The following is a 55,858-nucleotide window of genomic DNA, read 5'->3' on the forward strand; positions in this document are numbered from 1 at the left end:
CTGTGTAAAAAGTTTCAGGATGATGGCAGAGCGGCGAATCCGGGGAGTCAGTACATCGCCCCGAACTATCCACAGCGCCGCGGCGGAAGGGGTTGTGGATAGATGGGCGATCGGAAACGACTGCGCCCGCACTTGGGCGGGCGCAGCGTCCACTGGCCTGGGCCAGTCGGATCATGTCCGACTACTTGAGCGTCACCCGGGCGTAGCGCTTCTTGCCCGCCTGGATCACATAGCTCTGGCCGGTCGCCAACATATGATCTCGCTCGACCACCTCGCCATCCACCTTGACCCGGCCGTTGCCGAGCATGTCCTTGGCCTGGGCGCTGTTGTTGGCCAGGCCGGAGCGGTTGAGCACCGCCGCGATGGGCGCCTGCTCGCTGCCCTCGAAGCCCACCTCCACCTCGGGCAGATCCTCCGGCAGCTCGCCCTCGGCCAGCTGGTTACCCGCGGAGCGGTGCGCATTGGCCGCCGCCTCCTCGCCGTGGTAACGCGCGATCAGCTCGCGGGCCAGGATCATCTTGATGTCCCGGGGATTGGCACCGCCCTCGACGTCACGCTTGAGCGACTCGATCTCCTCGTTGGACTTGAGCGAGAGCAGCTCGAAGTAGCGCCAGATCAGGCTGTCCGGCATGGAGACCAGCTTGTTGAACATGGCGCCCGGCGCCTCGTCCACGCCGACGTAGTTCCCCAGCGACTTGGACATCTTCTGCACGCCGTCCAGCCCTTCCAGCAGCGGCATGGTGATCACCACCTGGGGCGTCATGCCGAAGTGCTTCTGCACCTCGCGCCCCATCAGCAGGTTGAACTTCTGGTCGGTGCCGCCCATCTCGATGTCGGCCTCCAGCGCCACGGAGTCGTAGCCCTGCACCAGCGGATAGAGGAACTCGTGGATGGAGATCGGCTGCCCCGCCTTGTAGCGCTTATCGAAGTCGTCGCGCTCGAGCATGCGTGCCACAGTGCTCTGGGCCGCCAGCTCGATCATCTTGGCGGCGGTGAGCTCGCCGAACCACTCGGAGTTGAAGCGCACCTCGGTCTTTTCCGGGTCGAGGATCTTGAACACCTGCTCCTTGTAGGTCTGGGCGTTGGCGCGGACCTCCTCCTCGGTGAGCGGCTTGCGGGTGACGTTCTTGCCGGTGGGGTCGCCGATACGACCGGTGAAGTCGCCGATCAGGAAGATGATCTGGTGGCCGAGATCCTGGAACTGACGCATCTTGGTCAGCAGCACGCTGTGCCCCAGGTGCAGATCGGGGGCGGTGGGATCGAAGCCCGCCTTGATCCGCAGCTTGCGCCCGGACTCCAGCTTCTTGATCAGCTCCTCTTCCAGCAGGATCTCCTGGGTGCCTCGCTTGAGCAGCGCCAGTGCGCTAGCCACGTCGCTCATTGTCTCCTACTCCACGTGTACGGTTGCCGGGCCCCGGCGGGGGCCATCGATTGGGCCAGGATGGTAGCATGAGTCGACGCCTTGCGGTGACGCCCCAACGACCCGAGAGAGTGCCATGTCCCTCTATATAGGCCTGATGTCCGGCACCAGCCTGGACGGCATCGACGCCGCCCTGGTGGAGATAGACGACACCTCAGCCAGCGGCTGCCCCCGCCTGCTGGCCTCCCACGCCGAGCCGATGCCCGCGGCGCTGCGCGAATCTTTGTGGGCGCTGTGCCACGCCGCGGGGGCAGGCTTTGCCGAGCTGGCGGCGGCGGAGGACGCCTTCTGCCGGCTCCAGGCCCAGGCCGTGGCCACGCTGCTGGCGGCGAGCGGCACGCCCCGCGAGGCGGTGGAGGCCATCGGCAGCCACGGCCAGACCATCGAGCACGCCCCACAGGGGCACGCCGGCGGGCCCGCCTATACCCTGCAGCTCGACAACCCCAGCCTGCTGGCCGAGCTGACCGGGCGCTGCGTGGTGGCCGACTTCCGGCGCCGCGACCTGGCGGCCGGCGGCCAGGCGGCTCCCCTGGCGCCCGCCTTCCACGAGGCGCTGTTTCGTGCCCCCGGCGAGTGGCGGCTGGTGCTCAACCTCGGCGGCTTCGCCAACCTGACCCTGCTGCCACCCGCCGAGGACCCGAGGGCCCCGCTCGGCTTCGACTCGGGGCCGGCCAACGCCCTGCTCGACGCCTGGCACGCCCGCCATCGCGGCGGCGATTTCGATGCCGACGGCGCCTGGGCGGCCTCGGGGCGGGTAGACGAGGCACTCCTGGGTCGGCTGCTGGCGGAGCCCTTCTTCCACCTGCCGCCGCCCCGCAGCACCGGGCGCGAGCTGTTTCATCTCGACTGGCTGGAGGGGCACCTGACGGGGAAGGAACGCACAGAGGACGTGCAGGCCACCCTGGCGGAGCTGACGGCACAGAGCGTGGCGCTGGCGGTGGCCATGGCGCGCGAGCGACTCGAGGCTCCCACCGCTGCGCGGCTGATTCCCTGCGGCGGCGGCGCCCACAACCGCGACCTGCTGGCCAGGCTCGACCGGCACCTGCCCGATTCGCGCCTTGCCGATAGCGAGGCGTGGGGCTGGCCGGCCGACTGGCTGGAGGCCGGCGCCTTCGCCTGGCTGACCTGGCGAAGGCTGCACGGCATGCCCGGCAACCTGCCCTCGGTCACCGGCGCCGCCGGCCCCCGGGTGCTGGGCGGGGTCTACGCCCCCTGAGCCACGGCGCCAGGGGCGGGCCGGCCGCCGCCCTGCCGGGTCAGAAGTCCTCGTCGCGCTTGAGCGAGAGCTGGCTTGCCGCCTCGCGTGCCTGGGCCAGCCCTTCGCTGCCGGCGTCACCGTACTTGATCATCATGCGCAGGTCGTTGGCCGAGTCGGCGTGCACCAGCGCCACCTCCTCGGTGATCTTGCCCGCCCGGAAGAGGTCGTAGAGCGCCTGGTCGAAGGTCTGCATCCCCAGGTCTCGGGAGCGCGACATCACGTTCTTGATCTCGTTGACCTCGCCCTTGCGTACCAGATCGCCGATCAGCGGTGACTTGAGCATGATCTCGATGGCCGGGCAGCGGCCACCATCCACCGTGGGCAGCAGCTGCTGGGCCACGATGGCGCGCAGGTTGAGCGAGAGGTCGAGCCAGATCTGCTCGTGCCGCTCGTGGGGGAAGAAGTGGATGATGCGATCCAGCGCCTGGTTGGCGTTGTTGGCGTGCAGGGTCGCCAGGCAGAGGTGGCCGGTCTCGGCGAAGGTCAGCGCATGCTCCATGGTCTCCCGGGTGCGGATCTCGCCGATCAGGATCACGTCGGGCGCCTGGCGCAGGGTGTTCTTCAGCGCGACCTCGAAGGAGTCGGTGTCGATGCCCACCTCGCGCTGGTTGATGATCGCCTTCTTGTGCGGATGCACGTACTCGATGGGATCCTCGACGCTGATGATATGGCCCCCCAGGGTCTCGTTGCGCTGCTGGATCATCGAGGCCAGGGTGGTCGACTTGCCGGTACCGGTGCCGCCCACCACGAACACCAGGCCACGCTTGTTGTTGGCCAGCTCGCCCAGCACCGGCGGCAGCGACAGCTCCTCCAGGTGGGGGATCTCGAAGGCGATGCGCCGGATCACCATCGCCTTCTGGTTGCGCTGCTGGAAGGCGCTGACGCGAAAGCGCCCCTTGTCCCTGAGGCTGAGCGCGAAGTTGGCCTCGCGCTCGACCTGGAAGCGCGCCATCACCGCCTCCGGGATCGACGCGCTGACCAGCTCGTCGACCTGGGCCACGGAGAGCCCCTGGTCGCCCAGGGGAGTCAGCTTGCCGGCCATCTTGAGGGTCGGCGGTGCATTCACCGAGATCAGCAGATCCGACGCCTCCTTCTGCACCATGATATCCAGCAGCTGGTAGAGCCACTCTTTCGCCGTCATGTCCCTGCTCCTCTTCCCCGTTGTTCCCTGCCGCGCGGCCGACCCCCGGTCAGTTGGCCAGCACGCCCTTGGCCTTGGCCTGCGCCTCGTCGCGCGCCACCACGTTGTCCGCCACCAGCTTGGCCAGCGAGGCATCGAGGGTCTGCATGCCCAGGTTGCCGCCGGTCTGGATGGCCGAGTAGATCTGCGCCACCTTGTCCTCGCGGATCAGGTTGCGCACCGCCGCGGTGGCGATCAGGATCTCGTGGGCCGCGACGCGCCCGCCGCCCATGCGCTTGAGCAGGGTCTGGGAGACCACCGCCTGCAGCGACTCCGAGAGCATCGAGCGCACCATGGATTTCTCATCACCGGGGAAGACGTCGATGATCCGGTCGATGGTCTTGGCCGCCGAGGTGGTGTGCAGGGTGCCGAACACCAGGTGACCGGTCTCCGCCGCGGTCAGCGCCAGGCGAATGGTCTCCAGGTCACGCAGCTCACCCACCAGGATCACGTCGGGGTCCTCGCGCAGGGCGCTGCGCAGCGCCGGGGCGAAGCCGTGGGTGTCGCGGTGCACCTCGCGCTGGTTGATCAGGCAGCGCTTGCTGCGGTGAACGAATTCCACCGGGTCCTCGATGGTGAGGATGTGCTCGTAGCGGTTATCGTTGATGTAGTCGATCATCGCCGCAAGCGTGGTGCTCTTGCCCGAGCCGGTGGGGCCGGTCACCAGCACCAGGCCGCGGGGCAGCATGGAGAGCTGACGGAAGACGGTGCCGAGGCCGAGGTCCTCCAGGGTCAGCACCTCGGAGGGAATGGTACGGAACACCGCGCCCGCGCCACGCGCCTGGTTGAAGACGTTGACACGGAAGCGCGACACGCCGGGCACCTCGAAGGAGAAGTCGGTCTCGAAGAACTCCTCGTAGTCACGGCGCTGGCGGTCGGCCATGATGTCGTAGATCAGCTTGCGGACCTCGCGGTCCTCCATGGCTGGCACGTTCAGGCGGCGAATGTCGCCATCGACCCGGATCATCGGCGGCAGGCCCGCCGAAAGATGCAGGTCGGAGGCCTTCTGTTTTGCCGAGAACGCCAGCAGTTCGGTAATATCCATGCGTTTTCCCTTGCTCCCGAAGCCCTGGTGACATCTTGTAATGTTCAGTATGACAGAGCTTGCCACATGACGGCCCCTTCTGCCTCCACCCCCCTCGCCGAATCGCTGGCCGCGGTGCGCCGGCGCCTATCCGCGGCCCTGGCGGATGCCGGCCGGCCGACCGAGGGCGCGCAGCTGCTGGCGGTCAGCAAGACCAAGCCGGCGGCGCTGATCCGCGAGGCCTGGCATCTCGGCCAGCGCGAGTTCGGCGAGAACTATGTCCAGGAGGCGCTGGCCAAGCAGGCCGAGCTGGCCGACCTCGACGGCATCGTCTGGCATTTCATCGGCCCGCTGCAGTCGAACAAGACCCGCGAGGTGGCCGAACACTTCACCTGGGTACACAGCGTAGACCGTGAGAAGATCGCCCGGCGTCTGAACGATCAACGCCCGGAGGCAATGCCGCCGCTCGAGGTCTGCCTGCAGGTCAATATCAGCGACGAGGCCACCAAGTCCGGTGTGAGCCTCGCCGAGCTGCCGGCGCTGGCCGAGGCCGTGCTGGCGATGCCGCGCCTGCGTCTGCGCGGCCTGATGGCGATCCCGGCCCCGGCCGAGACCCCCGAGGCCCAGCGAGAGCCCTTCGCCCACCTGCGCGAGGCCCTGGAGGCGCTGCGCCGCCGCTTCCCCGGGGCGCCGCTGGACACCCTCTCCATGGGCATGACCAGCGACCTGGAGGCCGCCGTGCGGGAGGGCGCCACCCTGGTGCGGGTGGGCACCGCCATCTTCGGGGAGCGCGAACCACCCCGCTGAGCACCGACCGAACAACGTAGCCGCCGGATGCTCCACCGGCTCCATTCGACGAGCGATACAGGACACCCCCATGGCCACCAGAGTCACCTTCATCGGCGCCGGCAACATGGCCAGCGCCATCATCGGCGGCATGATCGACAGCGGCTTCTCGCCCTCCGCGATCACCGCCACCTCCCCGAGCGACGCCTTCCTGGCCCCGGTGCATGAGCGCTACGGCATTCACACCAACACCGACAACGTTGCCGCGGTCGCCCAGGCCGATGTGGTCGTGCTGGCGGTGAAGCCGCAGATCATGAAGGAGGTCTGCGAGGGGCTGGCCGGCGTGGTGCAGCGCCAGCGCCCGCTGATCATCTCGGTGGCCGCCGGCCTCGATGCCGCCACCCTGGAGGCCTGGCTGGGCGGCGACCTGCCGCTGGTCCGCTGCATGCCCAACACCCCGGCCCTGGTGGGCGCCGGCGCTTCCGGCCTCTGTGCCAACGCCCGCGTCAGCGACGAGCAGCGGGCCCTGGCCACCGAACTGATGGAGGCCGTGGGCCTGGTGGAGTGGGTCGAGGAGGAGCACCTGCTCGACGCCGTCACCGCCGTCTCCGGCAGCGGACCGGCCTACTTCTTCCTGGTGTTCGAGGCCATGGAAGAGGCCGGCGTCAAGCTGGGCCTGCCTGCCGACACGGCCCGCCGCCTGGCCATGCAGACCGCGCTGGGCGCCGCGAAGATGGCCATGGCCAGCGACAAGTCCCCCGCGGAGCTCAAGCGCAACGTGATGTCGCCGGGCGGCACCACCGAACGCGCGATCGAGCACCTCGAGGCGGCCGAGCTGCGCCGCATCCTCGCCGAGGCCATGGACGCCTGCGCCGCACGCGCCCGTGAGATGGCCGCCGAGCTCGGCGGCCGCTAGTTCCAGGATCAGTTCTAGTTCCAGGATCAGTTTCAAGGGGCCGCCGGGCGGCGGCCTGCCCACGACATGGAGGAACCCTCATGGGAAATGCCGGCCTGCTGCTGATCAACACGCTGGTCAACCTGTACATCTTCCTGCTGATGCTGCGCTTCCTGCTGCAGGCGTCTCAGGCCGATTACTACAACCCCATCAGCCAGACGGTGGTCAAGATCACCCAGCCGGCGGTGCGCCCCTTTCAGGGCTTCCTGGGCCCGGTGCTGGGTCGCTTCGACATGGCCACCCTGGCGGCCGGCTTCGTGATCAAGGCGGTGAGCATTATCGTCATCCTGCAGATGGCCGGCTTCGGCATGGCGCCGGTCGCCGCCGTGGCCATCGGCGCGGTGGCGGCGTTGGCCAACGCCATCCTGAAGATCTACTTCTTCGCGCTGATCGCCATGATCATCCTCAGCTGGGTCGCCCCCAACGCCAGCCATCCCGGGGCGCTGCTGGTGATGCAGCTGGTGGAGCCGATCATGGCGCCGCTGCGCAAGGTGATCCCGCCGCTCGGCATGATCGATCTGTCGCCCATCGTGGCGTTCATCGCCATCAGCCTGATCGATGGTATCGTGGTGGGTTCACTGACCCGCGCTGCCGGCGTGGCCGGCGCCCTGGTCGGGCTCTGAGGCCCGCCCTCAGCGCCCACCGCAACGACTGGACACGGAACGACTGATGCCCGAGTTTCCTGGTGACTCGGTCGGCCTGGTGACGCCCCAGACGGCGCACTTCGACGACCCCCTGGCCCTGGCCTGCGGCAGGACGCTGCCGGCCTATGACCTCGTCTACGAGACCTATGGCACCCTCAACGCCGAACGCTCCAACGCGGTGCTGATCTGCCACGCGCTCTCCGGCCACCACCATGCGGCCGGCTACCACCGCGACGACGAACGCAAGCCGGGCTGGTGGGACGCCCATATCGGCCCCGGCAAGTCCATCGACACCAACCGCTTCTTCGTGGTCTCGCTCAACAACCTGGGGGGCTGCCACGGCAGCACCGGCCCCAGCTGCGAGAACCCCGAGAGCGGCCGGCTGTGGGGGCCGGAGTTTCCCATGATGACGGTGGGCGACTGGGTGAACAGCCAGGCGCGGCTGGCCGATCGCCTGGAGATAGAGCGCTTCGCCGCGGTGATCGGCGGCAGCCTGGGCGGCATGCAGGCGCTGCAGTGGACGCTGGCCTACCCGGAGCGGGTCGCCAGTGCCGCAGTGATCGCCGCCACCCCCAAGCTATCGGCGCAGAACATCGCCTTCAATGAGGTCGCCCGCCAGGCGATCCGCTCGGATCCGGACTTCCACGACGGCTGGTACACCGAGCACGGCACCGTGCCGCGCCGCGGCCTCAAGCTGGCCCGCATGGTGGGGCACATCACCTACCTCTCCGAGGACGCCATGGGCAGCAAGTTCGGGCGCGACCTGCGCACCGACGACCTCAACTTCGGCTTCGACGTGGAGTTCCAGGTGGAGTCCTACCTGCGCTACCAGGGCGACACCTTCTCCACCTCCTTCGATGCCAACACCTACCTGCTGATGACCAAGGCGCTGGACTACTTCGACCCGGCCGCGGCCCACGGCGGCGACCTGGCGCGGGCGCTGGCCCCCGCCACCTGCCCCTTCCTGGTGGTCAGCTTCACCACCGACTGGCGCTTCCCGCCCTCGCGCTCCCGGGAGCTGGTCAACGCCCTGGTGCGCGCCGGCAAGCCGGTCAGCTACGCCAACATCGACTCGACCCACGGCCACGACGCCTTCCTGATGCCGGAGCCCCGCTATCAGGCGGTGTTCGCCGCCTTCATGGACCGCGTGGCCGGCGACCTCGGCCTGGAGACGCGCGCATGATGAACCGCCCCGACTTCAAGCTGATCCACGACTGGGTGCCCCCGAACGCCCGCATCCTCGACCTGGCCTGCGGCGATGGCAGCCTGCTGGCGGCCCTGGCGCGCGACAAGAACGTCACCGGCTACGGCCTGGAGATCGACCCGGACGGCATCACCGCCTGCATCGCCCGCGGCGTCAACGTCATCGAGCAGAACCTCGACGAGGGGCTCGCCAACTTCGATGACGACGCCTGCGACCTGGTGATCATGACCCAGGCCCTGCAGGCGCTGCGCCGCCCCGACCGCATGCTCGACGAGATGCTGCGGGTGGCCAGCGAGGCGATCATCACCTTCCCCAACTTCGCCTACTGGCGCCATCGCGTGCACCTGGGGATCCGCGGCTACATGCCGGTCTCCAAGTCGCTGCCCCACGCCTGGTACGACACCCCCAACATCCACCTCTCGACCTTCAACGACTTTGAACAACTTTGCCGCGACAAGGGTCTGATCATCGTCGACCGGGCGGTGGGCATCGGCGACCACGAGGGACACTGGACCTCGCGGCTGTGGCCCAACCTGTTCGGCGAAATCGCGATCTTCCGGGTCACCCGACGCGCCTGACCCGGCAACGGCAAAGAGGGTTCACGATGAGGCAAGGCGTCCTGAAGGGCCTGCTCGCCGCCGGCCTGATGCTGCTGGCCGGCACCGCCGCCGCCCAGCAGTACGAGCAGGTCGGCAACTATCAGGTCCACTACAGCGCGGTGAACACCAGCTTCCTGCCCGAGGAAGTCGCCCGCGAGCACAATATCCAGCGCAGCCAGGTGATGGCGCTGCTCAACGTCAGCGTGCTCGAGGAGCGCGAGGACGGCACCACCCGCGCCCTGCCGGTCTCGGTGAACGGGACGGTCGGGGGACTCGCCAGCGGCGACGCCCGCACCCCGCTGAGCTTTCGCACCCTGCGCAGCGGCGACGCCCCCTCCCAGATAGCGGTATTCCGCATCCACGACGACGAGGCGATGCGCTTCGACCTGGAGGTCCTCCACGACCGCAACGCGGAGCCGGCCCGGGTCAGCTTCATCCAGCGCTTCTACATCGACCGCTGAACCCCCACCGGCCGGGCAAGGCCTGCCCGGCCGGCGCTCAACCGGTGAAGCGTCGCTCGAGAGCCACCGGCAGCGGCGCCCCGAGGCGAATCGCCACCGGCGAATCACCTAGCCGCACCACCTCGCAGCGCTGCGCCAGCACCTCCACGCCGCGCACCGCCGCCGTGCGCAGGGTCGCCGCATAGGCGGGATCCAGGTGCGCCGCCGGCGCCACGTCCTCGATGCCCTCGTGGGCCACGCAGAACAGCAGCACCGCGCGCTGGCCGCGCTCGGCCAGCGCCGCCAGCACCTCCAGATGCTTGCGGCCCCGCTCGCTCACCGCGTCGGGGAAGTAGCCGTGGCCGTCGGCTTCCTTCAGGGTGACCTGCTTGACCTCCACGAAGGCCGTGCCTCGCTCGGGGTCGTCCAGGCGGAAGTCGAGCCGCGCCGAGAGCCCACCGTCCAGCACCACCCTTGCCTCGCGCTTCAGGTCGGCGTAACCGGCGAGCCCGGGCACCCGGCCCTCGCGCAGGGCCTCCTCGACGATGCGGTTGGCCCGCCCGGTCTGCACCGAGGCCGCGGCCAGGGTGCCATCGGGCTGGGGCAGCTCGATCAGCTCCCAGGTCCAGGCCAGCTTGCGCGCCGGATTGTCGCTGGGCGAGAGCCACACCCGGCAGCCGGGCACGTTCACGGCCCGCATGGAGCCGGTGTTGGGGCAGTGGGCGGTGACCTCGCGGCCGTCGTCGAGGCGCACGTCGGCGAGGAAGCGCTTGTAGCGCCGCAGCAGCGTGCCCGGCACCAGCTCGGGGTAGTCCATGCGCGCCCCCTACTGCCGGGCCAGGAAGCGTGCGAGACGCGCCACCGCCTCCTCCAGCCGCACGATGCCGGTGGTGAAGGCGATGCGCACGTGATGCTCGCCGCCCGCGAGGGCGAAGTCGATTCCCGGCGTGATCGCCACGTTCTCCTCCTCCAGCAGGCGCCGGCAGAAGGCCTGGCTGTCGTTGCTGTAGCGGGAGATATCGAGCCACAGGTAAAAGGCCCCCTGGGGCGGCAGCGAAGGCGCAAGCCCCAGGGGTGCCAGGGCCGCCAGCAGGGCGTCGCGGCGACGCGAAAGCTCATGGCGACGGGCCTCCAGAATCTCCCGGCACTCGGGCGTGAAGGCCGCCAGGGCGGCGTGCTGGGCCGGGGTGGGGGCGGCCAGGAAGACGTTCTGGGCCAGCCGGGTGAGCGGCTCCACCGCAGCCTCGGGCGCCAGCAGCCAGCCCAGGCGCCAACCTGTCATGCCGAAGTACTTGGAGAAGCTGTTGACCACGAAGGCGTCCGGGGTGATCGCGGCCACCGAGAGCGGCTCGAGGTCATAGCAGAGCCCCTGGTAGATCTCGTCCACCAGCAGGTGGCCGCCCCTGGCCGCCACCGTCGCGGCCACGGCCGCCAGCTGCGCCTCGTCGAGCATATGGCCGGTGGGGTTCGAGGGGGTGGCCAGCATCGCCAGCCGGGTGGTGTCGCGCCAGTGGGCCTCGACCAGGCCGGCATCCAGCTGCCAGCCGCTGGCCGGCCCCACCGGCACGGCGTCCACCTCGGCGCCGGCCAGGGCCATGAAGTGGCGGTTGCAGGGGTAGTTGGGGTCGGCCATCAGCACGCGGTCGCCGGGGCCGGCGAGCAGCTGGCTGGCCAGCAGCAGCGCCCCGGAGGCGCCGGGGGTCACCAGGATGCGCCGCGGGTCGACCTCGGCGCCGAAGTGCTCGGCATAGTGGCCGGCGATCGCCTCGCGCAGCGCCGGCAGTCCCGCCGCCGGCGTATAGCGGGTATGGCCCGCGGCCAGGGCCGCCTGGCCAGCGGCCACCACCGGGGCCGGGGTGGGAAAGTCGGGCTCGCCCACCTCCAGGTGGATGACGTCGTGGCCGGCCGCCTCGCGGGCCTGGGCAGTTTCCAGCAGGCTCATCACCCGGAAGGGGGCAACCTTATCGATGCGTGCATTCCACGCCATGGCGGGCTCCTGTGGCAGACGACCGACGCCAGGGAGCCTTGCTCCCGCGGCGTGGTCACAGTGTCATATGATCGAGGGCCCATAGTGTAGCGACTTTGGTGGCAAGGCCGCAGCCGGCGGGGAGGGCGAGGTTGCAAACCCCCGGTTTTTTCCGCTAAACAAGCATCCCTTTGGCGTGAGATACCTTGCACCCAGGCAGGTATTGATCAGCAGTCACTCAAGTAACGAGGCAGTCCCATGCCAGTAGCCGACAAGAAAGCGGAAGCTCCCAAGAAGTTCACCCCCTACGAGCCGGCGGCGGGTGAAGAGTACATGAACGAGCAGCAGCTGGAGCACTTCCGCCAGATCCTGCTGGGCTGGAAGCAGGAGCTCATGGAAGAGGTGGACCGCACCGTGCGTCACCTGCAGGAAGAGGCGAACAACTACGCCGACCCGGCCGACCGCGCCACCCAGGAGGAGGGCTTCAGCCTGGAGCTGCGCACCCGGGATCGCGAGCGCAAGCTGCTCAAGAAGATCAACGAGACCCTCGACAAGATCGACGAGGATGACTACGGCTTCTGCGAGGCCTGCGGCGTCGAGATAGGCATCCGCCGCCTCGAGGCGCGCCCCACGGCCACCCTGTGCGTCGACTGCAAGACGCTGGCCGAGCTCAAGGAAAAGCAGCTGGGCGGCTGATCCAGGCATGCCGATGGCCTGCATGAACCCTCGCAACGGGCACCCCTGGGTGCCCGTTCGCGCGTCTGATGGCGGGAGCCGCCCATGAGCCACTACCGCGGCCGCTTCGCCCCGACCCCGTCGGGCCCGCTGCACTTCGGTTCGCTGGTGGCCGCCCTGGCCAGCTTCCTGGATGCCCGCCGCGCCGGCGGCGAGTGGTGGCTGCGCATCGAGGACATCGACCCGCCGCGCTGCCCGCCGGGTGCCGCCGACGAGATCCAGCGCCAGCTCGCGGCCTTCGGCCTGCACTGGGACGGCCCGGTGCTCTGGCAGCACGACCGCGGCGACGCCTATCAGGCGGCCCTCGACCGCCTGGTTGCACTCGGCCTGGCCTATCCCTGCAGCTGCTCGCGCAAGCAGTGGCGCGAGCATGCGGTCTACCCCGGCTGGTGCCGCGAGGGCGTGCGCGAGCCCGGCAGGCCAGTGGCCTGGCGGCTGCGCAGCGACCTGGGCCTGCATCCGGTGGTCTGGCAGGACCGCCTCTTCGACGAGCAGCGCTTCGATCCCGCCGAGCTCGGCGACGTGGTGCTCAAGCGCAAGGATGGCCTCTGGGCCTACCAGCTCGCCGTGGTGGTGGACGACGCCGGGCAGGGGATCAGCGACGTGGTGCGTGGCTTCGACCTGCTCGACAACACTCCCTGGCAGCGCCAGCTGCAGCACGCCCTGGGCTACCCCGCGCCGCGCTACCTGCACCTGCCGCTGATCATCGGCGAAGGGGGCCAGAAGCTCTCCAAGCAGAACCTGGCCCCGGCCCTGCCCACCGATGACGGCGCGGTGCGCCCCCTGCTGCATGCCGCCCTCGTGGCCCTGGACCAGGCCCCGCCCGCCGGGCTCCGCGAGGCGCCAGTGGCGGAGCAGCTCGCCTGGGCCATCGCCCACTGGGAGGTCTCCCGCATCCGCCCCGAGCCACACCGAACGCGCGACGCGCTGCCGTCCGACTGAGAGGCGCCCATGTACGTCTATCGCATCCTGCTGTTCCTGGTGCTCGGTGGCTACCTGCTCTCGCCGCTGATGATGAGCGGCTGGGCCAGCCCCGGCGTGGCCTGGTATCGCCCCTTTATTATTTGGGGGGTGCTGATCGCGCTGACCCTGTGGCTGGAGCAGAAGAGGAAGCTCGATGAACGCTAGCCTGACGCGGCGTTGCTCGCCTGGTACCGGCTCCCCGAGCATCATCTGGGGGGGGGCTGATCGCGCTGACCCTGTGGCCGGAGCAGAAGAGGAAGCTCGATGAACGCTAGCCTGGCCGGGATGTTCGCCCTGGGCACCGGCTTCCTGCTGGTGCTCTTCCTCTGTGCCCTGGCGGTGGAGCGCGGGCTGATCGGCACGCGGATCACCCGCCACCCGCTGGTCTACACCCTGGCGCTCGGGGTCTACGCCAGCGCCTGGGCCATCTACGGCAGCCTGGAGCTCGCCTCCACCTCCGGCTACGGCTACCTGGCCTACTACCTGGGGGTGGCCGGGGCCTTCCTGCTCGCTCCGGTGCTGCTGGTGCCGATCCAGCGCATGACTCGCACCTACCAGCTCGCCTCGCTCTCCGACCTGTTCGCCTTCCGCTTCCGCTCGCGCTGGGTCGGCACCCTGATCACCCTGATCAGCCTGCTGGCGGTGCTGCCGCTGCTTGCCCTGCAGGTGCAGACCATGGGCGATGCCATCTTCCTGATGACCGGCGCCGCCTCGCCGTCGCTGCTGGCGCTGGCCTTCTGCGCCATGATCGCCCTGTTCGCCATGCTGTTCGGCGCCCGCCAGGGCCGCGTGGATGGCCACCATGACAGCCTGCTGGCGGTGATCGCCCTCTCCTCGCTGGTCAAGGTGGTTGCCATGCTGGGCCTCGGCGCCTTCTCGCTGTTCGTGGTCTTCGACGGCCCCGCCGACCTGCAGACCTGGCTCGACGGCCCCGGCCAGGCCTTCCAGGCCGACGTGATACAGCCCGACCCCGCCCACTGGCGCACCCTGCTGCTGCTCTTCTTCGCCGCGGCCCTGCTGATGCCGCACATCTTCCACATCACCTTCACCGAGACCCACTCCCGCCACACCCTGCTCCAGGCCAGCTGGGCGCTGCCGCTCTTCCTGCTGCTGATGGCGCTGCCGGTGCCGCTGATCCTGTGGGCGGGCCAGCGCCTCGGCGCCGGCGATCTCCTGCCCTCCGCCTATCTGGCCTTCGGGCTGTCGGAGTCGCTGTGGATACAGTCGCTGGCCTTCATCGCGGGGCTTGCCGCCACCAGCGCCACCATGGTGCTGATCGCCCTGGCCCTGGCCGGCATGATCCTCAACCACGTGCTGCTGGTGGCCCACCCCCCCCGAGGCCCAGCTGAACCTCTACCGCTGGCTGCTGTGGCTGCGCCGCGCCCTGGTGGGCGCCGTGGTGCTGGGCGGCTGGCTCTTCTACCGCACCGTGGGCGTGCATCACGACCTCACCACCCTGGCGCTGGCCGCCTTCGTCGGCATGGCCCAGTGCCTGCCGGGGCTGCTGGCCCTGCTCTACTGGCCCGGCGCCAACCGCAAGGGCATGGTCTCGGGGCTGGTGGTGGGCCTGCTGGTATGGCTGCTCGGCCTGTGGGGGCCGCTGCTCACCGGCCTGCCCGCGCTGGTGGTCATTCCTCCCGGCCTCGAGGCCCTGGCCGGCGAGCCGGAGTGGTACGTGATCACCCTGGTCTCCCTGGCCAGCAACGCCCTGGTCTTCATCCTCGTCTCCCTGGCCACCCCCACCTCCGAGGGTGAGCGGGCGGCGGCCGAGGCCTGCTCGGTGGACGCGGTGATCCGCCCCAAGCGCCTGCCGCTGGACGCCGCCAACGGCGAGGAGTTCAAGGCCTGCCTGGCCCGAGCCCTGGGCGACGAGGTCGCCCGCCGCGAGGTCGACCGAGCACTCGACGACCTGGGGCTCTCCCCCCTGGACGGCCGCCCCTACGCCTTGCGCCGGCTGCGCGACCGCCTGCAGGCCAACCTCTCCGGCCTGATGGGCCCCTCGGTGGCCCAGGACATCGTCGACCGCTACCTGCCCTATCGCCAGGGCAGCACCGGCGCCACCGAGGACATCCACTATGTGGAGAGCCGCCTGGAGGCCTACCGTTCGCGCCTCACCGGCCTTGCCAGGGAGCTCGACGGCCTGCGCCGCTACCACCGCCGCACCCTGACCCGCCTGCCGGTGGGGCTCTGCGCCTTCGGCGAGGACGGCGAGCTGCTGATGTGGAACGACGCCCTGGCCACCCTCAGCGGCATCGACGGCGCCAGCGTGATCGGCGCCCGCCGCGACAGCCTGCCGGCGCCCTGGGGCGAGCTGCTCGGCCGCATCCTGGCCGAGTCGCACAGCCACCTCTACAAGCAGCCGGTCACCCTCGAGGGCGGCGTCCGCTACCTCAGCCTGCACAAGGCCGAGCTCGCCGGCGACGACAGCGAGCCCGGCGGCATGGTGGTGCTGGTGGAGGACCACAGCGAGATGAAGTGGCTGGAGGACGAACTGGTCCACGCCGCTCGCCTCGCCTCCATCGGGCAGCTGGCCGCCGGGGTGGCCCACGAGATCGGCAACCCCATCACCGGCATCTCCTCGCTGGCCCAGAACCTGCGCTACGACACCGAGGACCCCGAGGTCCTCGAGACCGCCGGGCAGATCCAGCAGCTCACCGACCGCGTCTCGCGGATCGTCTCCTCGCTGGTGGGCTTCGCCCACGGGGGGCGCCACCTGGGCGGACAGACCTTTGCCCCGGTCTCCCTGGCCGAGGTCGTCGACGAGGCCATCCACTTGATCCACCTCGCCCGCTCGGGCGACGATGTCCGCTTCGAGAACCACTGCCCCGCCGAGCCCCACGTTCAGGGCGACGCCCAGCGGCTGCTGCAGGTGATGGTCAACCTGCTCGGCAACGCCCGCGATGCCAGCGGCCCCGGCGACCGGGTCGTCATCGAGGCGGCCCCCGAGGGGGCCGGGCTGAGGGTGACCGTGACCGACGAGGGCCACGGCATCGACGAACGGATGCGCGACCACCTCTTCGAGCCCTTCACCACCACCAAGCCGCCCGGCCAGGGCACGGGGCTGGGCCTGCCGCTGGTCTACAGCATCGTCGCCGAGCATCACGGCCAGATCGAGATCGAGTCCCCGCCGCCGGGGGGCGAGCGCGGCACCCGCATCAGCCTCTGGCTGCCGCTGAACCCACAGGAGGGTGAGACACCGCGATGAGCCGGATCCTGATCGTAGAAGACGAAGCCATCATCCGCAGCGCCCTGCGCCGCCTGCTGGAGCGCCACGACTACCGGGTCGAGGAGGCCGGCTCGGTGGACGAGGCCACGGCCCTGGACCCGCAGCGCTTCGACCTGGTGATCAGCGACCTGCGCCTGCCCGGCGAACCGGGCACCGAGCTGATCCATCGCGCCGCCCCGGTGCCGGTGCTGATCATGACCAGCTACGCCAGCATGCGCTCGGCGGTGGATGCCCTGAAGCAGGGGGCGGTGGACTACGTGGCCAAGCCCTTCGACCACGACGAGCTGCTCGAGACCGTGGCCCGGGTGCTGCACCTGCAGGCCTCGCGGCGCGCCGAGCCGCCGGACATCACCGAGCCCAGCGGCCAGGCCCAGCCGATGATCGGCAACTGCCCCGCCATGCAGCTGGTCTACTCGCGCATCCGCAAGACCGCACCCGCCGACGTCACCGTGCTGATCCAGGGCGAGTCCGGCACCGGCAAGGAGCTGGTGGCCCGCGCCCTGCATCAGCAGAGCAAGCGCGCCCATGCCGCCCTGATCTGCGTGAACTGCGCCGCGATCCCCGAGACGCTGATCGAGTCGGAGCTGTTCGGCCACGAGAAGGGCGCCTTCACCGGCGCCAGCGCCTCGCGCACCGGCCTGGTCGAGGCCGCCGATGGCGGCACCCTCTTCCTCGACGAGATCGGCGAGCTGCCGCTGGACGCCCAGGCCCGGCTGCTGCGGGTGCTGCAGGAGGGCGAGATCCGCAAGATCGGCTCGGTGGAGACCCGCCACGTGGATGTGCGCCTGATCGCCGCCACCCACCGCGACCTGCGCGCCCTGTCGAAGACCGGCGAGTTCCGACTCGACCTCTACTACCGCCTCAACGTGATGCAGATCGACCTGCCGCCGCTGCGCGACCGCGAGGAGGATGTGCTGCTGATCGCCGATGCCCTGCTGGAGAAGGCGTGTCGCCGCCATGATCGCGAGGGGCTGCGCCTCTCCCGCGCCGCACGCCGCGAGATCCACGACTACCCCTGGCCCGGCAACGTCCGCGAGCTGGAGAACGCCCTGGAGCGCGGGGTGATCCTCGCCGAGGGCCACCTGATCCACCCGGACGACCTGGGGCTCTCCCCGCCCAGCGCCGCGTCCCCCGCACCGCGCAAGCCCCCTGCTCCCGAGCCCGAGCCCGCCAAGGCCTCCGCCGGCCTCGACGACGAGGGCAGCGGCGAGGACGACCTCTCCCTCGAGGACTACTTCCAGCACTTCGTGCTGGAGCACCAGGACCAGATGAGCGAGACGGAGCTGGCCCAGAAGCTCGGCATCAGCCGCAAATCCCTGTGGGAGCGGCGCCAGCGCCTGGGCATCCCGCGCAAGAAGAGCCCGCGACGCAAGACCGACTGAGCGCCCAGGCGCCCTAGGCGCCACCCTGCGACCATCGTCTATGCGACCAACGACACAGCGCCCGCGGCCAAGGCCGCGGGCGCTGTCGCAGGAGGCCTGACACCCCATCCTGCGCCATTTGTTACCGTCCCACACAGCCGATGCCCCACGATGGGGCCCAAGGGGTAACACTTTCCCGCCCCGGCCGCAGAGGCCAACAGGCGCAATCTCCTAGGCCACTGATAGATATGGCATAAAATTCAGGTGGCACGCGGCCTGCTATATACCTTGGCAAGAAAAACAAGTTCCGGAGTCACCGGCTGCCCCAACAAGAACAACGCTGCAGCCCAGGGTGACGAGGCCCGCACCGCCAACAACAACAATGTTCGCGGGCCAGTGCTGCAAGGCACGATTAGCCAACAAGAACAACAGGTAACGTGCCCGGCCCCTCGCTTGCCAACAACAACAAGCCCCGCGAGGCACCGGAAGCTCAGGACGCGACGCATCAGTACGGCCAACAACAAGAACAATCGCCGTCGAAGATGCACCCCCGGCAACAACACCAACAAGCCGGGGGGAGGCAGATCAGCTGCCGTCGTGGTTGGATTATTGTTTTGAATACGAGGCGGTTACCACCAGGAGCGCCAACAAGGACAACAACACAGCTAGCCTGTTCTTCTCCTTGGTGACTGCGGTGCGTATTCAAGGCGATGTGCCATCACGAAGAAGAACCAGCAGCAGGACGCTGCAAGACCACTTGAGGGGGAGGCCAGCCGGCCTCCCCCTTCTATTTGGCCGGACGCGGTGGGGCGCCAGGCACCGGGCCACACCGCCACCATGCTATGCAAGGTCCCGGGGGTCGGCTACACTCGGACGCTTTAGCACCCTTTTTTTCGCACTGCGAGTCGATATCGACGCATGTTCAAAGGATTTACCCGCTTCCTGCAGAGCCCGGGCGAACGCCTGAAGTCCCTCTTCGGCCCCGACAGCAGCGCCGGCCCAACCGAGCCGCGCGTCATTCCCCGCCAGGAGCACCCGGTGTCGCGCCAGCACTTCAGCGATGCCGCCCTCAAGGTGCTCTACCGGCTGCACAACGCCGGCTACCAGGCCTACCTGGTGGGCGGCTGCATTCGCGACTCGCTGCTTGGGCGCATGCCCAAGGACTTCGACGTGGCCACCGACGCCACGCCGGAAGAGGTCAAGGAGCTGTTTCGCAACTCGCGTATCATCGGGCGGCGCTTCCGCATCGTGCACGTGCGCTTCGGCCGCGAAGTGATCGAGGTGACCACCTTCCGCGGCAAGCCCGGCGATGACCATGGCGACCATATCGCCCAGCAGTCCGACGAGGGACTGCTGCTGCGCGACAACGTCTGGGGCAATATCCAGGAAGATGCCCTGCGCCGCGACTTCACCATCAATGCGCTCTACTACAGCATCGCCGACTTCTCGATCCACGATTTCGCCAATGGCGTGCGTGACATCGAGGCGCGCACCCTGCGCCTGATCGGCGACCCGGCCACGCGCTACCGCGAGGATCCGGTACGCATGCTGCGGGCGGTGCGCTTCGCCGCCAAGCTCGACTTCCACCTGGATGCCGCCACCGAGGCACCGATCCGCGAGCTCGCCCCGCTGCTGCTGCAGATTCCGCCGGCCCGGCTGTTCGACGAGATCCTCAAGCTGTTCATGTCCGGGCATGGCGTGGAGACCTTCCGGCTGCTGCGCGACTATGGCCTGTTCGAGATGCTCTTCCCGGCGGCCGCCGAGGCCATGGACGCCCTGCCCTGGGCCGAGCCCCTGGTGGAGGCCGCCCTGGCCAGCACCGACCGGCGCATCGCCGAGGAGCGCCCGGTCACCCCGGCGTTCCTGTTCGCCGCGCTGCTCTGGGGGCCGGTGGTGCTGCGCCAGGCCGAGCAGGAGGCCAATGGGCTGCCCCCCATCCCGGCGCTGCAGGCAGCCTCCCAGCAGGTGGTCTCCCACCAGTTGCAGCACATCTCGATCCCCAAGCGCTTCAGCCTGCCGATGCGTGACATCTGGGACCTGCAGCAGCGCCTGCCGCTGCGTCGCGGACGTCGCGTCTACCAGACCCGTGAGCACCCCCGCTTCCGAGCCGCCTACGACCTGCTGCTGCTGCGCGAGGCCGCCGGAGAGCTCGAGCCCGGCCTCGGCGACTGGTGGACCGCCTTCCAGCAGGCCGACGAGCATGAGCAGCGCCGCCTGCTCGACAAGGTGGGCGCCAACCCCGCCGGCAGCGGCGCCCCGCGCAAGCGCAAGCGTCGCCGTCGCGGCCCGCGCGGCGGAAACGGCGGCGACAGCGGCAACGCATGAACCCACACCGCGCCTGGATCGGCCTGGGCAGCAACCTGGACGATCCGCGCCGGCACGTCGAGCAGGCCCTCGTGGAGCTCGACCGCCTGCCGCTGACCCGCCGCCTGGCCGCCTCCCGCCTCTATGCCAGCCGGCCGCTCGGCCCCCAGGATCAGCCCGACTTCATCAACGCCGTGGCACTGCTGGAGACCCATCTCTCGCCGCTGGCGCTGCTCGACCAGCTGCAGGCGCTTGAGCAGCGCCACCGCCGGGTCCGTGCGCGCCGCTGGGGCCCCCGCACCCTGGACCTGGATCTGCTACTGTTCGATGACAGCATGCTGGCCCTGCCACGTCTCGTCGTGCCCCATCCCGAACTGAGGCAGCGCGCCTTCGTGGTGATGCCGCTGCTGGAACTCGCGCCTCAGCTCGTGCTGCCGAATGGCGAGCGCCTGGCGGCAGCGGCCGAAGGCCTGACACCGCTGTTACCGCCGACCTGATCTCGCCGGGGAAGTGTTACCTATCGACACGCCCTGGCGGTTCGGGTAACAATCGCAGGTTACTTTCAGCACAGTTACCGGCAGGAGACGCCCTCACCTTGCGCCCCCTGCTGCCACAACGATGAGAGCACGCCATGAAAACCGTCACCCTCAGCACGCTGCAGGCCTTCAAGCGCGCCGGTGAGTCATTCAGCTGCCTGACCGCCTATGACGCCTCCTTTGCCCGGGCCGCCAGCGACGCCGGCATCGAGGTGCTGCTGGTCGGCGACTCCTTAGGGATGGTCCTGCAGGGGCACGCCAGCACCCTGCCGGTGACGCTCGAGGAGATCTGCTACCACACCCGCTGCGTGGCCCGCGGCAAGGGCGCGAGCCTGCTGATGGTCGACCTGCCCTTCATGGGCAATGCCAGCACCGAGCGCCTGCTGGAGAATGCCGGCGAGCTGATGCGCGCCGGCGCCGAGCTGGTCAAGGTCGAGGGCGAGGCGTGGATGGCCGAGGGCATCCGCGAGCTGACCCGCCGCGGCGTGCCGGTGTGCGCCCACCTGGGCCTCACCCCGCAGACGGTCTACCAGCTGGGCGGCTACAAGGTGCAGGGCCGCGAGGCCGAGCGCGCCACCCAGATCCTCGAGGACGCCCGCACCCTGGTCGAGGCCGGCGCCTCGGTCATCCTGCTGGAGTGCGTGCCGGCGAGCCTCGGTCGCGCCATCACCGAGGCACTCGACGTTCCGGTGATCGGCATCGGTGCCGGCCCCGACACCGACGGCCAGATACTGGTGATGCACGACATGCTCGACGTCACCGCCGGCCGCAAGCCGCGCTTCGTCAAGAACTTCATGGCCGAGGCCGACAACGTCCAGGGCGCCTTCCGGCGCTACCACGAGGACGTCAAGGCCCGGCGCTTCCCCGCCGAGGAACACTGCTTCTAGCTGGAGCCCGCAATGCGCACCCTCAGAGAGATCCCCGCCCTGCGCGAGGCGCTGGCGGACGTTCGCCGTCGCGGCGAGCGCATCGCCCTGGTGCCCACCATGGGCAATCTGCACGACGGCCACCTGGCGCTGGTCGCCGCAGCCCGCGAGCGTGCCGACGTGGTGATCGCCACGATCTTCGTCAACCCCATGCAGTTCGGCCCGAACGAGGACCTCGACGCCTACCCGCGCACCCTCGAGGCGGATCAGGCGGGGCTCGAGGCGGCCGGCTGCGATCTGCTGTTTGCCCCGGAGGTGAGCACGGTCTACCCGCGCCCCCTGGAGGCGCAGACCCGCATCGCGGTCCCCGAGGTCACCGAGGGGCTGTGCGGTGGCTCGCGCCCCGGCCATTTCGACGGCGTCACCACCATCGTCGGCATGCTCTTCAACCTGGTGCAGCCCGATATCGCCTGCTTCGGCGAGAAGGACTACCAGCAGCTGGCGGTGATCCGCCGCATGGTGGCCGACCTGCACTTCCCCATCGAGATCGTCGGCGTGCCCATCGTGCGCGCCGAGGACGGCCTCGCGCTCTCTTCGCGCAACGGCTACCTGAGCGCCGAGCAGCGCGCGGTGGCCCCGCGGCTCTACCAGACCCTGGGCGAGCTGCGCGAGGCCCTGGAGGCCGGCGAGGCGACCGGGCCGACCCTGGCGCGCGGCTACGCCCGCCTGCAGCAGGCCGGCTTCGCGCCGGACTATCTCGAGCTGCGTGCCGCCGACCTGGGCCCCGTCACGCCCACCACCCGCGAGGCCGTGCTGCTGGCGGCCGCCCGGCTCGGCGCCACGCGCTTGATCGACAACCTGACCCTGACCCTGCCGCGCTGAGGCAGCCTACCCGGAGGACCCCACGTCCATGTTCACCATCATGCTCAAGGCCAAGCTGCATATGGCCCGCGTTACCCATGCCGTGCTCAACTACGAGGGCTCCTGCGCCATCGACGGCGAGCTCCTCGACATGTCCGGCATCCGCGAGAATGAGCAGATCCAGATCTACAACGTCGAGAATGGGCAGCGCTTCACCACCTACGCCATTCGCGCCGAGGAGGGCTCCCGGGTGATCTCCATCAACGGCGCCGCCGCCCACCTGGCCGGCCCCGGCGACCGCGTGATCATCTGCAGCTACGCCCACTACAGCGAAGCGGAGCTCGAGAACCACCAGCCAGCGCTGGTCTACCTGCAGGAAGGCAACACGGTCAGCCATACCAGCCACGCCATCCCGGTACAGATGGCCTGATCAGGCCCCAGGGCCGCGGCCGGCAACCACGCCGGCCGCCCCGCCCGCCCCCGGACGCCATTCACCGGTGTTCCACCCCCTCCTCGCTCCGCGCTTTCTCCCCCTGCGCCCATGGAAGCATTGCCGCGGCGCACAAGAGTCACCTATGCTGGACTGACCCGGCCCTGCCCCGTTGCTGAGCGGCACGGCCGCAAGCCCGTCGTCTACCATTCAGGAGAACTCTCCCATGCAAGAAGTGGTGATCGTTGCCGCACGTCGTACCGCCATCGGCGCCTTTGGCGGCTCCCTGGCCGGCATTCCCGCCAGCGACCTGGGCGCCTTGGTGATCAAGGACCTGCTCGCCACCACCGGCGTGTCCGGCGACCAGGTGGACGAGGTGCTGATGGGCCAGGTGCTCACCGCAGGCGTCGGCCAGAACCCCGCCCGCCAGGCCGCCATCAAGGCCGGCCTACCCGATGCCGTGCCCGCCATGACCATCAACAAGGTGTGCGGCTCCGGCCTCAAGGCGCTGCACCTCGCCGCCCAGGCGATCCGCTGCGGCGACGCCGAGCTGATCATCGCCGGCGGCCAGGAGAACATGTCCGCCTCGCCCCACGTGCTGCCCAACTCGCGCAACGGCCAGCGCATGGGTGACTGGAAGGCCGTGGACACCATGGTCCATGACGGCCTGTGGGACGCCTTCAACAACTACCACATGGGCATCACCGCCGAGAACCTGGCCGAGAAGTACGCCATCACCCGCGAGGCGATGGACGAGTTCGCCGCCGCCTCCCAGCAGAAGGCCTCTGCGGCCATCCGCGACGGCAAGTTCAAGGGCCAGATCGTCCCGGTGGAGATCCCCCAGCGCAAGGGCGACCCGGTGGTGTTCGACACCGATGAGAACCCCCGCGAGGTGAGCGCCGAGAAGCTCGGCGGCATGCGTCCTGCCTTCAAGAAGGACGGCACCATCACCGCCGGCAACGCTTCCTCCCTCAACGACGGCGCCGCCGCGGTGATGCTCTGCTCCGCCGAGAAGGCCAAGGCGCTGGGCCTCACGCCCCTGGCGCGCATCGCCGCCTACTCCAACGCCGGCGTCGACCCGGCCATCATGGGCATCGGCCCGGCCCCGGCCACCCGTCGCTGCCTGGAGAAGGCCGGCTGGAGCCTGGACGACCTCGACCTGGTCGAGGCCAACGAGGCCTTCGCCGCCCAGGCCCTCTCCGTCAACAAGGAGCTCGGCTGGGACGTCAGCAAGGTCAACGTCAACGGCGGCGCCATCGCGCTGGGCCACCCGATCGGCGCCTCCGGCTGCCGCGTGCTGGTGACCCTGCTGCACGAGATGATCGCCCGCGACGCCAAGAAGGGCCTCGCCACCCTCTGCATCGGCGGCGGTCAGGGCGTGGCGCTCGCCATCGAGCGCTAAGCCGCGGACCAAAAAGAAACCGCCCCCGCAGCATGGCTGCGGGGGCGGTTTTCGTTGCGGCTGGGCGCTTGGCGCTTAGAGCGCGGGCTCGGCGGCTGCCTCGGCCTCGAAGGCCGCCTTCTCTTCCGGGGTGATCTCCTTGATGGTGAGCTTCACCCGGTTGCGGTTGTCGATGTCGAGCACCTTGACCACCACCTCGTCACCCTCGTTGAGGAAGTCACGCACGTCGTTGACCCGCTCCGGCACGATCTGGGAGATGTGCACCAGACCGTCGGTGCCCGGCATGATGTTGACGAAGGCGCCGAAGTCGGCGATGCGTACCACCTTGCCCAGGTAGAGCTTGCCGATCTCCGCCTCGGCGGTGATCGCCAGCACGGTGTCGATGGCCGCCTTGGCCGCCTTCTTGTCCTCGGCATAGATACGCACGGTACCGTCGTCGTCCAGGTCGATGGAGGCGCCGGTATCCTCGCAGATCTTGCGGATGGTGGAGCCGCCCTTGCCGATGACGTCGCGGATCTTCTCCGGGTCGATCTTGATGGTCGCCATGGAGGGGGCATTCTCGGAGACCTCGGTGCGGCTCTGGCCGATCACCGCATTCATCTGCTCGAGGATGTTGAGGCGCGCCTCCAGAGCCTGCTGCAGCGCCTGCTCCATGATCTCCTCGTTGATGCCCTCGATCTTGATGTCCATCTGCAGGGCGGTCACGCCCTCGGAGGAACCGGCCACCTTGAAGTCCATATCGCCGAGGTGATCCTCGTCACCCAGGATGTCGGTCAGCACGGCGAAGCCGTCGTCATCCTTCACCAGGCCCATGGCGATACCGGCCACCGGGGCCTTCATCGGGACGCCGGCGTCCATCAGCGCCAGTGACGCACCGCACACCGAGGCCATGGAGCTGGAGCCGTTGGACTCGGTGATCTCGGAGACCACGCGGATGGTGTAGGGGAACTCGGCATCGTCGGGCAGCATGGCCTGCACACCGCGACGCGCCAGGCGGCCGTGGCCGATCTCGCGACGCTTGGGACCGCCCATGAAGCCGGCCTCGCCCACGCTGTAGGGAGGGAAGTTGTAGTGCAGCAGGAAGCGGTCCTTGCGCTCGCCCTCCAGCGACTCGATCAGCTGGGAGTCGCGCAGGGTGCCGAGGGTCGCCACCACGATGGCCTGGGTCTCGCCGCGGGTGAAGATGGCCGAGCCATGGGTCTTGGGCAGGGTGCCCACCTCGATGGCCAGCGGACGCACGGTCCTGTGATCGCGGCCGTCGATGCGCGGCTCGCCCTTGACCACGCGATGGCGCACCACGCGCTTCTCCAGGCCGGAGAAGGCCCCCTTGACCTCGTCGACGGCGAACTTGCCTTCCTCTTCGCCGGCGAGCTGGGCGACGGCCTGCTCCTTGAGGGCGGAGAGGGCATCCTGGCGCGCCATCTTGTCGGTGATGCGGTAGGCCTCGCCCACCTTGGCCTCGAACGCGGAGGCCAGGGCGGCCTTGAGCTCGGTGTTCTCCGCCGGTGCCTGCCACTCCCACTTCGGCTTGCCCGCCTCGGCAACCAGCTCGTTGATGGCCTGGATGGCCACCTGCATCTCCATGTGGCCGTAGAGCACGGCGCCCAGCATCTCGTCCTCGAGCAGCTCCTTGGCCTCGGACTCCACCATCAGCACCGCCTTCTCGGTACCGGCCACCACCATGTCGAGCTCGGAGGTGGTCAGCTCCTCGACGGTGGGATTGAGGAAGTAGCCCTTCTCCTCGTTGAAGCCGACGCGGGCCGCGCCAATGGGACCGCTGAAGGGCACGCCGGAGATGGCCAGGGCCGCAGAGGTGCCGAGCAGCGCCGCGATATCCGGATCATGGTTGCGGTCGGTGGAGAGCACCGTGCAGACGACCTGCACCTCGTTCATGAAGCCCTTGGGGAAGAGCGGGCGGATCGGGCGATCGATCAGCCGCGAGGTGAGGGTCTCCTTCTCGGTGGGACGCCCCTCGCGCTTGAAGAAGCCGCCGGGGATCTTGCCGACCGCGTAGGTCTTCTCCTGATAGTGGACGGAGAGCGGGAAGAACGGTTGGCTCGGATTGGCGTCCTTGCGCGCCACCACGGTGCAGAGCACCACGGTGTCGTCCATGGTGACCATGACGGCACCGGTGGCCTGGCGGGCGATGCGCCCGGTTTCCAGGGTGACGGTGCTGCGACCGTACTGAAATGTCTTCTTGACCGGATTCACGGCGACTTCCTTCCTATCTACTTTTCTGTGTTGGGGTCGTTTTGACTCGGCGACCATTTTAGGGGTTGACGCGCCCCGCGGCCACCGGATGGCGACATTTCCTCGGCCCCTCCCAACTACCCACCCCTGGCGCCCCTGCTCAAACGCTAAAGAAACAAAACGGGTAGCCCCCGAAGGAAGCTACCCGTTTGAAGAAAAGGAGGATTTCGCGTTGCGAGCGATGAGAGGCTGGTTGCCGCCGGAGCGCAGGAACCGGAGTGTAGCTCGCTACATGAGGATTCCGAGCACCGCCGGCAGCCAGGATATCGAGCGCAGCAGCGAAATACCCTTTTCTTAGCGGCGCAGGCCGAGACGCTGGATCAGTGCCTGATAGCGCTCGAAGTCCTTGCGCTTCAGGTAGTCAAGCAGCTTGCGGCGCTGGTTGACCATGCGGATCAGGCCACGACGGGAGTGGTGATCCTGCTTGTTGGTCTTGAAGTGGTCCTGCAGGCCATCGATGTTGGCGCTCAGCAGGGCTACCTGCACTTCGGGGGAACCGGTGTCGTTCTCGCCGCGACCAAATTCGCTGACGATTGCGGACTTCTGCTCGGCTGTCAGTGCCATCTGTCTCTCCAGTAAGCAATATGCCTGAATGATGAGTGTGTGAGACCACGCATATTTGCAGTCTCGGGCGTTTCTCCCTTCAATCGGCCGCGGTGCTCAGCAGCCGTTTCGGCGCCACCTCCTGTGGCGCCGTTACCGCGCCGAGGCCCAGGAAGGCCCCGTCGCAGTAGAGTCTTGCCGTCTCGCCGGTGGCGATGCCCGAGGCATCGACACGAGCCGCCTGACCCAGGGTCAGGCGAGCGGCCGCCGAGGCGTCCAGCTCGAGTCGCGGCAGGTGCGCGACCAGCACGTCGACGGGCAGCAACGTCGCCTCGCGGGCAGCCTGATCGGGCAGCGCCTCCAGGGCCTCGAGGGTCAGCATGCCCTGCGCGGTGAAGGGGCCGGTCGCCAGGCGCCGCAGCGCGCTGATATGCGCGCCGGTGCCCAGGGCCCGACCGATGTCCTCGGCCAGGGTGCGCACATAGGTGCCCTTGCTGACCTTCACCTCGAGCTCGAAGGCCTCGCCCTCGAAGGCGAGAAGCCGGGCATCATACACCGTCACGCGCCGCGCTGCACGCTCGATCGTCTTGCCCTCGCGGGCCAGCTCATAGAGCTTGCGCCCCTGATGCTTGAGCGCCGAGTACATCGGCGGCACCTGCTCGATCTCGCCGTGGAAGCGCTCGAGCACGCCCTCCACGTCGGCCGCGGTGAGCGGCGGCACCGCACAGCGTTCGACCACCTCGCCCTCGGCGTCGCCGGTGTCGGTCACCGCGCCCAGTTCGACCCGGGTGCGGTAGACCTTGTCGGCGGCCAGCAGGTGGGCGGAAAATTTGGTCGCCTCACCGAAGCAGACCGGCAGCAGCCCGGTGGCCATGGGGTCCAGGGTGCCGGTATGACCGGCCTTCTGGGCCTGGAACAGCCGCCGGGCACGCTGCAGGGCGTGGTTGCTGGAGAGGCCCTTGGGCTTGTCCAGCAGCAGCACCCCGTTGACCGGCAGGCCGCGACGCCGACGTGCCATCAGTCGCGCCCGCTGTCGCTGCCGGGCTGACCCTCGCCGCTCGACTCGGCGCCCTCGTCGCCGCTCTCCTCGCCACTGCGGGAGCGGTCGCTGGCGACCGCCTCCTGGATCAGCGAGGAGAGCCGCTGGCCCCGCACCACGCTCTCGTCGTAGTGGAAGCGCAGCTCCGGCACGTGGCGCAGCTTGATGCGCCGCGCGACCTGGCCACGCAGGAAACCCGCGGCCTGCTTGAGAACCTTGAGGTTCTCCTTGATCCGCTCCGGGGTGTCCTCGCCCAGCAGGGTCACGTGGACGTCGGCGTAGCCGAGGTCACGGCTGACCTCGACGCCGCTGACCGTCACCATGCCCAGGCGCGGGTCCTTGACCTCGCGCTGGATGAGTACCGCCAGCTCCTTCTGGAGCTGGTCGGCCACCCGGTCGGTTCGCTTGAACTCGCGCATGAACGACTCCTCGAGCCCTTAGAGGGTCCGCTCGACCTTGACCTGATCGAAGACCTCGATCTTGTCGCCGACCTGGACATCGTTGTAGTTCTTCACGCCGATGCCGCACTCCATGCCGTTGCGCACTTCCTGGACGTCGTCCTTGAAGCGGCGCAGCGACTCGAGCTCGCCCTCGTAGATCACCACGTTGTCGCGCAGCACGCGGATCTTCTTGTTACGGAAGACGCTGCCCTCGACCACCATGCAGCCGGCCACGGCGCCGATCTTGGGCGCGCGGAAGACGTCACGGACCTCGGCCACGCCGACGATCTCTTCCTTCCACTCCGGCGCCAGCATGCCGCTCATCGCCTGCTTGACCTCGTCGATCAGCTGGTAGATGACGCTGTAGTAGCGCAGATCCAGGCCTTCACGCTCGATGATCTCGCGGGCCGCGGCGTCGGCACGCACGTTGAAGCCGACCACGATGGCCTCGGAGGCCAGCGCCAGGTTGGCGTCGGTGCCGGTGATGCCGCCCACCCCGGAGGAGACCACGGCCACCTGCACCTCGTCGGTGGAGAGCTCTTCCAGCGCGCCCTTGATCGCTTCCAGGGAGCCCTGAACGTCGGCCTTGAGCACGATGTTGACCTTGGCAACCTCGTCCTGGCCCATCTGGCTGAACATGTTCTCCAGCTTGGCCTTCTGCTGGCGAGCCAGGCGCACCTCGCGGTACTTGCCCTGACGGAAGTTGGCGACCTCGCGGGCCTTCTTCTCGTCGGCCACCACCATGAAGTCGTCACCGGCGTCCGGGGTGCCGTCGAGGCCCTGGATCTCCACGGGCATCGAGGGACCGGCCGTGTCGACCTGCTGGCCCAGCTCGTTGGTCAGCGCGCGCACGCGCCCGTAGTGCAGGCCGGCCAGCACGATGTCGCCCTTCTTCAGGGTACCGTTCTGGACCAGCACGGTGGCCACCGGGCCGCGGCCCTTGTCCAGGCGCGACTCGACCACCACGCCCTTGCCGGGCGCTGCCGGCACGGCCTTGAGCTCGAGCACCTCGGAGACCAGCTGGATCGCCTCCAGCAGGTCCTCGATGCCTTCACCGCTCTTGGCCGAGACGTGGACGAACTGGGTGTCGCCGCCCCACTCCTCGGAGATCACGCCGTGCTGTGAAAGCTCGTTCTTGACCCGATCCGGATCGGCCGCCGGCTTGTCGATCTTGTTGACCGCCACCACCATGGGCACATCGGCCGCCTTGGAGTGCTCGATCGCCTCGATGGTCTGGGGCATCACGCCGTCGTCGGCGGCCACCACCAGGATGACCACGTCGGTGGCCTTGGCGCCACGGGCACGCATGGCGGTGAACGCCGCGTGGCCGGGGGTATCCAGGAAGGTCACGCCACCGTGCTCGTCCTCGACGTGGTAGGCGCCGATGTGCTGGGTGATACCGCCGGCTTCACCGGTGGCCACCTTGGCCTTGCGGATATAGTCGAGCAGCGAGGTCTTGCCGTGGTCGACGTGGCCCATCACGGTGACCACCGGCGAGCGGGTGATCTCCTCGCCCTCGTAGGAGATGCCTTCGAGCATTTCGGTCTCGAGGGCATCGTCCTTGATCAGCTTGGGCTTGTGGCCCATCTCCTCGACCACGATGGCCGCGGTGTCCTGATCGATGGTCTGGTTGATGGTCACCGCCGCGCCCATGGTGAACATGGCCTTGATGACCTCGTTCGCCTTGATCGACATCTTGTCGGCCAGGTCGGCGACGCTGATCGACTCGGGGATGGAGACCTCGCGGACGATCGGCTGGGTCGGCTTCTGGAAACCGTGCTTGCCGCCCCCCTGAGTGCCACCACGACGGCCGCCGCGGCGCTCGGCGCGCTTGGCCTTCTTGGCACCGCCACGCCGACGCTCGTCGCGATCATCGTCGTCGCGCTCGTGGCGCCCCTTCTTGGCGGCGGCCTTCTTGGGCGGCGCGGTGCGACGGTCGGTACGACCCTCCTTGGGCGGCGCGGGCGGCTCGTCGCCGGCCGGCTGCTCCACCAGCTCGGGCACCGGGATCTGCGGCTCGGCCTCGGCCTTCTCGGCCTCGAGCTTGGCCGCGGCCTCGCGGGCGGCCTCATCGGCGGCGCGGGTCTTGGCGGCTTCGGCCTCGCGGGCCTCCTGCTCGGCCTGGGCCTGCTGGGAGTCGGCCATGTCGCCGACCAGCTGGCGCGGCCCGGTCTCCTCGACCGGCTCCGGCGCGACCTCTTCATCGGCCCGCTTGACGTAGGTACGCTTCTTGCGCACCTGCACCTCGATGGTCTTGCCGCGCTCGCCGGTGTTGATGCGCGTACGCGTCTTGCGCGTCAGGGTGATGCGGTTCTTCGGCGCCGCGGCGCTGGTGCCCCCACCGTGACTCTTGGTGAGGTAGTCCAGCAGCTGGCGCTTGTCCTCTTCGGACACCGCATCGCCTTCGGTCTTGTGGCCGAGACCGGCCTCTTTCATCTGTTCCAGCAGACGAGGCACGTCGCGCCCCACCTTCGCTGCAAAATCCTTAACGGTCATCTCTGACATTACGACCCTCCTGAGCCCGTGACCCCAATTCTTCGCTTCGAATCCTCTCGCCCGGTCTCTGGTTACCGGGCATGGCGCCTGTCACGCCAATCGCCTTCGAGCTATTCGTTTTCAAACCAGGGCGCACGGGCAGTCATGATCAATGCCGCGGCGCGCTCCTCGTCCATCCCCTCGATGTCCAGCAGGTCATCGACGGACTGCTCGGCAAGATCCTCCATGGTGGCGATCCCGCGGCTGGCCAGGATGAAGGCCAGGTGGCGCTCCATGCCGTCCATCTCCAGCAGGTCCTCGGCCGGCTGTGCGCCGTCGAGCTCCTCCTCGGAGGCGATGGCCAGGTTGAGCAGCTCGTCCTTGGCGCGGGCGCGCAGCTCCTCGACGATCTCCTCGTCGAATTCCTCGATCTCGAGCATCTCCTCGACCGGTACGTAGGCGATCTCCTCCAGGGAGGTGAAGCCCTCCTCCACCAGCAGGCGCGCGACGTCATCGTCGATGTCCAGGTGCTGGATGAAGTGCTCGACCAGGCTGTCGATCTCCTGGTCGCGCTTGGCCTCGGCATCCGCCTCGGTCATGACGTTGATCCGCCAGCCGGTCAGCTCGGAGGCCAGGCGCACGTTCTGGCCGCTGCGGCCGATGGCCTGGGCCAGGTTGTCCTCGGCCACCGCAACGTCCATGGCGTGGGCATCCTCGTCCACCAGGATGGAGGCGACGTCCGCCGGCGCCATGGCGTTGATCACCAGCTGGGCGGGGTTGTCGTCCCACAGCACGATGTCGACGCGCTCGTTCTGCAGCTCCGAGGAGACCGCCTGGACGCGGGAGCCGCGCATGCCCACGCAGGCGCCGACCGGATCGATGCGCCGGTCGTTGGTCTTCACGGCGATCTTGGCCCGGGAGCCCGGATCCCGGGCGGCGCCCTTGATCTCGATGAGCTGCTCGGCGATCTCCGGCACCTCGATGCTGAACAGCTCGATGATCAGCTCCGGGCAGGTGCGCGACAGGATCAGCTGGGCGCCGCGCGCCTCGGGATCCACCTTGACCAGCAGGGCGCGCACGCGCTCGTTCATGCGATAGCGCTCGCCGGGGATCATCTCGCTGCGCGGCAGGAACGCCTCGGCGTTCTCGCCCAGGTCGATGATCAGGCCGTCGCGGGTGGTCTTCTTGACGATGCCGGAGACCAGCTCGCCCTCGCGCTCGGCGTAGAGGCGCACCACTTCGGCCCGCTCGGCCTCGCGCACCTTCTGCACGATCACCTGCTTGGCGGTCTGGGCGGCGATGCGGCCGAAGTCGGCGTTCTCGATCTTCTCCTCGACCACATCGCCCAGCGCCAGGGGCGGGTCGCGACGCTCGGCGAAGGAGAGCTTGATCTCGTGGTCGGGGCCATCGAAGTCGTCGTCTTCCACCACCGTCCAGCGGCGGAAGGTCTCGTACTCACCGGTACGACGATCGATATGCACCCGCACGCTGGCCTCTTCATCCTCGAAGCGCTTGCGGGATGCGCTGGCCAGGGCCGCCTCGACGGCCTCGAAGATCACCTCGCGGGGAACTCCCTTCTCGTTGGAGATCGCGTCAACGACCGCCAGAATCTCTTTGCTCATGCCATTGCCTCGCCAGAAAACCTGTCCTCGAGCATCATGCTCATTGCGCCGTGCCGACCGGCAGCCTGATGGTCACGGCTGACCATCGACCGGGTCCTCGAACCTTGGCACCACGTGCGCCTGGTCGATGCTCTCGATCGGAAAGCAGTACTCCTCGCCGTCCATCTGGAGCAGCACCTCATCCCCCTCGACACCGGCCAGCAGGCCCTGGAACTTGCGTCGTCCCTCGAAGGGCACACGCAGCTTCAGCGCCACATCGTGGCCGCGATAGCGGGTGAACTGATCGAGGGTGTAGAGCGGACGGTCCATGCCCGGGGAGGAGACCTCGAGGCGATACTCGCCGCGGATCGGGTCCTCGACGTCGAACACCGCACTTACCTGGCGACTGATGTCGGCGCAGTCGTCCACACTGACGCCATTCTCGTGATCGATGTAGATCACCAGACGGGAGTGCCTGCCCTGGGATTGAAAGTCGATGCCCCACAGCTCGAAACCCATGGCAGTGACCACGGGTTCGATCATTGCGTGCAGGGCTGCATCCTTGATTGCCACGAAAATATCGCTCCTACAGCCGTTGCATCAGGCACCTGGCCGGGAGTCATCAGGAAAGTCAGGTGGCTGATTGGCGTTGCCCGGAACAGCCGCCGGGCGCGCGACGCCCTGCATGCTGCTAACAAAAAGCCCCTTCACAGGAAGGGGCTTTCAGAAGAAACCTGTATACCACTCCGGCAATCTGACCGCCCCTTCTCTTCGAACTTTAGCGCAATGACTGCAATTCGAAAGGCGTCAACCGGAAGATGGTAGCGGGGGCCGGATTTGAACCGACGACCTTCGGGTTATGAGCCCGACGAGCTACCAGACTGCTCCACCCCGCATCAATCTAGGTCGGTGATTCTACGCATCACCGCGACTTACGTCAAGGGATGCTCACCGCTATGCCAATCCTGCTGTCTGAAGGACCGCCTGTGCGCCCAGGGCGCTGCGGTGAATCAGATGGTGCCGAAGGCGGGACTTGAACCCGCACGACCGTAAGGTCACTACCCCCTCAAGATAGCGTGTCTACCAATTCCACCACTTCGGCATCAGGGGAGGCTGGAAACTGCGAAGCGATCTAGTCGTCGCTTCCCTCCAGCACTGGCGCTGCATTATCCATACCTTGGGCACTGTCGTCAAGGGTCGGAATGCCGCGCTGCTGCTCGATCAGGCGGGAGTCGGGAATCCCAGCCTCCGGCGCCTGGCTCGCCTGGGTGGCATACCAGGCCAGGGTCAGGGAGGTGGCGAAGAACGCCGCCGCCAGCACCGCGGTGCTCTTGGAGAGAAAACCGCCGCTGCCGCGGGAGCCGAACACGGTCTGGGAGGCACCGCCACCGAAGGCGGCGCCGGCTTCGGCGCCCTTGCCCTGCTGCAGCAGGACGAGGACGACCAGGGCGATGGCGATCGCCACGTGGATCATGAGAATGACAACTTGCATGGAATCAACCTGCTGACTGACAGATGGCTAGGAAATCGTCGACCTTGAGCGAGGCACCGCCCACCAGGCCGCCGTCGATATCGGGTTGGGCGAGCAGCTCGGCGGCGTTGCCGGCATTCATGCTCCCCCCGTAGAGCAACCGCAGTCCATCGGCCAGCTCCCGGTCGTAGCTGGCCTGGTAGTCGCGAATACCGGCCATGACCTCCTGGGCCTGCTCCGGCGTGGCGGTGCGACCGGTGCCGATGGCCCACACCGGTTCGTAGGCGATGACCACGCGCGGGCGCTGCTCCGGCTCCAGGCGCGACATCACGAACCCCACCTGGCGCAGCACCACCTCCATGGTGCGGCCGGCATCGCGCTCCTCGAGGGTCTCGCCCACGCAGAGCACCGGCGTCAGGCCGACGCTGAGGGCGGCCAGCAGGCGATCGAAGACCTGCGCATCGCCCTCGCGATAGAGCTGGCGGCGCTCCGAATGCCCGACCAGGGCATAGCGCACGCCGAACTCGCACAGCATGCGTCCGCTGACCTCGCCGGTATGCGCCCCGGAATGCAGCGGATTGAGCGACTGGGCGCCAAGCCGCAGCGGGGTGTCGGCGAAGGCGCGCCGCGCCGCATCCAGGTAGGGGAACGGAGGAAAGATCACGACCTCGATCCCCTCCGGCAGCTCGGCCTCGGCAAAGGCACGACCGAACGCCTCGACCAGATCGGCCGAGCCATTCATCTTCCAGTTGCCGGCAAGCAGCGGGGTACGCATCGACTGTCCTCTTTCAAGGTGGAGCGAAATGGTATAGGAGCGGCCCTGTCAAGACAACCGGCCCCGCTCAGCCCAGCAGCGACTCGACCTCGGCGGCGATGCGTCGCGCCAGGCCGTCCACATCCAGATGGGGACGCCCCTCCACCATCACGCGAATCAGCGGCTCGGTGCCGGAGGGGCGCAGCAGCACGCGCCCCTCGTCGCCCAGCTCGGTCTCCACCTCGGCCACCACCGCCTGGAGCTCCGACCGCTCCATGAGCAGCGCGGCCTTGCTGCCCGGCGTGAGCCGCACGTTCACCAGCGCCTGGGGCGCCTTCTCCAGGCCGGCCAGCAGGCGCTGCAGCGGCTTCTCCTCGCGCACCATGATCGCCAGCACCTGCAGCGCCGAGACGATGCCGTCGCCGGTGGTCTGCACGTGGCCACAGACGATATGGCCCGAGGATTCGCCGCCCAGCTGCCAGCCCTTGGCAGCCAGCCGCTCCATCACGTAGCGGTCGCCCACCTTGGCGCGCTCGAAGGGCACGCCCATCTCCTCGAAGGCCGCCGCCAGGCCGAAGTTGGACATCAGGGTGCCCACCACGCCGCCGCCCAGCTCGCCGCGGGCGTGGCGGTCACGGGCGATCAGGTAGAGGATGTCGTCGCCGTCGATCTCGCGACCGTCGGCATCCACCAGCAGCACGCGGTCGCCGTCGCCGTCGAAGGCCACGCCGAGGTCGGCGCCCTGCTGGATCACCGCCGCGCGCAGTGCCGCCGGGTGGGTGGAGCCGACCGCCTTGTTGATATTGAGGCCATCGGGGCTCGCGCCGATCAGGCTCACCTCTGCGCCCAGCTCGCGGAACACGCTGGGGGCGATGTGGTAGGTCGCGCCGTGGGCGCAGTCCAGCACCACCTTCAGGCCCGTCAGGCTCACCCGATCCGGCACCGTGGACTTGCAGAACTCGATATAGCGGCCGGCGGCATCGTCGATGCGCGCCACCTTGCCCAGCTGGTCGGCCGCCACCGTGGTCAGCGGCTCGTCGAGCATCGCCTCGATCTCCCCCTCGAGGGCATCGTCCAGCTTGGTCCCGGCGGTGGAGAAGAACTTGATGCCGTTGTCGGCGAAGGGGTTGTGGGAGGCCGAGATGACGATCCCGGCATCGGCACGGAAGGTGCGGGTCAGGTAGGCGATGCCGGGCGTCGGCATGGGGCCGAGCAGGGCCACGTCGACGCCGGCGGCGGAGAGCCCCGCCTCCAGCGCCGACTCGAACATGTAGCCGGAGATCCGGGTGTCCTTGCCGATCAGCACCCGCGGGCGGCGCTTGCCGCCGCGCGCGGCCAGCACGCGGCCGGTGGCCCAGCCCAGCTTGAGCATGAAATCCGCCGTGATGGGGGGCTCACCGACGGTTCCGCGGATTCCGTCGGTGCCGAAATAGCGTCGTGTCATCAGCATCCTTCCTTGAGTACGGCCCAGGTCATGTTCACCGCATCCACGCTGGGGGCCACGTCATGGACACGCAGGATGCGGGCGCCACGCTCCACCGCCAGGGCCGTCAGCGCCAGCCCCCCGGGCAGGCGCTCCTCCACCGGACGCTCCAGCACCTTGCCGATCATGCTCTTGCGGGACATGCCCACCAGCAGCGGCAGCTCGAGCACCGCCAGGCGCTCCAGGCGATTTAGCAGGCGCAGGTTGTGCTCCACGGTCTTGCCGAAGCCGAACCCGGGGTCGACCAGCAGGCGCTCGCGGCGCAGGCCGGCCGCCTCGCAGGTGGCGACCCGCTCGGCGAGGTAGTCGACCACCGCTTCCTCGATGGGCACATCATAGCGGGGCGCCTGCTGCATGTCGCGGGGCTCGCCCTGGCGATGCATCAGGCAAACCGGCAGGCCCGTGCCGATTGCCGCGGCCAGCGCGCCCTCGCGCTCCAGGGCGCGCACGTCGTTGATCATGCCGGCCCCCAGGGCCGCGCTCTCGCGCATCACCTCGGGGCAGCTGGTATCCACCGAGACCAGGGCGTCCAGCTCGCGCACCAGGGCCTCCACCACCGGCGCGACCCGGTCGAGCTCCTGCTGGGACGAGACCTCGTCGGCGCCGGGGCGGGTGGACTCGCCGCCCACGTCGATGATCGCCGCCCCCTCGGCCAGCATGCGCTCGGCGTGACGCAGGGCGTCATCCAGGGCCACATGGCGACCGCCGTCGGAGAAGGAGTCGGGGGTGACGTTGAGGATCCCCATCACGCGGGGAAAGCTGAGGTCCAGCCGGTGGCGGCCGCAGGCGAGGGAGGCAAGGGTCGAAGTCATCATGGCTCGTGGTGGCGGGAATCGGGGCTCATAATCGCACAGGCGCCCCACGATGGGGGCGCCTGTCAGGGGGTGGACGCTGCGGCTTCAGGAGCCGGCCGGGCCGCCCAGCGGGTCGGAGGGACGGCGGCGGGGCTCGTCGTCCTCCTCGTCGCCGCCGGCCTCATCCTCGGGGGTGGCCTCGGGGGTCGCCTCGGAGGCAGGCTCGTCGGTCACCGGTGCACCGGGACCGGAGGAGTCGCCATCCTCCCAGTCCTTGGGCGGACGCGGATCGCGCCCCTCCATGATGTCCTTGAGCTGGTCGGCATCGATGGTCTCGTACTTCATCAGCGCCTCGGCCATGGCGTCGAGCTTGTCGCGGTTCTCCTCGAGGATGGTGCGCGCCTGCTCGTAGCACTCGTCGATCACCTTGCGCACCTCCTTGTCGAGGCGCGAGATGGTCTCGCCGGACTTCAGCTTGCCGCCGCCCTGGCCCGGACCGCCGAGGAACTGGTGGGACTCGTCCTCGTCGTACATGATCGGGCCCATCTCGTCGGAGAGGCCCCACTTGGCGACCATGTTGTGGGCAAGCTCGGTGGCGCGCTTGATGTCGTTGGAGGCCCCAGTGGTGACCCCGTTCGGGCCCAGGGTCATCTCCTCGGCGATGCGGCCGCCGAACAGCGAGCAGATCTGGCTGAGGATCTGCTGACGCGACAGGCTGTAGCGATCCTGCTCGGGCAGGAACATGGTCACGCCCAGGGCGCGACCGCGGGGGATGATCGTCACCTTGTAGACCGGGTCGTGCTCCGGCACCACCAGGCCGATGATGGCGTGGCCCGACTCGTGGTAGGCAGTGTTGAGCTTCTCCTTCTCGGTCATGACCATGGAGCGGCGCTCGGCGCCCATCATGATCTTGTCCTTGGCCAGCTCCAGTTCCTCCATGCCCACCAGGCGCTTGTTGCGGCGCGCGGCGAACAGCGCCGCCTCGTTGACCAGGTTGGCCAGGTCGGCGCCGGAGAAGCCCGGGGTACCGCGGGCGATCAGCGACGGCTTGACGTCGTCGGCCAGCGGCACCTTGCGCAGGTGCACGTTGAGGATGTGCTCGCGGCCGCGGATGTCGGGCAGCGGTACCACCACCTGGCGGTCGAAGCGGCCCGGGCGCAGCAGCGCCGGGTCGAGCACGTCGGGGCGGTTGGTGGCGGCGATGACGATGATGCCCTCGTTGGCCTCGAAGCCGTCCATCTCCACCAGCAGCTGGTTGAGGGTCTGCTCGCGCTCGTCGTTGCCGCCGCCCATGCCGACCCCGCGGGAGCGGCCCACGGCGTCGATCTCGTCGATGAAGATGATGCAGGGGGCCTGCTTCTTGGCCTGCTCGAACATGTCGCGCACACGGGAGGCACCCACGCCGACGAACATCTCGACGAAGTCGGAGCCGGAGATCGAGAAGAACGGCACCTTGGCCTCGCCGGCGATGGACTTGGCGAGCAGCGTCTTGCCGGTGCCCGGCGGGCCCACCATCAGCACGCCGCGGGGGATGGTACCGCCCAGGCGCTGGAACTTGGTGGGGTCGCGCAGGAAGTCGACCAGCTCCTCGACCTCCTCCTTGGCCTCGTCGCAGCCCGCCACGTCGGCGAAGGTGGTCTTGATCTGGTCCTGGGAGAGCAGCTTGGCCTTGGACTTGCCGAAGCTCATGGGCCCGCCCTTGCCGGCCCCGCCGCCCTGCATCTGGCGCATGAAGAACATGAAGATCGCCAGGATCAGCAGGATCGGGAAGCTGGCGATCAGCAGCCGCGTCCACAGGCTCTGCTGCTCCGGCTCCTTGCCCACCACGGTGACGTTGTTGGAGAGCAGGTCGTCGATCAGCTTCGGATCCTCCGCCGCGGGGCGGATGGTCTGGAACTGGGAGCCATCCGTGCGTTCGCCGGAGATCCGATAGCCGTCGATGGTCACGCTGCGGACCTGCTGGTTCTGCACCTGCTGGACGAACTGCGAGTAGTTCATCGCCTGCGGTGAGCTGTCGACGCTGAAGTTGTTGAACACCGTCAGCAGCACCGCCGCGATGACCAACCACAGGATCAGGTTCTTCGCCATGTCGTTCAAGGGACTACCCTCAATATCAATAAACTGTCGGCCGGATGCACCTGGCACGTTGCTTGGACACTACATCAGCGCGCCGCGTTCGGCCACCGCCGGAGCTCATGCCCCGGGCGGACCGCCTCTGGCTCCACTGTGACACAGTCGCGCCGCGCTGTCCGGCAATCAGCCCGGTAGACCAGGGCTATCGCCGGCCGGGTCGGATCAGCCGCGGAACCCCTCTGCCAGCAGGTAGACCTCCCGGGAGCGCGCCCGTGACGCGCCGGGTTTGCGGGTCACCACCCGGGTGAAGCGCTCGCGCAGGGTCTTCAGGTATTCGTCGAACCCCTCGCCCTGGAACACCTTGGCCAGGAAGGTGCCGCCGGGGCGCAGGGTCTGGCCGGCCAGGTCCAGCGCCAGCTCCACCAGGTACATCGCCTGGGGCTGGTCGATGGCGGCCATGCCGCTCATGTTGGGCGCCATATCGGACATCACCAGGTCCACCGGCCGCTCGCCCAGCGCCGCCAGGATCGATTCGAGCACGCTCTCCTCGGTGAAGTCGCCCTGAATGAAGTCGACGCCGGCCAGGGCATCCATCTCGAGGATGTCCGAAGCGATCACCACCCCCTCGGGGCCCACCTTCTCGGCCGCCACCTGGCTCCAGCCACCGGGGGCCGCGCCCAGGTCGATCACCGTCATGCCGCGCTTGAAGAGGCGATCCTTCTCGTCGAGTTCGAGCAGCTTGTAGCTGGCCCGGGAGCGGTAGCCCTCCTGCCAGGAGCGCTGCACGTACTGGTCGTCGAAATGCTCCTTCAGCCAGCCCTTGCTGGTCTTGCTGGCAGAGCCGGTCTTGCTACTGGCAACGCCCTTGCCGGCCGGCGCCTTGCCTGAAGCGGGGGATGAAGTGCGGGAACGCGCCACGGCATCACCTGTTGTAGGGAGACGGGTGAAGGGACAGACAGACGGTCGAGCGGGGTGCGGGAGTGACACGCAGAACTGAAGAGTGCTGACCGGCCACTTCGACGCTGGCCGAATGCCCCGTGCTTTCACTGCGCGACGTTTCGCCCATGGCATTTTCCGCGTACCATGGTCGGCTGCGCGCAACCGGGAAGACGCAAGATACCATGAGCTTGTCACAGGCACAAAAGAAAGCATTTCGCAGCATCGGCCACCACCTGAACCCGGTGGTGACGGTCTCCGAGAACGGCATCTCCGAGGGGGTGCTGGCGGAGCTCGAGCGGGCGCTCTCCGACCACGAGCTGATCAAGATCAAGCTCGCCCTGCCGGAGCGCGACGACCGCGCCGCCATGCTCGGCGAGCTGGTCACCGCCAGCGGCGCCGAACTGGTGCAGACCATCGGCAAGATGGCGCTGCTCTACCGCAAGAACCCCCAGGCCAACCCGAAGCTTTCCAACGTGAAGCGCTTCGAGGGGCACCACGGGCGGCACTGACCCCCAGCGCCAAGCGACCCAGAAAAGAAGCCCCGCAGACGCGAGTCTGCGGGGCTTCTTCTTGCCTGGCTTACCCGCCGCCCGTCACCGAGCGGCTGGGTTGGCGCTCAAGGCCTGGCGCTTACAGGTGCTCGACGCTGCCGATCTCGTACTCGACGGTGCCGCCGGGGGTCTTGACCACCACCACATCGCCCTCCTCCTTGCCGATCAGGGCGCGGGCGATGGGCGAGGTGACCGAGATCAGCCCCTGCTTGATGTCGGCCTCGTCCTCGCCGACGATCCGGTAGGTCACCTCCTCGTCGGTATCGAGGTTGATCAGCTCCACGGTGACGCCGAAGATGACCTTGCCGGTACGCGGCAGCTTGGTGACATCGATCACCTGGGCGCTCCCGAGCTTGCCCTCGATCTCCTGGATGCGCCCCTCGATGAAGCCCTGCTGCTCGCGGGCGGCATGGTATTCGGCGTTCTCCTTGAGGTCCCCGTGCTCACGGGCCTCGGCGATGGCGGCAATCACCTTCGGACGCGCCTCGCCCTTGAGCTGCTCGAGCTCCTTGCGCAGACGCGCCTCTCCGGCAACGGTCATCGGGACCTTGTTCATTGTGCAGCTCCTGCATGCAAATCCTGAAGCCGCCGCACCGTGATCTCGTTGCCGTATTCAAGCGCCATGCAAACGGCGTTGGCCCCCGCCAGGGTGGTAGCGTAGGGGACCTTGCGGGCAAGCGCGGTGCGGCGGATCACCGAGGAGTCCTGGATCGCCTGGCGACCCTCGGTGGTATTGACGATATAGGCGATGTCGTCGTTCTTGAGCAGATCGACGATATGCGGACGGCCTTCGAAGACCTTGTTCACGACCTCGACGTCGATACCGGCGGCCTTGAGGGCAGCGGCGGTACCGCGGGTCGCGCACAGGGTGAAGCCCAATGTTACCAGAGAACGGGCCACCTCGATAACACCCGCCTTGTCCGGCTCGCGCACCGAGAGGAACGCCTTGCGGTCACCGTCGACGGGCGGAATCGCCTCGCCGGCGCCCAGCTGGGCCTTGTAGAAGGCCTCGGCGAAGGTGTCACCGCTGCCCATCACCTCGCCGGTGGACTTCATCTCCGGCGACAGGATGGGATCGACGCCCGGGAACTTGTTGAACGGGAAGACCGCCTCCTTGACGCTGAAGAAGTGCGGCACGATCTCCCGGGTGAAGCCCTGCTCCTCGAGGGTGGTGCCGGCCATGCAGCGCGCGGCGATCTGGGCCAGGGAGATGCCGATGCACTTGGAGACGAAGGGCACGGTGCGCGAGGCGCGGGGGTTGACCTCGATGACGTAGATCTCGCCGTCCTGCCAGGCCAGCTGCACGTTCATCAGCCCCTTGACGCCCAGCTCCACGGCCATCTGCCGGACCTGCTCGCGCATCGCGTCCTGCACGTCCGCCGGCAGTGAGTAGGGCGGCAGCGAACAGGCGGAGTCGCCGGAGTGCACGCCGGCCTGCTCGATGTGCTGCATGATGCCGCCGATCACCACCTGCTTGCCGTCGCTGACCGCGTCGATGTCGATCTCCACGGCGGCGTTGAGGAAGTGGTCGAGCAGCACCGGGGAGTCGTTGGAGACCTTGACCGCATGGGTCATGTAGTTCTCCAGCTCGGAGGCGTCGTAGACGATCTCCATGGCGCGGCCGCCCAGCACGTAGCTCGGGCGCACCACCAGCGGGTAGCCGATGGTCTCGGCCTTGTCGAAGGCCTCCTCGAAGCTGCGCGCGGTGGCGTTGGGCGGCTGCTTGAGGCCCAGTTTGTCGATCATCTGCTGGAAGCGCTCGCGATCCTCGGCGCGGTCGATGGCATCCGGGGTGGTGCCGATGATCGGCACGCCGGCGGCCTCCAGCTCCCGGGCCAGCTTCAGCGGGGTCTGGCCGCCGAACTGCACGATGACGCCGACCGGCTGCTCCTTGTCGGCGATCTCCAGCACGTCCTCCAGGGTCACCGGCTCGAAGTAGAGGCGGTCGGAGGTGTCGTAGTCGGTGGAGACGGTCTCGGGGTTGCAGTTGACCATGATGGTCTCGTAACCGTCGTCGCGCATGGCGAAGGCGGCGTGGACGCAGCAGTAGTCGAACTCGATGCCCTGGCCGATACGGTTCGGACCACCGCCCAGCACCATGATCTTCTGGCGACCTGTGACCTCCGCCTCGCACTCCTCCTCGTAGGTGGAGTACATGTAGGCGGTGTCGGAGGCGAACTCGGCGGCGCAGGTGTCGACACGCTTGTAGACCGGGCGGATGCCGGCCTTCTGGCGGGTGCGGCGGAACTCCTTCTCGGAGACCCCGAGCAGGCTCGCCAGGCGGGCGTCACTGAAGCCCTTGCGCTTGAGGCGGAAGAGCTCCCGGGCGTCGAGTTCGGAGAGCGAGCGCCTGGCCACCTCGGCCTCGGTGGTCACCAGGTCCTCGAGCTGGACCAGGAACCAGGGGTCAATCTTGGTCAGCGCGAAGATCTCGTCGCGGCTCATGCCGGCGCGCATGGCGTCGGCCACGTAGAAGATGCGCTCGGCGCCGGCGGCCTGCAGCTCGCCCTTGATGTGCGCCAGGGCATCCTCGGTGAAGTCAGTGACGATGGGGTCGAGGCCGTCGTTGCCGGTCTCCAGGCCGCGCAGCGCCTTCTGCAGCGACTCCTGGAAGGTCCGCCCGATGGCCATCACCTCGCCCACCGACTTCATCTGGGTGGTCAGGCGGTCGTTGGCCTGGGGGAACTTCTCGAAGGTGAAGCGCGGGATCTTGGTGACCACGTAGTCGATGGCCGGCTCGAAGGAGGCCGGGGTGCGCCCGCCGGTGATGTCGTTCTGCAGCTCGTCCAGGGTGTAGCCCACCGCCAGCTTGGCGGCGATCTTGGCGATCGGGAAACCGGTGGCCTTGGAGGCCAGCGCAGACGAACGCGACACCCGCGGGTTCATCTCGATCACCACCATGCGCCCGGTGTCCGGGTCCACGCCGAACTGGACGTTGGAGCCGCCGGTCTCGACGCCGATCTCGCGCAGCACCGCAAGCGATGCGTCGCGCATGATCTGGTATTCCTTGTCGGTCAGCGTCTGGGCCGGCGCCACGGTGATGGAGTCACCGGTGTGCACGCCCATGGGGTCGAAGTTCTCGATGGCGCAGACGATGATGCAGTTGTCGTTGCGATCGCGAACGACCTCCATCTCGTATTCCTTCCAGCCCAGCAGCGACTCGTCGATGAGCAGCTCCTTGGTGGGCGAGAGGTCGAAGCCGCGACCGCAGATCTCCTCGAACTCCTCCTTGTTGTAGGCCACGCCGCCGCCGGAGCCGCCCATGGTGAAGGAGGGGCGGATGATCACCGGGAAGCCGAGCTCCGCCTGGATCTCCCAGGCCTCTGCCATGGAGTGGGCCACCTTGGCACGGGGGCACTCCAGGCCGATGTTCTTCATCGCCTGGTCGAAGAGGTCACGGTCCTCGGCCTTCTTGATGGCCTCGGCATTGGCACCGATCATCTCCACACCGTACTTGGCCAGCACGCCGTGCTTGTCCAGGTCGAGGGCGCAGTTGAGCGCGGTCTGGCCGCCCATGGTGGGCAGGATGGCGTCGGGGCGCTCGGCCTCGATGATCTTCTCCACCGCCTGCCAGGTGATCGGCTCGATGTAGGTGGCATCGGCCATGGCCGGGTCGGTCATGATGGTGGCCGGGTTGGAGTTCACCAGGATGACCCGGTAGCCCTCCTCGCGCAGCGCCTTGCAGGCCTGGGCGCCGGAGTAGTCGAATTCGCACGCCTGGCCGATGACGATGGGGCCGGCGCCAATGATCAGGATGCTCTGGATGTCGGTACGCTTGGGCATGGTGCTTCCCGCAGAAAAAGGTGACGAGGGGCGACGTGTCTCGGGCTGTGTCCCAGGGCTCAGGCCTGGCGGGCCTTCATCATCTCGACGAAACGGTCGAACAGCGGCGCGACGTCCATCGGGCCGGGGCTCGCTTCCGGGTGACCCTGGAAGCTGAAGGCCGGGCGGTCGGTCCGCTCGATCCCCTGCAGGGTGCCGTCGAACAGCGAGCGATGGGTGGCGCGCACGTTGGCCGGCAGGCTCGCCTCGTCGGCCGCGAAGCCGTGGTTCTGACTGGTGATCATCACCTTGCCGGTGTCGAGGTCCTGCACCGGGTGGTTGGCGCCATGGTGGCCGTGGCCCATCTTCACCGTCTTCGCCCCGCTGGCCAGCGCCAGCAGCTGGTGACCCAGGCAGATGCCGAACAGCGGAAGCTCGGTATCGAGGATCTCCTGGATCGCGGTGATGGCGTAGTCGCAGGGCGCGGGGTCACCGGGGCCGTTGGCCAGGAAGACGCCGTCCGGATTCATCGCCAGCACCTCGGCGGCCGGGGTCTGGGCCGGCACCACGGTGAGGCGGCAGCCGCGGGAGGCGAGCATGCGCAGGATGTTGCGCTTCACACCGAAGTCGTAGGCCACCACGTGGAAGGGGCGCTCGGCCTTGGCCGCGTCGGCATAGCCCTCGCCCAGGGTCCACTCGCCCTCGCTCCACTCGTAGGGAGCCTGGCAGGAGACGACCTTGGCCAGGTCCATGCCCTTGAGGCCCGGGAAGGCGCGGGCCGCTGCCAGGGCGCGCTCCACGGCGTCCTCGCCCTCGGCCTCGCTGCCGGCCAGGATCGCCCCGTTCTGGGCGCCCTTGTCGCGCAGGATGCGGGTCAGCCGGCGGGTGTCGATCTCGGCGATGCCCAGCACGTTCTGGCTCTTGAGGTAGTCGGAGAGGGTCTGCTCGCAGCGGAAGTTGCTGGCCAGCAGCGGCAGGTCGCGGATCACCAGGCCCGCCGCGGCGATGCCGCCGGACTCGACGTCCTCGGCGTTGACGCCGGTGTTGCCGATATGGGGGTAGGTCAGGGTGACGATCTGACGGGTATAGGAGGGGTCGGTCAGGATCTCCTGGTAGCCGGTCATCGCCGTATTGAACACCACCTCACCGCTGGTCTGTCCATCGGCACCAATGGCCGTGCCATGAAACACACTGCCGTCTTCCAGGGCCAGTATCGCGGGTCTGTTCAATGCAACGTCCTCCCATGCTTATACGAATAGCTTTACAGACAGCTATATAGAGACAACTCGTCCAGAAATGCGGGTTACCGGTGGCCTGCCCATGAATGGCCGCCCCGCAAGATGGGCGGCCACTCCGCAAAAAAGCGGGACGAAACCCGATAGATACCGGTTTCATCCCGCTTGTTGTCATTCGCTCGGAACTGATTCGCTCAGAACTAGGGGCCGAAGCAACAAGCGCTGGTTCAGGGGCTCTCGCCCGGGCGCCCGGCCAAAATTTTGGGGATATTACAGGATCGACCGCTCCCCGGCCACCCCTTTGGTCGAACTCCTCCTCAGTCGAGGCCGAGCACGTCCTGCATAGCGTAGCGGCCGTTGCCCTGGCCGGCCACCCAGCGCGCGGCACGCACCGCCCCCTTGGCGAAGGTCATGCGGCTCGAGGCCTTGTGGGTGATCTCGATGCGCTCGCCCTCGGTGGCGAACATCACGGTGTGCTCGCCGACGATGTCGCCGGCGCGCACCGTGGCGAAGCCGATCTCCTTGTCGGTGCGCGGCCCGCACTGCCCCACCCGCTCGAAGACGCCGTGCTCCTTGAGGGTGCGGCCCAGGCTCTCGGCCACCACCTCGCCCATCTTCAGCGCGGTGCCGGAGGGGGCATCGACCTTGTGGCGATGGTGGGCCTCGATCACCTCGATGTCGTAGCCCTCGTCGCCCAGCGCCTTGGCCGCCGTCTCGAGCAGCTTGAGGGTGAGGTTCACCCCAACGCTCATATTGGGGGCGAAGACGAAGGGCAGCCGCTCGCGGTAGGCGTCGAGCTCGTCCAGCTCCTGGTCGGAGAGGCCGGTGGTGCCGATCACCATGCGCTTGCCGTGCGCCGCGCAGAAGGCCAGGTTGGAAAGCGTCACCTGGGGCGCGGTGAAGTCGATCAGCACGTCGAAGTCGTCGACGATGGCCTCCAGGGAATCCACGGCGGCCACGCCCAGCTTGCCGACCCCGGCCAGCTCGCCGATGTCGGCGCCGGCAAGCGTGCTGCCCGGCTCGACGATGCCGCCGGCCAGGGTGGCGCCGTCGGCCTGCAGCACGGCGTTGACCAGGGTGCGGCCCATGCGGCCGGCGACACCGACGATGGCGATACGGGTCATATGGACTCCTGTGAAAGCGGTAGCGGTTCGGGAATGGGCGGCAGTATATCAGAGGCGAGGCGCCGTCAGCCGCCCGCCCTGCCGCTGTCGCGCATCAAGAGCCCCATGGCCAGGAGCACTGCCAGGCTGCCCGGCAGCCAGACCCAACCGACCTGGCTCGGCGCGCTGGCAAAGAGCAGAAGCATGGAGACGAAGGGCACCAGATAGCCATAGGCGGTGACCGCCCCGGGCGTCAGGGACGAGGTGGCCCGCTGCATCAGCCAGAAAGTGAGCGCGCTGGAGCAGAGCCCCAGATAGATCAGCAGGGCGAGGTCGAGGACGGTCATGTCCAGCAGCGTCCCCACCGGCTCCACGTAGAGGCCCACCAGGCCGATCAGCACACCGCCGGCCCCCAGGCTCCAGAAGGTGCGCACCGATGCCGTCCCCGGCAGCCACCCCCGCGCCAGGCCCCACTTGCTGAGCACCGGATAGAGCGCGGTGGAGCAGCAGCCCAGAAAGAACACCGCCTCGCCGATGCCGAAACGCAGCCGACCACCCTGGTGCCAGGCCTCTGCCAGCGCCAAGCCGAGCGCACCCAGGGCGCCCAGCGCCAGGATCCCCGGCAGCCGCCAGCCGGGGCGCTCAACCCCCAGCCCCCGCCCCATCAGAAAGGCCAGCAGCGGCACCGTGACATACAGCGTGGCCATGGAGAGCGCCGTGGCGCGGTGGGCGGCCCAGAACATGGCGCCGAAGAAGCCGGCCAGACAGAGGCCCATTAGCGCATAGAGCGGCAGCAGCCTCGGCGCCGGCATAAAGTCCTGCGCACGCCTGGCCAGCCACCAGAGCCCGGCACAGGCGATGGCAAAGCGCAGTGCGGTGAGCGAGAGCGGCGGCAGTTCACTCATCAACCCTACGGCGGGAAAGGAGAAACCCACCAGCGCCGCCCAGAGCAGCATGCCGAGGTGGGCGCCGCGGGTGGATGCCGCCGGGCTCACGCTTCCCAGACGATATCGAGCTCGACGCCCCTGAGGGCGTCCAGGGTGTTGTCCACCTCTCCCTCCAGCTGGTCGTGGGCCTCGTCCTCGACGGCCTCCACGACCACCACCAGCTTGTCCGGCTCCGCCACCAGGTAGCAGCTGCCGGTAGCGAAGGTCACCTCGACCCCCGCATCGCGCTTGGCCACCGCGTGCTCCCCGGACCAGCGCTGGCAGAGCTGGTCGATCAGGGCTTCGGCGTCATCGGCGGGAATCTCGGCACGTGAAATCGGCATGGCGGCCACCTCCTGAAGGAATGTCGGGCTACCAGACTATGCCGCCCGCACCGCCGGCGCCAAGCGGCCATTTTCAACCGAGGATGCCGCCACGGCAGGCGCCCATGGCGACGTGATACGGTAGCGGGAAGACAACAGGACGAGAGAGATGACATGGACGAGGCGCTTGGCTGCCTGACACGACTCAGGGTCGGACACAGCAGGGGGAGGCCGGCCCCCAACAAGCCGTGCCTGCTGCTGGCCATCATCTGCGAGATCCAGGCGGGGCATATCATCTCGCCCCGGGTCGCCATCGATGATCGCCTGATCGCCCGCTATCACGACCTCTACGAGCTGGCGGCCGACAGCCGTCAGGAGGCCAGACCCTGGCTACCGCTCTGGTTTCTCTCCAGCGACACTGGGCCTGACGGTCAAGGCGGGTCACTCTGGCAACCCGAGCTTCCAGCGGCATTGAATGAGATCATCGACCAACTGGGAGCCCCGAAGTCTCTCGACCAGCTGCGCAAGCGCTTTACAGCGGCCCGACTCCATCCGGCCCTCTATTCCCTGCTCGAGCAGGAGAGTTCGGCCCGAGAAGCCGCTGCACTCATCATCACCCGCCACTTCTCCTCCAGCGCCGAGCTCTTGGCACGGCTGCATGACTACCTCGAGCTGGCCCTTGCCAGCGGCGCCTACGAGCGCGCTCCGGATCGACTCAAGGATGATCCGCCGGGCCCTCCCGAGCAGCAGCGCGCCCGCTCCGCCGCCTTTCGCGCCCTGGTGCTGGAAGCCTACGACTACCGCTGTGCGGCCAGCCGGCTGCGCTATATCACCCCGGACTATCGCTATCTGGTGGAGGCGGCTCATCTGGTGCCCTTCGCCGAGAACCAGGACGATCGCCCCACCAACGGCCTGGCGCTGACGCCCAATCTGCACTGGGCCATGGACAGCCACCTGATCGCCCCGGGGCCCGACCACCGCTGGCACCTGAGCCCAGCGGTGGACGCCCTGGTACCCGACAACCGCTGGCTCTGCGAACTCGATGGCAAGCCGCTGGTGCTGCCACGTGACCCGCGCAGGCAGCCGGATCGCGACGCCCTGGCCTGGCGCCTGGATCACCTGCAGCGCTGAGGCAGCGATAAACGCGACGGGCCCCGGCATCTGGCGATGCCGGGGCCCGTCTGTCGCTGCGAGGGGCGATGCCGCTTAGGGCTTCATGTCCTCGAAGAACTTCTTCACGCCGTCGAAGAAGCCGCTCTTCTTGGGCGAGTGGTGGGCGCTGTTGGTACCGCCGAGGCTCTCCTGGAACTGGCGCAGCAGCTCCTTCTGCTCCTCATTGAGCTTCACCGGGGTCTCCACCACCACCTTGCAGAGCAGATCACCCGGGGCGCCGCCGCGCACCGGCTTGACGCCCTTGCCGCGCAGGCGGAACAGCTTGCCGGTCTGGGTCTCCGCCGGGATCTTCAGCTTCACCCGGCCGTCCAGGGTCGGCACTTCCAGCTCGCCGCCCAGCGCGGCGTCGACGAAGTTGATCGGCACCTCGCAGTGCAGGTGCTTGCCGTCACGCTGGAAGATATGGTGCGGCTTGATGTGCACCTGGACGTAGAGATCCCCAGGCGGGCCGCCGTTGAGCCCCGCCTCGCCCTCGCCGTTCAAGCGAATGCGATCGCCGGTGTCGACGCCCGCGGGAATCTTCACCGACAGGGTGCGGGTCTCGCGCACGCGGCCCTCGCCGTTGCACTTGTGGCAGGGCACCTTGATGTGCTGGCCGGAGCCGTGGCAGGTCGGGCAGGTCTGCTGCACGGCGAAGAAGCCCTGCTGCATGCGCACCTGGCCGTGGCCGGCACAGGTCGGGCAGGTCTCCTTGCTGGAGCCCGGCTCGGCGCCTGAACCGTCGCAGCGCTCGCACTCCACGTGGCGCGGCACGCGGATGTCGACGCTGGTGCCGGCCACCGCGCTCTCGAGGTCGAGCTCGAGATTGTAGCGCAGGTCGCTGCCGCGGGCCGGGGCATTGGGGTGGCGTCGCCCGCCGCCACCGCCGCCGAAGATGTCGCCGAAGACATCCCCGAAGATGTCGCTGAAGCCCCCGGCGCCCGCGCCGCCGAAGCCACCACCGCCGAAGCCGCCCGCCTGGCCGTCCACGCCGGCATGGCCGAACTGGTCGTAGGCCGCGCGCTTCTCGCTGTCGGAGAGCACCTCGTAGGCCTCGGAGACCTCGCGGAACTTCTCCGCCGAGGCCTCGTCGTCCGGGTTGCGGTCGGGGTGCAGCTTCTGGGCCAGTCGCCGGTAGGCCTTCTTGATCTCTTTCTGGTCGGCACCGCGCTCTACGCCCAGCACCTCGTAATAGTCACGTTTGGACATGGATCGGTCCGCCTCCGTCGCGGTACCGCGGAAACACCAACGCGGGAGTCAGGCCCCCGCGCTGGCATCATCCGTGGTTCAGATGCGTGGTTTACTGCTTCTTCTGGTCGTCGTTGACTTCTTCGTACTCGGCGTCGACCACGTCATCTTCCTGCTTGGCGCCGGCCTCCTGGCCTTCGCCACCGCCCTGCTGGGCCGCTTCGGCCTGGGCGGCATACATCTTCTGGGCCAGGTTGCCGGAGACCTCGGTCAGCTTGTCGAGCTTGGCCTGGATGTCGTCCTTGTCGTCACCCTTGATCGCCTCCTCGAGCTCCTTGGCGGCGCTCTCGATGGCTTCCTTCTCCTCGTCGCTGGCGTGCTCGCCGGCTTCCTGCACGGTCTTGCGCGCGGCGTGGACCATGCCGTCGGCCTGGTTGCGCAGCTGCACCAGCTCCTCGAACTTCTTGTCCTCGTCGGCGTGGGCCTCGGCGTCGCGGACCATCTGCTCGATCTCGTCGTCGGAGAGGCCGCTGGAGGCCTTGATGACGATGGACTGCTCCTTGCCGGTGGCCTTGTCCTTGGCGGAGACGTTCAGGATGCCGTTGGCGTCCAGGTCGAAGGCGACCTCGATCTGCGGCACGCCGCGCGGCGCCGGCGGGATGTCGGCCAGGTCGAAGCGGCCCAGCGACTTGTTGCCGCCCGCCTGCTTGCGCTCGCCCTGCAGCACGTGGATGGTCACGGCGGTCTGGTTGTCATCCGCGGTCGAGAAGGTCTGGGTCTTCTTGGTCGGGATGGTGGTGTTCTTCTCGATCAGCGGGGTCATCACGCCGCCCAGAGTCTCGATGCCGAGCGTCAGCGGGGTGACGTCGAGCAGCAGCACGTCCTTGACGTCGCCGCCCAGCACGCCGCCCTGGATGGCTGCACCCACGGCCACCGCCTCGTCCGGGTTGACGTCCTTGCGCGCTTCCTTGCCGAAGAATTCGGCGACCTTCTGCTGCACCATGGGCATGCGGGTCTGGCCGCCGACCAGGATGACGTCGTCGATCTCGGAGGCGGAGAGGCCGGCATCCTTCAGCGCGATCTTGCAGGGCGCCAGGGAGCGCTGCACCAGGTCTTCCACCAGCGACTCCAGCTTGGCCCGGGTCACCTTGACGTTGAGGTGCTTGGGACCGGTCTGATCGGCGGTGATGTAGGGCAGGTTGACGTCGGTCTGCTGGGCGCTGGAGAGCTCGATCTTGGCCTTCTCGGCGGCTTCCTTGAGGCGCTGCATGGCCAGGTTGTCGCCGGAGAGATCGATACCGCTGTCGGCCTTGAACTGATCGACCAGGTAGTTGATCAGGTGCATGTCGAAGTCTTCGCCACCCAGGAAGGTGTCGCCGTTGGTGGCCAGCACCTCGAACTGGGTCTCGCCGTCGACGTCCGCCACCTCGATGATGGAGATGTCGAAGGTGCCGCCGCCCAGGTCATAGACCGCGATGGTCTTGTCGCCGCGGGACTTGTCCATGCCGTAGGCCAGCGCCGCCGCAGTGGGCTCGTTGATGATGCGCTTGACCTCGAGGCCGGCGATGCGGCCGGCATCCTTGGTGGCCTGGCGCTGGCTGTCATTGAAGTAGGCCGGCACGGTGATCACCGCCTCGGTGACCGGCTCGCCCAGGTAGTCCTCGGCGGTCTTCTTCATCTTCTTCAGCACTTCGGCGCTGATCTGGGGCGGGGCCAGCTTCTTGCCCTTCACCTCGACCCAGGCGTCGCCGTTGTCGGCCTCGGTGATGGTGTAGGGCACCATCTTGATGTCCTTCTGGACGACCTCGTCCTTGAAGCGACGGCCGATCAGGCGCTTGATGGCGTAGAGGGTGTTGGTCGGGTTGGTGACCGCCTGGCGCTTGGCCGACTGGCCCACCAGCGTCTCGCCATCGTCGGTGTAGGCGATGATGGAGGGCGTGGTGCGAGCGCCTTCGGCGTTCTCGATCACCTTGGCGCTGTCGCCGTCGAGCACGGCCACGCAGGAGTTGGTGGTCCCCAGGTCAATACCGATGATGCGTCCCATAGGAAATCCTCGAAAAGTCGTTGCTGTGTATCCGGAGTCGTGTTCTGCGGCCTGCGCCGCGGAGTTGACGTCTATCTGGGGGCCGCAGGCCTCATTTCAAGTCCCGCGGCCAGGATTTGTTGCTCAGCCGGCGGCCTGGCTGACCACCACCATGGCTGGCCGCACCAGGCGGCCGTTGAGCAGATAGCCCTTCTGGAACACGTCCATGACGGTGTTGGGGTCGAGCTCGGGGTTGGGCACCATGGCCATGGCCTCGTGGAACTGCGGGTCGAAGGGCTCACCCGCCGGCTCCAGGATCTCCACCCCGAACTTGGCCAGCACGTCGCGCTGCATCTTCAGCGTCATGGCGACGCCCTCGCGATGGGCCTCGGTGGCCTCGTCCGCCATGGCCTCGAGGGCCTTCTCCAGGCTGTCCACTACCGGCAGCAGCTCCTTGACGAACTTCTCCAGGGCGAACTTGCGGGCCTTCTCGGCCTCCTGCTCGGCCCGGCGGCGCACGTTCTGGGCCTCGGCGGCGGCACGCAGCGCCTGGTCCTTGGCCTCGGCAACGCTCTGCTCCAGCTCCTCGACGCGGGCGGCCAGCACCTCGGCCTCGGGGTTGTCGCTCGCCTCGGCGGCGGCCTCGGCCTCTTCGGCCGCCTCGATGGCCTCCTCCAGCTCGCCTTCGATGGGCTGGGGCTCGGCCTCCTGCTCACGACGGGCAAGTTCCTCGTCCAGCGGGGTCTGGGGATCTCTGGCCATGGGTCTCTCCTGACAGGGATGCGGCGGCGTCTGGCCGCCGATGCAACATGAATGAGGGGGTTGAACGGCTCTGCGAGCTATATGGGGACGCCAAGGCGGATCTCAAGGCGAGACAGCCGGGAGAGGCCGATCCGTGCATTGTGGGGCCTCGTGGACTACTGTATAAACGCACACATATTGGATGTATGACCAGTAGTCCTGAGATCAGGGCGCGCAGACTTCCCGGGAGGCCTCATGCTGACAGAGCTTGCCATTCGCGACTTCGCCATCGTCGACCACCTAGAGCTGGAGCTCGCCGGCGGCATGACCGCCATCACCGGCGAGACCGGCGCCGGCAAGTCGATCCTGCTCGGCGCCCTGGGGCTCTGCCTGGGCGAGCGCGCCGATGCCGGCAGCGTGCGCCACGGCGCCGAGCGCGCCGACCTCAGCGCCCGCTTCGACATCGCCGCGCTGCCCGAGGCCCGCGCCTGGCTCGCGGCCCGGGAGCTGCCCGAGGACGATTGCCTGCTGCGGCGGGTGGTGAGCGCCAATGGCCGCTCCAAGGCGTGGATCAACGGCCAGCCGGCCACCGTGGCCGACCTCAAGGCGCTGGGCGAGCGGCTGATCGAGATCCACGGCCAGCACGCCCACCAGGCGCTGCTGCGCAAGGAGACCCACCTGCGCCTGCTCGACGACTTCGCCGGCCACCGCGAGGCGGTGGGCGAGATGGCCGAGACCTTCCGCACCTGGCAGGCCGCCAGGCGCCGGCTCCGGCGGCTGGCCGAGGACGGCGACGAGCTGGCCGCCCGCCGCCAGCTGGTGCGCTATCAGGTGGAGGAGCTTGACCAGCTGGCCCTGGCCGAGGGCGAACTCAAGGCGCTGGAGGAGGAGCAGGAGGAGCTGGCCCACGCCGAGGAGCGCCTGCGCGAGGCGCAGTTCGCCGCCGAGTGCTGCGATAGCGACGAGGGCGGCGCCATGAGCCTGCTGACCCAGGCGATCAACCACCTCTCGGCGCTGCCGGGCAGCGACCGCGGCCGCCTGGCCGAGGCGCTCGCCATGCTGGGCGATGCCCGCATCCAGGTCGAGGAGGCCGCCCGGGAGCTCCACCACTTCGCCGAGGGCACCGAGCTCGACCCGGAGCGGCTGGCCTGGGTCGAGCAGCGCCTCGGCGAGGTACACCGCCTGGCCCGCAAGCACCATGTGATGCCCGAGGAGCTCACCGCGCTGCACCAGCGGCTGCAGGAGGAGCTGACTCGCCTGGAAGGCGGCGAGGAAGACCTCGAGACCCTGGAGGCCGAGGTGGACGCCCTGCGCGAGCGGTGGCGGGGGCAGGCCCGGCAGGTAGGCGACACGCGCCGCCAGGCCGCCACCCGCTTCGGCAAGGCGGTCCAGGAGCAGCTCGCCTTCCTGGCCATGGGCAAGGCGCGCTTCGAGGTCGAGGTGCTGGAGCGTGACACCCCCGCCGCCGAGGGCCTGGAGGGCGTGCGCTTCCTGATCAGCGCCAACCCCGGCCAGCCGGCCCGGCCGCTGGCCAAGGTCGCCTCCGGGGGTGAGCTGTCACGCATCAGCCTGGCCATCCAGGTGGTCGCCGCCCGACACTCCACCATTCCCAGCCTGGTGTTCGACGAGGTGGACGTGGGCGTCTCCGGCGCCACCGCCGAGATCGTCGGCCAGCTGCTGCGCCGCCTGGGCGAGCAGGGCCAGGTGATGACCGTGACCCACCTGCCCCAGGTGGCGGCCCAGGCCCACCGGCACCTGCATATCGAGAAGCGCGCGGAGCAGGAGACCACCCTCACCCGCATGGCGCTGCTCGACGAGGCCGGCCGGGTGGGCGAACTGGCGCGCATGCTGGGCGGGGTCAACCTCTCCGAGCGCACCCTGGCCCACGCCCGCGAGATGCTCGACGCCAGCCAGCGCCCCCACCACTGATCCCATCCGCCGGCGGCGCCCCCCCCTGAACGCACGCGGCCCCGATCGAGGATCGGGGCCGCGCTGAGCCGTCGGCGCCGGTCGTGGGACCGGCTCCCGGGGCGCTACTTCTTCTGGGGGGCGTCCTGGCGGGTCACGCTGGAGCCCTTGGGGCGCACATAGAGCACCAGGGCGTGGTCGACGAGGTCGAAGCCGTGCTCCTCGGCGATCTCCTGCTGGCGCCGCTCGATGGTCTCGTCGAAAAACTCGATGATCTCGCCGCTCTCCAGGCAGACCATGTGATCATGGTGCTCGTCCTGGGAGATCTCGAAGACGGCGTGGCCGCCATCGAAGTTGTGGCGCACCACCAGGCCCGCGGACTCGAACTGGGTCAGCACGCGATAGACGGTGGCCAGGCCGACGTCCTCGCCGGCTTCCAGCAGGGTCTTGTAGACATCCTCGGCGCTCATGTGGTGCTCGCCCTGGGCGTTCTCGAGGATCTGCAGGATCTTGACGCGGGGCAGGGTCACCTTCAGACCGGCCTTGCGCAGTTCATGGTTCTGGTCGGCCATGGTTGCTCTTCGCAGTATCGGGTAGGGTCGGGTATGATCGACCGAAACCACGATAGTGAAGAACAGGCGCAAATGCAAAAGTTGACAAGAATCGTCACCCTTTCTGCCGCCCTGCTGCTGGCCAGCGGTTGCAGCTACTTCGGGGTCTACAAGCGGGACATCCCTCAGGGCAACCTGGTCACCGCCGACATGGTGGAACAGCTGCGTCCCGGCATGACCCGCGACGACGTGGTCTACGTGATGGGCCGCCCGCTGCTGGAGGCGCCCTTCGACGCCAACCAGTGGGATTACGTGTTCCGTCTCGACGAGGCCTACGGCGGCGTGGAGCGGCGCCGCGTGACCCTGACCTTCG

Annotated in this window: 51 protein-coding genes and 2 tRNA genes (1 of these 53 cut by a window edge); 23 read left to right on the forward strand and 30 right to left on the reverse strand. The window is 68.4% G+C overall.

Annotated features, from left to right (window positions below; all coding sequences use genetic code 11):
* Positions 1-181: 181 nt before the first annotated feature.
* Complete coding sequence (gene tyrS, locus HIR79_RS00005) at positions 182-1,381, reverse strand: tyrosine--tRNA ligase (RefSeq protein WP_169955847.1); 1,200 nt, start codon at positions 1,379-1,381, stop codon at positions 182-184.
* Positions 1,382-1,496: 115 nt separating this feature from the next.
* On the opposite strand from tyrS, the gene HIR79_RS00010 reads away from it, so the two are divergent.
* On the forward strand, positions 1,497-2,636 hold the full coding sequence (locus HIR79_RS00010) for an anhydro-N-acetylmuramic acid kinase (protein WP_169955849.1): 1,140 nt from the start codon (positions 1,497-1,499) through the stop codon (positions 2,634-2,636).
* Positions 2,637-2,676: 40 nt separating this feature from the next.
* Here HIR79_RS00010 and HIR79_RS00015 read toward each other — a convergent pair whose 3' ends face one another.
* Both HIR79_RS00015 and HIR79_RS00020 read right to left on the reverse strand, forming a co-directional pair.
* Positions 2,677-3,819, reverse strand: a complete 1,143-nt coding sequence (locus tag HIR79_RS00015) for a PilT/PilU family type 4a pilus ATPase (RefSeq protein WP_119022734.1) — start codon at positions 3,817-3,819, stop codon at positions 2,677-2,679.
* Between the two features lie 49 nt (positions 3,820-3,868).
* A complete protein-coding gene (locus HIR79_RS00020) occupies positions 3,869-4,903 on the reverse strand; it encodes a type IV pilus twitching motility protein PilT (protein ID WP_119022735.1) in 1,035 nt (344 codons plus the stop codon).
* Positions 4,904-4,969: 66 nt separating this feature from the next.
* Between HIR79_RS00020 and HIR79_RS00025 the strand changes: the two genes are divergently transcribed.
* The 6 genes from HIR79_RS00025 (at position 4,970) to HIR79_RS00050 (ending at position 9,531) form a co-directional block, all read left to right on the forward strand.
* The gene (locus tag HIR79_RS00025; RefSeq protein WP_119022736.1) at positions 4,970-5,689 is read left to right on the forward strand and encodes a YggS family pyridoxal phosphate-dependent enzyme; all 720 of its coding nucleotides are present in this window, start codon (positions 4,970-4,972) and stop codon (positions 5,687-5,689) included.
* Between the two features lie 70 nt (positions 5,690-5,759).
* Entirely contained in the window at positions 5,760-6,584 is an 825-nt protein-coding gene (gene proC / locus HIR79_RS00030; RefSeq protein WP_169955851.1) for a pyrroline-5-carboxylate reductase, read from the forward strand.
* 80 nt (positions 6,585-6,664) lie between these two features.
* Positions 6,665-7,246: a YggT family protein gene (locus HIR79_RS00035; protein WP_169955853.1), complete on the forward strand. Its 582-nt coding sequence runs from the start codon at positions 6,665-6,667 to the stop codon at positions 7,244-7,246.
* A gap of 46 nt (positions 7,247-7,292) precedes the next feature.
* Entirely contained in the window at positions 7,293-8,450 is a 1,158-nt protein-coding gene (metX, locus tag HIR79_RS00040; protein WP_110070044.1) for a homoserine O-succinyltransferase MetX, read from the forward strand.
* Positions 8,450-9,049 carry a methionine biosynthesis protein MetW gene (gene metW, locus HIR79_RS00045; protein WP_110070055.1) on the forward strand — a complete coding sequence of 200 codons (600 nt, stop codon included), beginning with the start codon at positions 8,450-8,452 and terminating at the stop codon, positions 9,047-9,049. Before metX ends, metW begins: the two co-directional genes overlap by 1 nt.
* Positions 9,050-9,075: 26 nt before the next feature.
* Positions 9,076-9,531, forward strand: coding sequence for a DUF4426 domain-containing protein (locus tag HIR79_RS00050; RefSeq protein ID WP_169955855.1), 456 nt, complete (start codon positions 9,076-9,078; stop codon positions 9,529-9,531).
* A gap of 37 nt (positions 9,532-9,568) precedes the next feature.
* Here HIR79_RS00050 and sfsA read toward each other — a convergent pair whose 3' ends face one another.
* Both sfsA and HIR79_RS00060 read right to left on the reverse strand, forming a co-directional pair.
* Positions 9,569-10,327 (reverse strand): DNA/RNA nuclease SfsA, encoded by a 759-nt coding sequence (sfsA, locus tag HIR79_RS00055; protein ID WP_169955857.1) that lies wholly within the window; start codon positions 10,325-10,327, stop codon positions 9,569-9,571.
* Between the two features lie 9 nt (positions 10,328-10,336).
* A complete protein-coding gene (locus HIR79_RS00060; protein WP_169955859.1) occupies positions 10,337-11,497 on the reverse strand; it encodes a pyridoxal phosphate-dependent aminotransferase in 1,161 nt (386 codons plus the stop codon).
* 237 nt (positions 11,498-11,734) lie between these two features.
* On the opposite strand from HIR79_RS00060, the gene dksA reads away from it, so the two are divergent.
* The 12 genes from dksA to HIR79_RS00115 all read left to right on the forward strand — a co-directional run bounded on the left by dksA (position 11,735) and on the right by HIR79_RS00115 (position 24,160).
* Positions 11,735-12,172: an RNA polymerase-binding protein DksA gene (gene dksA, locus HIR79_RS00065; protein WP_119022744.1), complete on the forward strand. Its 438-nt coding sequence runs from the start codon at positions 11,735-11,737 to the stop codon at positions 12,170-12,172.
* A gap of 84 nt (positions 12,173-12,256) precedes the next feature.
* Positions 12,257-13,153, forward strand: a complete 897-nt coding sequence (gene gluQRS, locus HIR79_RS00070) for a tRNA glutamyl-Q(34) synthetase GluQRS (protein WP_169955861.1) — start codon at positions 12,257-12,259, stop codon at positions 13,151-13,153.
* Positions 13,154-13,162: 9 nt separating this feature from the next.
* Entirely contained in the window at positions 13,163-13,339 is a 177-nt protein-coding gene (locus HIR79_RS00075) for a hypothetical protein (protein ID WP_162899978.1), read from the forward strand.
* Between the two features lie 99 nt (positions 13,340-13,438).
* Positions 13,439-14,929, forward strand: coding sequence for an SLC5/6 family protein (locus HIR79_RS18735; RefSeq protein WP_349304991.1), 1,491 nt, complete (start codon positions 13,439-13,441; stop codon positions 14,927-14,929).
* A 715-nt stretch (positions 14,930-15,644) separates the two neighbouring features.
* Positions 15,645-16,379, forward strand: coding sequence for a sensor histidine kinase (locus tag HIR79_RS18740; RefSeq protein ID WP_349304999.1), 735 nt, complete (start codon positions 15,645-15,647; stop codon positions 16,377-16,379).
* Entirely contained in the window at positions 16,376-17,782 is a 1,407-nt protein-coding gene (locus HIR79_RS00085; protein WP_169955863.1) for a sigma-54-dependent transcriptional regulator, read from the forward strand. Before HIR79_RS18740 ends, HIR79_RS00085 begins: the two co-directional genes overlap by 4 nt.
* A gap of 897 nt (positions 17,783-18,679) precedes the next feature.
* Positions 18,680-20,086 carry a polynucleotide adenylyltransferase PcnB gene (pcnB, locus tag HIR79_RS00090; protein WP_169955865.1) on the forward strand — a complete coding sequence of 469 codons (1,407 nt, stop codon included), beginning with the start codon at positions 18,680-18,682 and terminating at the stop codon, positions 20,084-20,086.
* Complete coding sequence (gene folK / locus HIR79_RS00095) at positions 20,083-20,562, forward strand: 2-amino-4-hydroxy-6-hydroxymethyldihydropteridine diphosphokinase (RefSeq protein ID WP_169955867.1); 480 nt, start codon at positions 20,083-20,085, stop codon at positions 20,560-20,562. Before pcnB ends, folK begins: the two co-directional genes overlap by 4 nt.
* A gap of 134 nt (positions 20,563-20,696) precedes the next feature.
* Positions 20,697-21,488 (forward strand): 3-methyl-2-oxobutanoate hydroxymethyltransferase, encoded by a 792-nt coding sequence (gene panB / locus HIR79_RS00100; RefSeq protein ID WP_169955869.1) that lies wholly within the window; start codon positions 20,697-20,699, stop codon positions 21,486-21,488.
* Positions 21,489-21,500: 12 nt separating this feature from the next.
* Positions 21,501-22,349: a pantoate--beta-alanine ligase gene (panC, locus tag HIR79_RS00105; RefSeq protein ID WP_119022751.1), complete on the forward strand. Its 849-nt coding sequence runs from the start codon at positions 21,501-21,503 to the stop codon at positions 22,347-22,349.
* A gap of 28 nt (positions 22,350-22,377) precedes the next feature.
* Positions 22,378-22,758 carry an aspartate 1-decarboxylase gene (gene panD, locus HIR79_RS00110; RefSeq protein WP_110070032.1) on the forward strand — a complete coding sequence of 127 codons (381 nt, stop codon included), beginning with the start codon at positions 22,378-22,380 and terminating at the stop codon, positions 22,756-22,758.
* 226 nt (positions 22,759-22,984) lie between these two features.
* Entirely contained in the window at positions 22,985-24,160 is a 1,176-nt protein-coding gene (locus HIR79_RS00115) for an acetyl-CoA C-acetyltransferase (RefSeq protein ID WP_169955871.1), read from the forward strand.
* 75 nt (positions 24,161-24,235) lie between these two features.
* On the opposite strand, the gene pnp is transcribed toward HIR79_RS00115, so the two are convergent.
* The 15 genes from pnp to rlmE form a co-directional block, all read right to left on the reverse strand.
* A complete protein-coding gene (gene pnp / locus HIR79_RS00120; protein WP_169955873.1) occupies positions 24,236-26,371 on the reverse strand; it encodes a polyribonucleotide nucleotidyltransferase in 2,136 nt (711 codons plus the stop codon).
* 333 nt (positions 26,372-26,704) lie between these two features.
* Positions 26,705-26,974, reverse strand: a complete 270-nt coding sequence (rpsO, locus tag HIR79_RS00125; protein ID WP_110070029.1) for a 30S ribosomal protein S15 — start codon at positions 26,972-26,974, stop codon at positions 26,705-26,707.
* Between the two features lie 79 nt (positions 26,975-27,053).
* The gene (gene truB / locus HIR79_RS00130; RefSeq protein ID WP_169955875.1) at positions 27,054-27,971 is read right to left on the reverse strand and encodes a tRNA pseudouridine(55) synthase TruB; all 918 of its coding nucleotides are present in this window, start codon (positions 27,969-27,971) and stop codon (positions 27,054-27,056) included.
* Positions 27,971-28,411, reverse strand: a complete 441-nt coding sequence (gene rbfA, locus HIR79_RS00135) for a 30S ribosome-binding factor RbfA (RefSeq protein WP_119022755.1) — start codon at positions 28,409-28,411, stop codon at positions 27,971-27,973. Before rbfA ends, truB begins: the two co-directional genes overlap by 1 nt.
* Before the next feature lie 18 nt (positions 28,412-28,429).
* Positions 28,430-30,937, reverse strand: a complete 2,508-nt coding sequence (infB, locus tag HIR79_RS00140; RefSeq protein ID WP_169955877.1) for a translation initiation factor IF-2 — start codon at positions 30,935-30,937, stop codon at positions 28,430-28,432.
* Between the two features lie 101 nt (positions 30,938-31,038).
* Positions 31,039-32,529, reverse strand: coding sequence for a transcription termination factor NusA (gene nusA / locus HIR79_RS00145; RefSeq protein WP_119022757.1), 1,491 nt, complete (start codon positions 32,527-32,529; stop codon positions 31,039-31,041).
* Positions 32,530-32,601: 72 nt separating this feature from the next.
* Positions 32,602-33,081, reverse strand: a complete 480-nt coding sequence (gene rimP, locus HIR79_RS00150; protein ID WP_119022758.1) for a ribosome maturation factor RimP — start codon at positions 33,079-33,081, stop codon at positions 32,602-32,604.
* 246 nt (positions 33,082-33,327) lie between these two features.
* Positions 33,328-33,404: transfer RNA gene (locus HIR79_RS00155), tRNA-Met, on the reverse strand.
* Between the two features lie 119 nt (positions 33,405-33,523).
* Positions 33,524-33,610 (reverse strand) — tRNA-Leu (locus HIR79_RS00160).
* A 30-nt stretch (positions 33,611-33,640) separates the two neighbouring features.
* Positions 33,641-34,000 (reverse strand): preprotein translocase subunit SecG, encoded by a 360-nt coding sequence (gene secG / locus HIR79_RS00165; protein ID WP_119022759.1) that lies wholly within the window; start codon positions 33,998-34,000, stop codon positions 33,641-33,643.
* Between the two features lie 4 nt (positions 34,001-34,004).
* The gene (tpiA, locus tag HIR79_RS00170) at positions 34,005-34,754 is read right to left on the reverse strand and encodes a triose-phosphate isomerase (RefSeq protein ID WP_119022760.1); all 750 of its coding nucleotides are present in this window, start codon (positions 34,752-34,754) and stop codon (positions 34,005-34,007) included.
* A 67-nt stretch (positions 34,755-34,821) separates the two neighbouring features.
* The gene (gene glmM, locus HIR79_RS00175) at positions 34,822-36,177 is read right to left on the reverse strand and encodes a phosphoglucosamine mutase (protein WP_169955879.1); all 1,356 of its coding nucleotides are present in this window, start codon (positions 36,175-36,177) and stop codon (positions 34,822-34,824) included.
* On the reverse strand, positions 36,177-37,028 hold the full coding sequence (folP, locus tag HIR79_RS00180) for a dihydropteroate synthase (protein WP_162899979.1): 852 nt from the start codon (positions 37,026-37,028) through the stop codon (positions 36,177-36,179). The genes glmM and folP overlap by 1 nt, the downstream gene beginning before the upstream one ends.
* Before the next feature lie 87 nt (positions 37,029-37,115).
* Entirely contained in the window at positions 37,116-39,107 is a 1,992-nt protein-coding gene (gene ftsH / locus HIR79_RS00185; RefSeq protein WP_169955881.1) for an ATP-dependent zinc metalloprotease FtsH, read from the reverse strand.
* Positions 39,108-39,305: 198 nt separating this feature from the next.
* Positions 39,306-40,001 carry a 23S rRNA (uridine(2552)-2'-O)-methyltransferase RlmE gene (rlmE, locus tag HIR79_RS00190; RefSeq protein WP_169955883.1) on the reverse strand — a complete coding sequence of 232 codons (696 nt, stop codon included), beginning with the start codon at positions 39,999-40,001 and terminating at the stop codon, positions 39,306-39,308.
* A 203-nt stretch (positions 40,002-40,204) separates the two neighbouring features.
* Between rlmE and yhbY the strand changes: the two genes are divergently transcribed.
* Positions 40,205-40,531, forward strand: a complete 327-nt coding sequence (gene yhbY / locus HIR79_RS00195) for a ribosome assembly RNA-binding protein YhbY (RefSeq protein WP_169955885.1) — start codon at positions 40,205-40,207, stop codon at positions 40,529-40,531.
* Between the two features lie 121 nt (positions 40,532-40,652).
* Here the strand turns inward: yhbY and greA are convergent, their stop codons facing one another.
* The 6 genes from greA to HIR79_RS00225 all read right to left on the reverse strand — a co-directional run bounded on the left by greA (position 40,653) and on the right by HIR79_RS00225 (position 47,943).
* Positions 40,653-41,129: a transcription elongation factor GreA gene (greA, locus tag HIR79_RS00200; RefSeq protein ID WP_169955887.1), complete on the reverse strand. Its 477-nt coding sequence runs from the start codon at positions 41,127-41,129 to the stop codon at positions 40,653-40,655.
* Positions 41,126-44,356 carry a carbamoyl-phosphate synthase large subunit gene (gene carB / locus HIR79_RS00205; RefSeq protein WP_169955889.1) on the reverse strand — a complete coding sequence of 1,077 codons (3,231 nt, stop codon included), beginning with the start codon at positions 44,354-44,356 and terminating at the stop codon, positions 41,126-41,128. Before carB ends, greA begins: the two co-directional genes overlap by 4 nt.
* A 59-nt stretch (positions 44,357-44,415) precedes the next feature.
* A complete protein-coding gene (gene carA / locus HIR79_RS00210; protein ID WP_169955891.1) occupies positions 44,416-45,564 on the reverse strand; it encodes a glutamine-hydrolyzing carbamoyl-phosphate synthase small subunit in 1,149 nt (382 codons plus the stop codon).
* Positions 45,565-45,887: 323 nt separating this feature from the next.
* Complete coding sequence (gene dapB / locus HIR79_RS00215; protein ID WP_169955893.1) at positions 45,888-46,694, reverse strand: 4-hydroxy-tetrahydrodipicolinate reductase; 807 nt, start codon at positions 46,692-46,694, stop codon at positions 45,888-45,890.
* Between the two features lie 65 nt (positions 46,695-46,759).
* Positions 46,760-47,668: a DMT family transporter gene (locus HIR79_RS00220; RefSeq protein WP_249322206.1), complete on the reverse strand. Its 909-nt coding sequence runs from the start codon at positions 47,666-47,668 to the stop codon at positions 46,760-46,762.
* The gene (locus tag HIR79_RS00225; RefSeq protein WP_169955895.1) at positions 47,665-47,943 is read right to left on the reverse strand and encodes a DUF2218 domain-containing protein; all 279 of its coding nucleotides are present in this window, start codon (positions 47,941-47,943) and stop codon (positions 47,665-47,667) included. Before HIR79_RS00225 ends, HIR79_RS00220 begins: the two co-directional genes overlap by 4 nt.
* Before the next feature lie 153 nt (positions 47,944-48,096).
* Here HIR79_RS00225 and HIR79_RS00230 point away from each other — a divergent pair, with 153 nt between their 5' ends.
* Positions 48,097-49,053 carry an HNH endonuclease gene (locus HIR79_RS00230; protein ID WP_169955897.1) on the forward strand — a complete coding sequence of 319 codons (957 nt, stop codon included), beginning with the start codon at positions 48,097-48,099 and terminating at the stop codon, positions 49,051-49,053.
* A gap of 75 nt (positions 49,054-49,128) precedes the next feature.
* Here HIR79_RS00230 and dnaJ read toward each other — a convergent pair whose 3' ends face one another.
* The 3 genes from dnaJ to grpE all read right to left on the reverse strand — a co-directional run bounded on the left by dnaJ (position 49,129) and on the right by grpE (position 53,047).
* Complete coding sequence (dnaJ, locus tag HIR79_RS00235) at positions 49,129-50,283, reverse strand: molecular chaperone DnaJ (protein ID WP_169955900.1); 1,155 nt, start codon at positions 50,281-50,283, stop codon at positions 49,129-49,131.
* Between the two features lie 91 nt (positions 50,284-50,374).
* Positions 50,375-52,306 carry a molecular chaperone DnaK gene (gene dnaK, locus HIR79_RS00240; protein ID WP_169955902.1) on the reverse strand — a complete coding sequence of 644 codons (1,932 nt, stop codon included), beginning with the start codon at positions 52,304-52,306 and terminating at the stop codon, positions 50,375-50,377.
* Between the two features lie 123 nt (positions 52,307-52,429).
* Complete coding sequence (grpE, locus tag HIR79_RS00245) at positions 52,430-53,047, reverse strand: nucleotide exchange factor GrpE (protein ID WP_169955904.1); 618 nt, start codon at positions 53,045-53,047, stop codon at positions 52,430-52,432.
* 234 nt (positions 53,048-53,281) lie between these two features.
* Here grpE and recN point away from each other — a divergent pair, with 234 nt between their 5' ends.
* The gene (gene recN, locus HIR79_RS00250; protein WP_169955906.1) at positions 53,282-54,955 is read left to right on the forward strand and encodes a DNA repair protein RecN; all 1,674 of its coding nucleotides are present in this window, start codon (positions 53,282-53,284) and stop codon (positions 54,953-54,955) included.
* 104 nt (positions 54,956-55,059) lie between these two features.
* Here the strand turns inward: recN and fur are convergent, their stop codons facing one another.
* A complete protein-coding gene (fur, locus tag HIR79_RS00255) occupies positions 55,060-55,506 on the reverse strand; it encodes a ferric iron uptake transcriptional regulator (protein WP_169955908.1) in 447 nt (148 codons plus the stop codon).
* Positions 55,507-55,578: 72 nt separating this feature from the next.
* Between fur and HIR79_RS00260 the strand changes: the two genes are divergently transcribed.
* Positions 55,579-55,858: the 5' portion of an outer membrane protein assembly factor BamE gene (locus HIR79_RS00260; protein ID WP_169955910.1), read on the forward strand. The gene runs 188 nt beyond the window's last position; 280 of the gene's 468 nt are visible here — the first part of the coding sequence; its start codon is at positions 55,579-55,581; its stop codon lies beyond the right edge, outside the window.

This window comes from Halomonas sp. PGE1, from assembly GCF_013000985.1.
GTDB lineage: Bacteria > Pseudomonadota > Gammaproteobacteria > Pseudomonadales > Halomonadaceae > Halomonas > Halomonas alkalicola.

Coding starts and splice junctions, on each gene's coding strand:
- yhbY (WP_169955885.1), top strand. CDS start 40,205: ATGAGCTTGTCACAGGCACAAAAGAAAGCATTTCGCAGCATCGGCCAC.
- infB (WP_169955877.1), bottom strand. CDS start 30,937: ATGTCAGAGATGACCGTTAAGGATTTTGCAGCGAAGGTGGGGCGCGAC.
- HIR79_RS00075 (WP_162899978.1), top strand. CDS start 13,163: ATGTACGTCTATCGCATCCTGCTGTTCCTGGTGCTCGGTGGCTACCTG.
- HIR79_RS00060 (WP_169955859.1), bottom strand. CDS start 11,497: ATGGCGTGGAATGCACGCATCGATAAGGTTGCCCCCTTCCGGGTGATG.
- metX (WP_110070044.1), top strand. CDS start 7,293: ATGCCCGAGTTTCCTGGTGACTCGGTCGGCCTGGTGACGCCCCAGACG.
- dnaJ (WP_169955900.1), bottom strand. CDS start 50,283: ATGTCCAAACGTGACTATTACGAGGTGCTGGGCGTAGAGCGCGGTGCC.
- HIR79_RS00050 (WP_169955855.1), top strand. CDS start 9,076: ATGAGGCAAGGCGTCCTGAAGGGCCTGCTCGCCGCCGGCCTGATGCTG.
- HIR79_RS00225 (WP_169955895.1), bottom strand. CDS start 47,943: ATGCCGATTTCACGTGCCGAGATTCCCGCCGATGACGCCGAAGCCCTG.
- carB (WP_169955889.1), bottom strand. CDS start 44,356: ATGCCCAAGCGTACCGACATCCAGAGCATCCTGATCATTGGCGCCGGC.
- tyrS (WP_169955847.1), bottom strand. CDS start 1,381: ATGAGCGACGTGGCTAGCGCACTGGCGCTGCTCAAGCGAGGCACCCAG.
- nusA (WP_119022757.1), bottom strand. CDS start 32,529: ATGAGCAAAGAGATTCTGGCGGTCGTTGACGCGATCTCCAACGAGAAG.
- HIR79_RS00230 (WP_169955897.1), top strand. CDS start 48,097: ATGGACGAGGCGCTTGGCTGCCTGACACGACTCAGGGTCGGACACAGC.
- grpE (WP_169955904.1), bottom strand. CDS start 53,047: ATGGCCAGAGATCCCCAGACCCCGCTGGACGAGGAACTTGCCCGTCGT.
- metW (WP_110070055.1), top strand. CDS start 8,450: ATGAACCGCCCCGACTTCAAGCTGATCCACGACTGGGTGCCCCCGAAC.
- dnaK (WP_169955902.1), bottom strand. CDS start 52,306: ATGGGACGCATCATCGGTATTGACCTGGGGACCACCAACTCCTGCGTG.
- HIR79_RS18740 (WP_349304999.1), top strand. CDS start 15,645: ATGAAGTGGCTGGAGGACGAACTGGTCCACGCCGCTCGCCTCGCCTCC.
- HIR79_RS18735 (WP_349304991.1), top strand. CDS start 13,439: ATGAACGCTAGCCTGGCCGGGATGTTCGCCCTGGGCACCGGCTTCCTG.
- secG (WP_119022759.1), bottom strand. CDS start 34,000: ATGCAAGTTGTCATTCTCATGATCCACGTGGCGATCGCCATCGCCCTG.
- sfsA (WP_169955857.1), bottom strand. CDS start 10,327: ATGGACTACCCCGAGCTGGTGCCGGGCACGCTGCTGCGGCGCTACAAG.
- greA (WP_169955887.1), bottom strand. CDS start 41,129: ATGAACAAGGTCCCGATGACCGTTGCCGGAGAGGCGCGTCTGCGCAAG.
- pcnB (WP_169955865.1), top strand. CDS start 18,680: ATGTTCAAAGGATTTACCCGCTTCCTGCAGAGCCCGGGCGAACGCCTG.
- gluQRS (WP_169955861.1), top strand. CDS start 12,257: ATGAGCCACTACCGCGGCCGCTTCGCCCCGACCCCGTCGGGCCCGCTG.
- recN (WP_169955906.1), top strand. CDS start 53,282: ATGCTGACAGAGCTTGCCATTCGCGACTTCGCCATCGTCGACCACCTA.
- HIR79_RS00035 (WP_169955853.1), top strand. CDS start 6,665: ATGGGAAATGCCGGCCTGCTGCTGATCAACACGCTGGTCAACCTGTAC.
- dapB (WP_169955893.1), bottom strand. CDS start 46,694: ATGACCCGTATCGCCATCGTCGGTGTCGCCGGCCGCATGGGCCGCACC.
- rpsO (WP_110070029.1), bottom strand. CDS start 26,974: ATGGCACTGACAGCCGAGCAGAAGTCCGCAATCGTCAGCGAATTTGGT.
- folP (WP_162899979.1), bottom strand. CDS start 37,028: ATGACTTCGACCCTTGCCTCCCTCGCCTGCGGCCGCCACCGGCTGGAC.
- rbfA (WP_119022755.1), bottom strand. CDS start 28,411: ATGCGCGAGTTCAAGCGAACCGACCGGGTGGCCGACCAGCTCCAGAAG.
- truB (WP_169955875.1), bottom strand. CDS start 27,971: ATGGCACGTCGGCGTCGCGGCCTGCCGGTCAACGGGGTGCTGCTGCTG.
- tpiA (WP_119022760.1), bottom strand. CDS start 34,754: ATGCGTACCCCGCTGCTTGCCGGCAACTGGAAGATGAATGGCTCGGCC.
- fur (WP_169955908.1), bottom strand. CDS start 55,506: ATGGCCGACCAGAACCATGAACTGCGCAAGGCCGGTCTGAAGGTGACC.
- HIR79_RS00115 (WP_169955871.1), top strand. CDS start 22,985: ATGCAAGAAGTGGTGATCGTTGCCGCACGTCGTACCGCCATCGGCGCC.
- HIR79_RS00010 (WP_169955849.1), top strand. CDS start 1,497: ATGTCCCTCTATATAGGCCTGATGTCCGGCACCAGCCTGGACGGCATC.
- glmM (WP_169955879.1), bottom strand. CDS start 36,177: ATGACACGACGCTATTTCGGCACCGACGGAATCCGCGGAACCGTCGGT.
- HIR79_RS00025 (WP_119022736.1), top strand. CDS start 4,970: ATGACGGCCCCTTCTGCCTCCACCCCCCTCGCCGAATCGCTGGCCGCG.
- proC (WP_169955851.1), top strand. CDS start 5,760: ATGGCCACCAGAGTCACCTTCATCGGCGCCGGCAACATGGCCAGCGCC.
- HIR79_RS00015 (WP_119022734.1), bottom strand. CDS start 3,819: ATGACGGCGAAAGAGTGGCTCTACCAGCTGCTGGATATCATGGTGCAG.
- dksA (WP_119022744.1), top strand. CDS start 11,735: ATGCCAGTAGCCGACAAGAAAGCGGAAGCTCCCAAGAAGTTCACCCCC.
- panD (WP_110070032.1), top strand. CDS start 22,378: ATGTTCACCATCATGCTCAAGGCCAAGCTGCATATGGCCCGCGTTACC.
- panB (WP_169955869.1), top strand. CDS start 20,697: ATGAAAACCGTCACCCTCAGCACGCTGCAGGCCTTCAAGCGCGCCGGT.
- folK (WP_169955867.1), top strand. CDS start 20,083: ATGAACCCACACCGCGCCTGGATCGGCCTGGGCAGCAACCTGGACGAT.
- panC (WP_119022751.1), top strand. CDS start 21,501: ATGCGCACCCTCAGAGAGATCCCCGCCCTGCGCGAGGCGCTGGCGGAC.
- HIR79_RS00020 (WP_119022735.1), bottom strand. CDS start 4,903: ATGGATATTACCGAACTGCTGGCGTTCTCGGCAAAACAGAAGGCCTCC.
- HIR79_RS00085 (WP_169955863.1), top strand. CDS start 16,376: ATGAGCCGGATCCTGATCGTAGAAGACGAAGCCATCATCCGCAGCGCC.